This is a genomic window from Corynebacterium sp. KPL2734, assembly GCF_040225595.1.
Taxonomy (GTDB): Bacteria; Actinomycetota; Actinomycetes; order Mycobacteriales; family Mycobacteriaceae; genus Corynebacterium; species Corynebacterium rhinophilum.
In genome coordinates, this window is record NZ_JBEHFO010000017.1 from 1 (window position 1) to 40,451 (window position 40,451).

At 57.3% G+C, this 40,451-nt stretch carries 36 protein-coding genes and 2 tRNA genes; 20 read left to right on the forward strand and 18 right to left on the reverse strand.

What is annotated here, in order from left to right; translation table 11 throughout:
- Positions 1–617: 617 nt before the first annotated feature.
- A complete protein-coding gene (locus tag ABRP88_RS09515) occupies positions 618–1,628 on the reverse strand; it encodes a helix-turn-helix transcriptional regulator (RefSeq protein ID WP_210383605.1) in 1,011 nt (336 codons plus the stop codon).
- 73 nt (positions 1,629–1,701) lie between these two features.
- Between ABRP88_RS09515 and ABRP88_RS09520 the strand changes: the two genes are divergently transcribed.
- Complete coding sequence (locus ABRP88_RS09520) at positions 1,702–2,067, forward strand: VOC family protein (RefSeq protein WP_046648644.1); 366 nt, start codon at positions 1,702–1,704, stop codon at positions 2,065–2,067.
- A 995-nt stretch (positions 2,068–3,062) separates the two neighbouring features.
- Here the strand turns inward: ABRP88_RS09520 and ABRP88_RS09525 are convergent.
- A tRNA-Leu gene (locus ABRP88_RS09525) sits at positions 3,063–3,147 on the reverse strand.
- A gap of 208 nt (positions 3,148–3,355) precedes the next feature.
- Between ABRP88_RS09525 and ABRP88_RS09530 the strand changes: the two genes are divergently transcribed.
- The 8 genes from ABRP88_RS09530 to crgA all read left to right on the forward strand — a co-directional run bounded on the left by ABRP88_RS09530 (position 3,356) and on the right by crgA (position 12,609).
- Entirely contained in the window at positions 3,356–4,189 is an 834-nt protein-coding gene (locus ABRP88_RS09530; protein ID WP_349837056.1) for an FHA domain-containing protein, read from the forward strand.
- A gap of 25 nt (positions 4,190–4,214) precedes the next feature.
- A complete protein-coding gene (locus ABRP88_RS09535) occupies positions 4,215–4,667 on the forward strand; it encodes an FHA domain-containing protein FhaB/FipA (RefSeq protein WP_005276102.1) in 453 nt (150 codons plus the stop codon).
- Positions 4,664–6,028, forward strand: coding sequence for a PP2C family protein-serine/threonine phosphatase (locus ABRP88_RS09540; RefSeq protein WP_349837057.1), 1,365 nt, complete (start codon positions 4,664–4,666; stop codon positions 6,026–6,028). The genes ABRP88_RS09535 and ABRP88_RS09540 overlap by 4 nt, the downstream gene beginning before the upstream one ends.
- A gap of 3 nt (positions 6,029–6,031) precedes the next feature.
- On the forward strand, positions 6,032–7,384 hold the full coding sequence (locus ABRP88_RS09545) for an FtsW/RodA/SpoVE family cell cycle protein (protein ID WP_284854114.1): 1,353 nt from the start codon (positions 6,032–6,034) through the stop codon (positions 7,382–7,384).
- Positions 7,381–8,811, forward strand: a complete 1,431-nt coding sequence (locus ABRP88_RS09550) for a penicillin-binding transpeptidase domain-containing protein (RefSeq protein WP_349837058.1) — start codon at positions 7,381–7,383, stop codon at positions 8,809–8,811. Before ABRP88_RS09545 ends, ABRP88_RS09550 begins: the two co-directional genes overlap by 4 nt.
- On the forward strand, positions 8,811–10,310 hold the full coding sequence (locus ABRP88_RS09555) for a serine/threonine-protein kinase (protein WP_349837059.1): 1,500 nt from the start codon (positions 8,811–8,813) through the stop codon (positions 10,308–10,310). The genes ABRP88_RS09550 and ABRP88_RS09555 overlap by 1 nt, the downstream gene beginning before the upstream one ends.
- 3 nt (positions 10,311–10,313) lie before the next feature.
- A complete protein-coding gene (pknB, locus tag ABRP88_RS09560) occupies positions 10,314–12,266 on the forward strand; it encodes a Stk1 family PASTA domain-containing Ser/Thr kinase (protein WP_349837060.1) in 1,953 nt (650 codons plus the stop codon).
- Positions 12,267–12,336: 70 nt separating this feature from the next.
- Entirely contained in the window at positions 12,337–12,609 is a 273-nt protein-coding gene (gene crgA / locus ABRP88_RS09565; RefSeq protein ID WP_237792249.1) for a cell division protein CrgA, read from the forward strand.
- 400 nt (positions 12,610–13,009) lie between these two features.
- Here the strand turns inward: crgA and ABRP88_RS09570 are convergent, their stop codons facing one another.
- Positions 13,010–13,411, reverse strand: coding sequence for a COG3415 family protein (locus ABRP88_RS09570; RefSeq protein ID WP_349837061.1), 402 nt, complete (start codon positions 13,409–13,411; stop codon positions 13,010–13,012).
- A gap of 210 nt (positions 13,412–13,621) precedes the next feature.
- Here ABRP88_RS09570 and ABRP88_RS09575 point away from each other — a divergent pair, with 210 nt between their 5' ends.
- The 3 genes from ABRP88_RS09575 (at position 13,622) to ABRP88_RS09585 (ending at position 16,108) form a co-directional block, all read left to right on the forward strand.
- Positions 13,622–14,437, forward strand: coding sequence for a TIGR02391 family protein (locus tag ABRP88_RS09575; protein ID WP_237799780.1), 816 nt, complete (start codon positions 13,622–13,624; stop codon positions 14,435–14,437).
- A 717-nt stretch (positions 14,438–15,154) separates the two neighbouring features.
- A complete protein-coding gene (gene cmtR / locus ABRP88_RS09580; protein ID WP_023024707.1) occupies positions 15,155–15,514 on the forward strand; it encodes a Cd(II)/Pb(II)-sensing metalloregulatory transcriptional regulator CmtR in 360 nt (119 codons plus the stop codon).
- Complete coding sequence (locus ABRP88_RS09585; RefSeq protein WP_349837062.1) at positions 15,515–16,108, forward strand: cadmium resistance transporter; 594 nt, start codon at positions 15,515–15,517, stop codon at positions 16,106–16,108.
- Positions 16,109–16,524: 416 nt separating this feature from the next.
- Here the strand turns inward: ABRP88_RS09585 and nagE are convergent, their stop codons facing one another.
- Genes nagE through ABRP88_RS09600 form a run of 3 tightly spaced genes read right to left on the reverse strand, consistent with a single transcriptional unit; the run spans position 16,525 to position 20,619 of the window.
- Entirely contained in the window at positions 16,525–18,612 is a 2,088-nt protein-coding gene (gene nagE, locus ABRP88_RS09590) for an N-acetylglucosamine-specific PTS transporter subunit IIBC (protein WP_349837074.1), read from the reverse strand.
- A 56-nt stretch (positions 18,613–18,668) separates the two neighbouring features.
- On the reverse strand, positions 18,669–19,433 hold the full coding sequence (gene nagB / locus ABRP88_RS09595; RefSeq protein WP_349837063.1) for a glucosamine-6-phosphate deaminase: 765 nt from the start codon (positions 19,431–19,433) through the stop codon (positions 18,669–18,671).
- Positions 19,434–19,443: 10 nt separating this feature from the next.
- The gene (locus ABRP88_RS09600) at positions 19,444–20,619 is read right to left on the reverse strand and encodes an N-acetylglucosamine-6-phosphate deacetylase (protein WP_349837064.1); all 1,176 of its coding nucleotides are present in this window, start codon (positions 20,617–20,619) and stop codon (positions 19,444–19,446) included.
- Positions 20,620–20,931: 312 nt separating this feature from the next.
- On the opposite strand from ABRP88_RS09600, the gene ABRP88_RS09605 reads away from it, so the two are divergent.
- Both ABRP88_RS09605 and ABRP88_RS09610 read left to right on the forward strand, forming a co-directional pair.
- Positions 20,932–21,240, forward strand: coding sequence for a hypothetical protein (locus ABRP88_RS09605; RefSeq protein ID WP_284624538.1), 309 nt, complete (start codon positions 20,932–20,934; stop codon positions 21,238–21,240).
- A 352-nt stretch (positions 21,241–21,592) separates the two neighbouring features.
- A complete protein-coding gene (locus ABRP88_RS09610; protein WP_349837065.1) occupies positions 21,593–22,195 on the forward strand; it encodes a hypothetical protein in 603 nt (200 codons plus the stop codon).
- On the opposite strand, the gene ABRP88_RS09615 is transcribed toward ABRP88_RS09610, so the two are convergent.
- The 3 genes from ABRP88_RS09615 to ABRP88_RS09625 form a co-directional block, all read right to left on the reverse strand.
- Positions 22,185–23,600: a phytoene desaturase family protein gene (locus ABRP88_RS09615; protein ID WP_349837066.1), complete on the reverse strand. Its 1,416-nt coding sequence runs from the start codon at positions 23,598–23,600 to the stop codon at positions 22,185–22,187. The genes ABRP88_RS09610 and ABRP88_RS09615 overlap by 11 nt on opposite strands.
- Before the next feature lie 306 nt (positions 23,601–23,906).
- Positions 23,907–24,554: a rhomboid family intramembrane serine protease gene (locus ABRP88_RS09620; RefSeq protein ID WP_349837067.1), complete on the reverse strand. Its 648-nt coding sequence runs from the start codon at positions 24,552–24,554 to the stop codon at positions 23,907–23,909.
- A 96-nt stretch (positions 24,555–24,650) separates the two neighbouring features.
- Positions 24,651–25,181, reverse strand: coding sequence for a peptidylprolyl isomerase (locus ABRP88_RS09625; RefSeq protein ID WP_005280498.1), 531 nt, complete (start codon positions 25,179–25,181; stop codon positions 24,651–24,653).
- Positions 25,182–25,251: 70 nt separating this feature from the next.
- On the opposite strand from ABRP88_RS09625, the gene ABRP88_RS09630 reads away from it, so the two are divergent.
- Positions 25,252–25,917 (forward strand): HAD family hydrolase, encoded by a 666-nt coding sequence (locus ABRP88_RS09630; RefSeq protein WP_296089904.1) that lies wholly within the window; start codon positions 25,252–25,254, stop codon positions 25,915–25,917.
- Here the strand turns inward: ABRP88_RS09630 and ABRP88_RS09635 are convergent.
- The 3 genes from ABRP88_RS09635 to ABRP88_RS09645 all read right to left on the reverse strand — a co-directional run bounded on the left by ABRP88_RS09635 (position 25,877) and on the right by ABRP88_RS09645 (position 30,824).
- Complete coding sequence (locus ABRP88_RS09635) at positions 25,877–27,514, reverse strand: dihydroxyacetone kinase family protein (RefSeq protein ID WP_349837068.1); 1,638 nt, start codon at positions 27,512–27,514, stop codon at positions 25,877–25,879. The genes ABRP88_RS09630 and ABRP88_RS09635 overlap by 41 nt on opposite strands.
- A gap of 120 nt (positions 27,515–27,634) precedes the next feature.
- Positions 27,635–29,905 carry a 5-methyltetrahydropteroyltriglutamate--homocysteine S-methyltransferase gene (metE, locus tag ABRP88_RS09640; RefSeq protein ID WP_349837069.1) on the reverse strand — a complete coding sequence of 757 codons (2,271 nt, stop codon included), beginning with the start codon at positions 29,903–29,905 and terminating at the stop codon, positions 27,635–27,637.
- Entirely contained in the window at positions 29,892–30,824 is a 933-nt protein-coding gene (locus tag ABRP88_RS09645) for a methylenetetrahydrofolate reductase (RefSeq protein WP_349837070.1), read from the reverse strand. The genes metE and ABRP88_RS09645 overlap by 14 nt, the downstream gene beginning before the upstream one ends.
- A gap of 285 nt (positions 30,825–31,109) precedes the next feature.
- Here ABRP88_RS09645 and ABRP88_RS09650 point away from each other — a divergent pair, with 285 nt between their 5' ends.
- From ABRP88_RS09650 to ABRP88_RS09660, 3 genes are all read left to right on the forward strand, one after another.
- Positions 31,110–31,850 (forward strand): hypothetical protein, encoded by a 741-nt coding sequence (locus ABRP88_RS09650; protein WP_284850443.1) that lies wholly within the window; start codon positions 31,110–31,112, stop codon positions 31,848–31,850.
- Positions 31,851–31,969: 119 nt separating this feature from the next.
- Complete coding sequence (locus tag ABRP88_RS09655) at positions 31,970–32,173, forward strand: hypothetical protein (protein ID WP_005276046.1); 204 nt, start codon at positions 31,970–31,972, stop codon at positions 32,171–32,173.
- A gap of 35 nt (positions 32,174–32,208) precedes the next feature.
- Positions 32,209–32,682, forward strand: coding sequence for a GNAT family N-acetyltransferase (locus ABRP88_RS09660; protein ID WP_349837071.1), 474 nt, complete (start codon positions 32,209–32,211; stop codon positions 32,680–32,682).
- Positions 32,683–32,735: 53 nt separating this feature from the next.
- Here the strand turns inward: ABRP88_RS09660 and ABRP88_RS09665 are convergent.
- A tRNA-Ala gene (locus tag ABRP88_RS09665) sits at positions 32,736–32,808 on the reverse strand.
- A gap of 169 nt (positions 32,809–32,977) precedes the next feature.
- Between ABRP88_RS09665 and ABRP88_RS09670 the strand changes: the two genes are divergently transcribed.
- Complete coding sequence (locus tag ABRP88_RS09670; protein ID WP_349837072.1) at positions 32,978–33,880, forward strand: polysaccharide deacetylase family protein; 903 nt, start codon at positions 32,978–32,980, stop codon at positions 33,878–33,880.
- On the forward strand, positions 33,880–34,428 hold the full coding sequence (locus ABRP88_RS09675; protein ID WP_284854128.1) for a DNA-3-methyladenine glycosylase: 549 nt from the start codon (positions 33,880–33,882) through the stop codon (positions 34,426–34,428). Before ABRP88_RS09670 ends, ABRP88_RS09675 begins: the two co-directional genes overlap by 1 nt.
- Here the strand turns inward: ABRP88_RS09675 and ABRP88_RS09680 are convergent, their stop codons facing one another.
- The 5 genes from ABRP88_RS09680 to ABRP88_RS09700 all read right to left on the reverse strand — a co-directional run bounded on the left by ABRP88_RS09680 (position 34,429) and on the right by ABRP88_RS09700 (position 40,148).
- Complete coding sequence (locus tag ABRP88_RS09680; RefSeq protein WP_005276035.1) at positions 34,429–34,914, reverse strand: MarR family winged helix-turn-helix transcriptional regulator; 486 nt, start codon at positions 34,912–34,914, stop codon at positions 34,429–34,431.
- Positions 34,915–35,005: 91 nt separating this feature from the next.
- Positions 35,006–37,159, reverse strand: a complete 2,154-nt coding sequence (locus tag ABRP88_RS09685) for a copper-translocating P-type ATPase (RefSeq protein ID WP_349837073.1) — start codon at positions 37,157–37,159, stop codon at positions 35,006–35,008.
- A gap of 1,206 nt (positions 37,160–38,365) precedes the next feature.
- On the reverse strand, positions 38,366–39,178 hold the full coding sequence (locus tag ABRP88_RS09690; RefSeq protein WP_284770834.1) for a trypsin-like serine protease: 813 nt from the start codon (positions 39,176–39,178) through the stop codon (positions 38,366–38,368).
- On the reverse strand, positions 39,175–39,357 hold the full coding sequence (locus ABRP88_RS09695; protein ID WP_284770833.1) for a hypothetical protein: 183 nt from the start codon (positions 39,355–39,357) through the stop codon (positions 39,175–39,177). The genes ABRP88_RS09690 and ABRP88_RS09695 overlap by 4 nt, the downstream gene beginning before the upstream one ends.
- A gap of 14 nt (positions 39,358–39,371) precedes the next feature.
- Positions 39,372–40,148 (reverse strand): hypothetical protein, encoded by a 777-nt coding sequence (locus tag ABRP88_RS09700; RefSeq protein ID WP_284770832.1) that lies wholly within the window; start codon positions 40,146–40,148, stop codon positions 39,372–39,374.
- Positions 40,149–40,451: the final 303 nt, after the last annotated feature.

Below are 40,451 nucleotides of genomic sequence, written 5' to 3' on the forward strand. Positions count from 1 at the left end.
AATGGCCGTAGCCTTTCCCGCCCGCTTCGACAAATACCTATAAACCTAGCCCCACACACAAACAACTTGACACGCTCCACCGGCACGAGGCTTACCACGGGTTACAGATACACCACACTAGCGGACGCAACCACCGTGCCGAGCAACTTGTGGTTGTGGATACCGGCTAGCACCTTGGTGACAATGCGCTCAGTGGCCACAATCTGATAAGGGCGCATAATCCGCAACACTATGGCCGAAATATTTTGCGTACCTCAACCTCTAAGTCGTGCTCACCTGAATTCTCATGAGTGACATGTAAACCTGCTCTCACACCCTTGGTAGAACACACAGAATCGTCATGGTAAAGACCCTCAATGTGAAGTGGGAAGATTGTAGACCGGCTAAGATGCCCGCACTACGCTGCGGCTTCACCAGTGGTAAGAGGCCCTCGCCCGCCTTGAAGGCGCTCTGAACCTCCAAAGCCCTTACTCCACCACCCTGCGAGTGAAGCGAAAGCCATCGTTACTTACTTTTCTCCAATCATAAGATCCACGAGAGCTCCTAGATTGTTAGCGCACCTCTTACCGTTTTCAGCAGGCCTGTTACGACGGCATCCCAGTGCCCATCTTCGGTCTCTACGATTCAGGATTTGTGGTCCCACTATGTCGTTTCGCAAGTTCATTAGCTAGATCAGCAGTGATTTTTACTGCTTCCGGGGGATCGGTGACCCAGATGTGGTCCCCAAACTGAAGCAATTGCCTTACCCCCTGAATATCCGCATATCCCACCACGATACGGACAAAGTTTTCGTCCACGGGTTCATAATGGATAAGCCGTGATCCCAAAATACGAGATGCCATATCAAGCCGAGTCGCTCGAAGAAGTGCGGTGATTCGAACTGGCATGTCTTCTTCTAATTGCTCAACGAGCTGCGCCCACACCCTTGCCAAACTTTGCCCTGGACGAAGCTGAGCAGCTTGACCTAAAACGCGAAAGGTTTCTAAACGCGAGACTGCCAACATCCTTGGTTCCCCATCGATATCGACGACCAAGTACCAACTTCTACCCTTGTGTACAAGCCCATAAGGATCAGCCACAGCACGTTGTTGCTTCTTGTCCCCGCTTCGGCGATAGGACACCTCAATTCGAGCTTCTTTCCGTACAGCCTCTAGCAACTCTTCTAAGTCGTTTTGGGTTTCATTGCTAAACCAGCCACTGGAATCAAGTAGGACCTTTTCTTCCAAATTATGAGTATCGGACGCTTTAGAGAATGAGACTGCGTTCATTTTCTTCTGCAGCAGGGCGATGTCTTGGCCAAAACCCAAGTGTGCGAGTGAATCTGCCCCGACGCCAAGAATCCTCATCAGCTGAATCTCAGTCGGATCCAATCGAGAAGCGTTCAATCGAGCGCGCCTATCGAGCACAATCCCACCATGCATACCTTGCTCCGTATAAACAGGTATTCCTGCGGCCGAGAGTGCATCAACGTCACGCAGTATTGTGCGCTGGGAAACCTCAAAATGCGAAGCCAGCTCGGCAGACGTAGCACGGCCTCGGGTTTGCAATAGCAAGAGCATAGACAACAAGCGCGCCGATCTCATGCCGTAATTATCACTGGAACCACAATATTTTCCGGAATATGACACTCCTTGTCAGGTTTGTTTGCTCCAATGCACTGCGTCCACGTAAACAACACCACTCACCGAAAGGAGAATGGCGATGCCAACCCCCAATCTTTTCCTAACCTATGTCTCCGATACAGAGATCTCGACTGCCTTCTACAGCGACTTATTCGATATGCAGCCATCGTTCATCAGTCCTCGATATGTAGCATTCGAGATTTCAAAGGATGTCCTGTTTGCTGTGTGGACCGGCCATAACACCCACATGGAGAAACAGACACCGCGAACGAGCGAAATAGGTTTGATGCTGGATGGACCGGCAAGCCGCATCGATGAGACATACCGTCTATGGAAATCGAAAGGAATCCAAATTGTGCAGCCACCCTACGATGATGTCTTCGGCCGCACCTTCGTTGTTGCCGACCCTGATGGAAACCTTATCCGCGTCAGCCCAGTCGATTAACTCCTAGATCAGGATTCAACGACTAGGAAATCCTCCAACACCCGGGAAACACCTCAGTTGGAGGATTCCAAGTGACCCTAAGTAGGATCTCAAGTCAAGGATGGTTTAGGCACACCAGCTTTCCCGTACAACGAACCCCTAAAACTGCTTGGCCTATGGGCGCAGCAGAGATCCACCGAAAGTAATGGCCCGGTCCCAAATCGAACTACGAGATCGAGATCATGCAATAAAACTATTATCCTCTCGACCCTGCCAACCAAACCTAAGCAAACATCAAGCCTCGGACTGACTGCCTACACAATAAACCGAAACTCAAAAGAAGGGTGTCAGATCAAGATGACTTGTTGACACCATCGAAAACAAAATTCGAAAGACGTGTCGACCGGCTCGGGCGGGATTTAGGATGTAAAACCCCACACTTACAATCCTCGACCACTAAAGTTCAGAAAAAGAAAGAAACCGGAGGTCACTAACCCTTTCGAGTTTGTTACTTCCGGTGGTGCAGTTTGTTCAACTGCTCATTGTGCCCGGGGCGGTGTCTGGTTCCATGACATCGTTCCGCATGTCTCATGAGATCGTTCCGGTTCGCCCTGCAAGAATGTCTCACCACATCGATCCGGCAGACAACCCATGGATGAAAATGCCCCAACTGGGCAAAAAGGAATGTCTCGAGACATCGTTCCAACAAGGTCATAGTGCGTTAACGTCAAGCAGATAGTTACACGTACCTTAAGCTCAGCTTCCACCGAAGATAGCAGGCACGCGAGAGGCTCAAAAGTGCCTCGTCGCAAAGTTCTGGCGCCCGCAGAACCTGCATCGAAGGCTTACATTCCGCACCGAACAGTACTTCGCCCGGGCAGATTCCATCGGGCGTCGACGATCCATGAATCGGGAAATTAAGCCACAAAGATCCTAAAGTTTTGAACATTTTTGGGCACCGCAAAAAAGAAAAATCTCGAGACACCATAGGAACGATGTCTCGAGACTTCACATTGTGCCCGGGGCGGGACTTGAACCCGCACGTCCTTATCGAACACTGGCACCTGAAGCCAGCGCGTCTGCCAATTCCGCCACCCGGGCAGGGTGTGGTTGTCAGTGCGACTAGATAAAGATAGCACAGGGAGTGCATGCAATTACAAATCAGCAGGAAAAGCGGATTATTTTGCGCATTTAATGGCGAAAAACTAGGAACTTTCGCGCCGCCGTCTACGTTTGAAAGGGGTATACAAACTATAATGGCTACTACTGATCACTACTGATCGCTGTATAGCGGAAAGGAGCAAAATTCGTGGCGTTTTTAGAAAGGCTGGCGAAGCTTGATTCCGCTATGCAACGCGGCCTTGATAACGGCATGGCTTTTGTCTTCGGCGGCAAGGTCGTTCCTGCAGAGATTGATGAGCTTTTGAAGCAAGAAGCCCAAGACAATCTCGGCCACGGGGACGATGACAAACTCTATAGTCCCAATGTCATGACTGTAGGTGTCTCCTCCAAGGATTTGGAGAACTTGTCGCAAGATTCGGATTTGCCTGCCGATTGCGCAGACCAATTATCTCGCTTTATCCGCAATAACGGATGGTCCCTCGCTGGTCCCGTCATTGTGCGGATTGCGGAGGAATCGGGCCTGCGCACGGGCCAGCTTCGTGTGTCCTCGTTTATAGATCACGAGCCCACAGAAGAGACCGGTTTCGAGGCGATTTTCCACGACTTTGATGGTCAGGAGGACCAGATGACCAACCCGCACGAAAATAATGCGGATGACGCAGCTACTACCGCTTTCATTGCGCAAGATGACCAACCCGCGCCGCAAACGCAGGGCCCCGCAGTCAATTTGATGTTGCAGGATGGCTCTTCCCGCGTCTATCACGTGCAGGAAGGGTCAAATATTATTGGCCGCAGCAATGATGCAGATTTGCGCCTGCCGGATACGGGCGTGTCCCGCCAGCACGCGGAAATCACGTGGAACGGTGAAGATGCCGTGTTGGTGGATTTGCAGTCCACCAATGGCACCACGGTCAATGACACTCCCATTGATAACTGGCTGCTTGCCGATGGCGATGTGATCACCATGGGCCATTCCCACGTCGAGGTCCGCATTACGGGCCTTGATTCGCATAGTTACTAATTCACACTGAGGAAGGGAGGCCGCCATGGATGCAGTCATCATGCTGGCGCTTCGCATCGGCTTATTGGCTCTTTTGTGGGTATTTGTCCTGGTGGCCTTGAATGCCATGCGGCGGGATACCAATAAATCCGCAGGTGCTATGCCACAGCCGTCAAAAATGGGTGCGTCCCCACGCAGTCACGCTGCGGTGAAGCAGCTTTCTATTGTGGAGGGCCCTTTGCAGGGATCCCACATGAATTTGGGCACGCTCGAGGAATGCACCTTGGGCCGCGCCGCTGACTGTGATTTTGTCACTGGGGATGATTACTCTTCCGGCCATCATGCACGCCTATTTCGCCGCGGCAGCGAGTGGGTAGTGGAGGATTTGGAATCTCGCAACGGAACCCTCGTCAATGGTGTGCGCATCGACCAACCTGAGGTAGTCGGCGCGAACTCCGAGATTAAGCTAGGCCGCACTACCGTGAGGTTGAACGCATGACACTGAAGTTAAACTTTTTTGCCAAGTCGGACCGCGGGCTTATCCGCGGTAATAATGAGGACTCCGGTTACGCCGGATCCCACCTGCTGATTTTGGCCGATGGCATGGGCGGGCATGCCGCAGGTGAGGTCGCCTCCCAACTCATGGTCAACCACCTCGAAATCCTAGATCAGGATCCGGGTAAGGAGGACACGGAGGCACTCCTTGCAGCTGCTGCCGATGACGCCAATGAAGCCATCAGCGAGCACGTCACCGCCCACCCGGAGACTGAAGGTATGGGCACGACGCTGTCCACGATGCTGTTCAATGGCACGACCTTTGGTGTCTGCCATGTGGGTGATTCGCGCGCTTATTTGCTGCGCGATGGCAAGCTCGAGCAAATCACCAAGGATGATACCTATGTGCAATCCTTGGTGGATAAGGGCGAGCTGGCTGCAGAAGATGTTTCTTCCCACCCACAAAAGTCCCTCATCTTGAAGGCCTATACCGGCCGTTCGGTGGAGCCGACGCTCTTCACGTTCGAAGCCAAGGCGGGTGACCGCATCCTGCTGTGCTCGGATGGGCTTTCGGACCCAGTTACCGCTTCCACGATTGAGACTGCCCTTGGCCAGGGAAGCATCGAACAGGCGGGCTCCACCCTCGTGGATCTCGCTATTCGTTCGGGCGGACCGGACAATGTCACCGTCGTCATCGCCGAGGTCACGGAAGAAAAACCCGCCACCCACGAGCCGTTCCGCGTTGGTGCTCTTGCAGGTTCGGTAGAAGAGCCCACGCACCCGGATTCCTCGGCGTCACGCGCCGCGAAACTCACCCGTAAACCCCAGGTGATTCCGCCGGCCGTCATGGCCGATGAAGACAATGCGGCTAAGGACTCCGATGAAGAAGAGGCAGAAGACGAGCCCCCTCGACGAAAAATTGGGTGGAAGATCCTCATCGCCCTCATCATCATCTTGGCGCTCGTTATTGGCGCAGGGCTGTGGGTAAAGAATTTCTTGTCCAATAACTATTACGCCGAGACCAACGACGCACAAGAAATCACTGTCCTCAAAGGCGCGGATTATTCCTTATTTGGCAAGGATTTAAGCTCCACTCACCAATACGTGTGCATTAATGACCAGAACTCCTTGCTGTTTTCTGCCCAGAAGTGCAAGGGGGACTTCACCCCGTTGAAGGTCTCTGATCTGCCCGAGTCTGAGCGCGGCGCGGTCAATCATATTTCTGCCGGTGACCTGAGCGAGGTTCAGGATCAGATTAATGACCTGGGTGAAAAGGCACTCAAGCCATGTATCACTGCGCCGAGCCAAAAAGACAATAAAGACACCAAGGAAAACAAACCTGGGGTCACTTGTAGGGAGGTGTAGCTGATGCAGAAGTTTTTTAGCCGGAGAATCGAACTCGGCCTCCTTATTCTCGCCGCGGTCGTCTTTGCCATCACCTTGGTCAGTTTGGAGCTGTCGCAGGATAATGCGCTTACGACAGACTTGATCTACCTCATCGGTGGATTCATTGGTGTCTTTACCATTGCCCACTTGGCAATGTGCTTCTTGGCGCCCTACGCGGACCAGATCATGTTGCCTATCGTGGCCATCCTTAATGGCATTGGGCTTATCGTTTTGGCCCGCTTGGATTTGGTCAATGATCGGGGTCTCGCGGTCCGCCAGGTCATGTGGACCGTCGTTGGCCTCGTGCTCTTTGTGCTGGTCCTGGCGGTTGTCAAGGACCATCGGTCACTCACCCGCTATTCCTATATCTTGGGTGCGGCTGGCCTCGTACTGTTGGCGCTGCCATTGGTGTGGCCACAACCTGATGGCGTTGAGGCGCGCATTTGGCTGAACTTCGGGCCATTTTCCATCCAGCCGGGTGAGTTCTCCAAGATCATGCTGATCTTATTCTTTGCCATGCTGCTGACGCAGAAGCGATCCCTCTTTACTGTGGCTGGATATCGCTTCCTAGGGATTTCCCTGCCTCGCTTGCGCGACCTCGCCCCCATTCTCATCGTGTGGGCCATCGCCATTATCATCATGGGAATTTCCAATGACTTTGGTCCGGCGCTGCTGCTCTTCAGCACGGTGCTGGGCATGCTATTTATGGCTACCGGCCGGGTCAGCTGGCTTTTTATTGGCCTCGTCCTCGTTGGTATCGGCGGCTTTGGCATTTACCAGGTATCCGAAAAGATTCAGCAGCGTTTTTCCAACTTCATGGACCCGCTGGCTAACTATGACAACACTGGATACCAATTGGCCCAGTCCCTTTTTGGTATGTCCTCTGGCGGTATTTCCGGCAGCGGCTTGGGCCAAGGACACCCCGAATTGGTTCCGGTGGCGCACTCAGACTTTATCCTCGCCGCCATCGGTGAGGAATTGGGCCTGATTGGTCTAGCTGCCGTTCTGGTCCTCTTTGGCATGTTGGTTACCCGCGGATTCAATACCGCGTTGCGTACCCGCGATACCTACGGCAAACTGGTCGCTTCAGGCCTTTCTCTTACTTTGGCGGTACAGGTCTTCGTCGTCACCGGTGGCATTTCCGCCCTGCTGCCGATGACCGGCTTGACCACTCCTTTCATGTCCGCCGGTGGTTCCTCTCTCATGGCTAACTATGTACTGTTGGCGATTTTGCTGCGGATCTCTAACGCAGCACGCCGACCCATGCAGGAGAACTCGAGCAACGCTCCGAGTGACACCTCCATGTTCCCGTCGGTTCAGGAGGCTTACCGATGAACAAATCCATCCGCCTAGTATCCCTATTTGCCATCATCTTGACCGCGGTTCTGTTGGTGAACCTGACGGTCATTCAGGCATTTTCGGATGATAAATACGCGCATAACGCGAAGAACTCGCGCGGGTTTATAGAATTGCAGACCACCCCGCGCGGACAGATCTATTCCGGCAATACGGTGCTGGCGCAATCCACGGAAAATCCTGATGAGACCTACTCCCGGTCTTATCCCATCGATTCGCCCGCTTTTGGCAATGTCACCGGCTATTTGTCCAGCCAATTTGGTGCTTCGGAATTGGAATCTTCGCAGAACGAAATTCTCAATGGCACGGACGATTCCCTGTTCAAACAGCACTGGCTGGATACCATCGCGAATAAGCCCACCAAGGGAGCCAATGTAGAAGTCACCATCGATCCGGCATTGCAACAGGCTGCGTATGACCAGTTGGCGGGCCCTGGGTACGAAGGATCGGCTGTTGCCATCCAGCCGTCGACGGGCAAGGTTCTGGCCATGGCCTCCAACCCGGGCTTTAACCCAAATTCATTGGTGGGCGAGTCCGCTGAGGAGGCTTGGGCAGGTTTGCAGGAACAGGCCGGTCAGCCACTGGTCAACCATGCAGCGGCGGATACCTTGCCGCCGGGATCTATTTTCAAAATCATTACGACTGCGGCCGGATTGAATAATGGATACAATCCCTCGTCGAGCCTGACCGGTGCCAACGTGATTACCTTGCCCGATACCGTCACGGAGCTGACGAACTACGGCAATGAGAAATGCAATGGCCAGGATTCCGTGACTCTGCAGACCGCCTTCGCGCTGTCGTGTAATACCGCATTTGTGCAGATGTCTGAGCAGATCGGCGCGGATGAGCTGCGCAAGTACGCGGATGCTTTCGGCGTCGGCAAGAAATACGACTTGGGTGTCTCTTCTTCCGCAGGCACCTTGGGAGACCTGCCGGATGGTGCAGCGACGGCGCAATCGGCCATCGGCCAGCGCGATGTCACCATGAGTGCGCTGCAGGCGGCAGTCATGGCCGGAACCGTGGCCAATAAGGGCACGCGCATGGAGCCTTACCTAGTCAATCGCATTACCGATGCCCAGATGAAGGAAATCCGCACCACCAAGCCCAAGAAGGCCGGCGAGGCCGTCACGGAAGAGACCGCATCGACCATTCGGGACTTGATGTTTGCCTCCGAGCGTTCTTCGTGGGGCTACGACGGCAATGGCTTTGCATCCAAGACCGGTACCGCCGAGCACGGCGAAGGCCTGGCTCCGCATGTGTGGTACGTCGCCTTTGACCCGGACCGCGATATTGCCGTCGGGGTCGTCGTCAAGAATGGCGGTAACTTGGGCGAATCCGCGACGGGCGGCAGAGTCTCTGGCCCAATTGGTCGTGCCATCTTGAGCGCATACCAGGGGGAACAGTAATGAAGAATACCGAGAACAAAGACCATCTCCAGGAACTCATCGGCAGCGACTACGAGCTGCAGTGGATCATTGGCCACGGCGGCATGTCCACGGTGTGGCTTGCCGATGACACTCGTAATGACCGCGAAGTAGCCATCAAGGTGTTGCGGCCGGAATTTTCTGATAACCAGGAATTCCTCTCCCGCTTCCGCAATGAAGCGGAATCCGCTGAATCTATCCAGTCCGATAACGTGGTGGCCACGTATGACTACCGCGAGCTGGAAGATAATGGCCGCAAATTCTGCTTCATGGCCTTGGAATACGTGCGGGGCGAATCCCTCGCGGACCTGCTCGCGCGCGAGAACACCTTGCAGGAAGAACTCGCGCTGGACGTGCTTGAGCAAGCGGGTCACGGTCTATCCATTATCCACCGGATGGGCTTGGTGCACCGCGATATTAAGCCCGGCAACCTGATGATTACCCAAAATGGGCAGGTGAAAATTACGGACTTTGGCATCGCCAAGGCCGCCGCCGCGGTACCGCTCACGCGCACCGGCATGGTGGTGGGTACTGCCCAGTACGTTTCGCCTGAACAAGCGCAGGGCAAGGAAGTCTCCCCTGCCTCTGATATCTATTCGCTCGGCGTCGTTGGTTACGAGATGCTCGGCGGCAAGCGTCCCTTTTCGGGCGATTCCTCCGTGTCCATTGCTCTTGCCCACATCAACCAAGAGCCAGAACCGCTGTCGACCACGATTAGCGCCCCGGCGCGCGAGCTCATCCGCATCGCACTGCGCAAGGATCCCAATACCCGCTATGCCGATGGCAATGAATTCACGGTCGCGGTATCCGATGTGCGCTTGGGCAAGCGCCCGCCGCGTCCGAAGTCCATTCCGCCCCACCAGCAGGCCCCAGAGCCATCGCCTTCGGCATCGACCGAAATGCTTGCCGATGTCGCCCAGCCCACCACCATCCATCCGGCGGCGGGGACGGCGGCGAGTGCTGCCGCGCCACAACGCAAGGCAGCATCAGCTCCGGACAGTGATTCGAAGGGCGGGAAGTCATTCCTCAAGGGCCTGGGCATCGTCGCAGCCATCGCCCTGCTTGCCGCGGGTGGCTACGCCATAATGAACCTCATTAGTAGCGAGGGCGGCGACAGCGAGCCTTCCTCTACCCAAGAAACTTCCGTGGTTACCGAATACCGGGATCCCACAACCACGCAAGTAGAAACCCTGGAGGAGGACGAAGGTACGAATGAGACGCCGCAGGAAGTGACGGTAACGGAGACGGAACCCACGGATCAGGAGAGCAATCAGGCACCGCGTGATAATCGCCGGCAGCAGCAGACCCCGAACCAGCAGGCTCCGACGCGAAACCAGCAGCGCCCGAATGCTCCGACGCAGCAACGCCAGCCCCAGCAGCCGCAGGTCGAAAACACACCTGAGCAGAACAACACAGTAAACTCACGGCCCGATGAGCTTCCTGGGGATTTATCTGATTTATTAAGACAGGATGGTGACTAAGCCATGGTCAATGACCGGTACCGGCTCGGTGAGATCATCGGCTCCGGCGGCATGTCCGAGGTATTTGCCGCAGAAGACACCACTTTAGGCCGGCAAGTAGCGGTAAAAATGCTGCGCACGGAGATGGCTCGCGATATCAACTTCCGCGAGCGCTTCTACCGCGAGGCGCAGAACTCGGGCAAATTAAACCATCCCAATATCGTCGCGGTCTATGACACCGGCGAGACCGAGATGGACGGCATGACCATCCCGTATATCGTGATGGAGCGGGTCAACGGGGCCACGCTGCGCGATATTATTCGCGAAGATGGCCCGCTGCCTGCCCAAGAGGCGGCGGAGATCCTCAAGCCGGTCGCGGAGGCCTTGCAGGCATCCCATGAGGCGGGAATCATTCACCGCGATATCAAACCGGCGAATATCATGCTCACCAACACCGGCCAGGTGAAGGTGATGGACTTTGGCATCGCCCGTGCGTTGGATGATTCGACCTCGGCGATGACCCAAACTTCTGCCGTTATCGGTACCGCCCAGTACCTTTCCCCGGAGCAGGCGCGCGGCAAGAACGCCGATGCGCGTTCTGATGTCTATGCGCTGGGCTGCGTCATGTACGAGGTACTCACCGGCCGCACCCCGTTCGAAGGCGAAACCCCCTTTGCCGTGGCTTACCAGCATGTGCAGGAAGAACCAACCCCGCCTTCGGAGCTTATCGATGACCCCTCGTTGACCCCCACCCAGCGGGTCAATATCGATGCGGTGGTACTGACCGCGATGGCCAAGCACCCCGCGGACCGCTACCAGTCTGCGTGGGAGATGGCCGGCGATTTGGATCGCCTGCGCACGGGCCAGGTCACCGAGGCTGCCCGCATGCACGTCAACGAGGACGATGCCACAACGGCGATGCCCGCGCCGGCCACCGCTACTGCTACATCCCACCGGGCACCGATCGAATCGACGCGTCCTACCGGAGCACCCGAAGAAGATGAAGGCGGCGGCTGGATGAAGTGGCTCGCGCTGCTTCTCGTCGCGCTGTTGGTCGCCATCTTGGGCTATTTTGCCTGGGATTTCTGGAGCAGCGACGATGAAAAGAATAGGGACGGCCGGAACCAAACCGAGGTAGCGGAACACAATAGCGTCATCGTGCCGGAGGTAGAAAACCGCCCGCGCAATGAAGTGGTCAAAGAGCTCGAGGACTTGGGGCTTCTCGTCACCGTGAACGAAGAGGCTAACCCGGATATCGACCGCAATAATGCGATTCGCATCAATCCGGCCCCGGGTTCGGAATTGCAGAAGAACGCCTCGGTCACCTTGACCGTTTCTTCCGGCAAGGAAATCATCGATGTCCCGGATATCACCGGCATGAACTTGGATCAGGCCGCGCAGGTCTTGGAAGAGGCAGGCCTGGAGCTGAACTCCGATATTTCTGAGCGCAATGATGAGGCCCCCGCCGGCGAGGTAATCCAGCAGAACCCCGCGGGTGGTACCCAATTGTCCAAGGGCTCGAAGGTCCGGGTGACGGTGTCTAAGGGCATCGAAAAGAAGCGCGTTCCTGATGTTTCCGGCTTGAACGAAGAGGATGCGCGCAGCCGCCTCGAAGCCAGTGACTTCGACGTCAATGTCCGCGAAGTCGATTCCTTAGAGCCGGAAGGCACCGTGCTAAACGTCTCCAACCAGGGCGCGCAGCTGGAAAAGGGCCAGACTGTCACCATTGAGGTATCCAATGGGATGCTCATGAAGGCACCCGAGGTAATGGACAAGAATCAAGGACAAGCCGAAAATGCCCTGCGCCAGGCGGGCTGGAATGGCCAGCTGCGCGTGGGCGAGCCAATTCCTACCGGCGCCTTGGTCGATAGCAATAAGATCGGTTGGACGTCCATCAATCCTGGCGATACCATCCGCAAGGATCAGGACGTGGAGGTTCGCATCTGGAAATTCGAAGCCTCGGCGCTACTGCCGTAACCACCGCTGCTGGTATCGTAATTCATCAGTAAGCACTGAGATAAGAACTGAAATCTAGAGAAGGTCTCTTATGCCAAAGTCAAAGATCACCCAGAGCTCTGCCACCCAGGTATCGAGCTCTGCCGGGGCGAACCGCACCCCAGTCAAAATCAACTCTGAAGGCACCCCGAAGTGGTACGTGGCCATCATGCTTGGCCTGATGGTCCTCGGCCTGCTGTGGCTCGTGGTCAATTACCTCGCCGGTGAATCCATCCCCTTCATGGCGGAGCTCGGCGGTTGGAACTACGGCATCGGCTTCGGCCTCGCCCTTATTGGCCTGCTCATGACCATGGGCTGGCGTTAGGCCTAGACCGCAACCAAAGAAATCCTCGCCGCCCACCACAAGGTTGAAGTGTTCCAGGTTTGTTCCGTTTGAGTAGATGGGAAAATCTGGAACATGCCAAGAAAATTTGACCAGGATGCAAAGGACCGCCTAGTCCGTCTCGTGGAAGACCGCATCGTGGCGGAAAACATGTCAATGCACCCCGCGTGCCAGGCAGTAGCTTCAAAGTTGGGGATCTCATGGCACACAGCTCGTCAATGGACTTGACCTCCAACAAAACGCTACATGTCACTTTCAGCACTCGAACACACCAAGCACCTCATGCACCACCCAGGAGATCATCGTGGCGACCACCACCAGCTAACCGCCTAACCAGCACCCCGAACTTCATACCGAGCCGAAAGCACAAACCACTACACCACTACACGGGACTTGACCGTTTGCGGGCGTTGGCATCAACGAATCCCAGCTCATGGAGCCACGAGGCGATTGTAGAACGCGACGGTGTGAAATCTGGACCTACGGTATCGAACAAGAAGTAGTAGATCGACCAAGGCCCATAATCCAAGCCTTGCTCCATCAACTGTTGCCTGGCGTGGACGACTGCGATTTTGTCGGCCTCGTGAAATTTCTTAACAAGATTCTTCGGGACAGTCGAATCCGGCACAATGCCTGCTCGGCCCTTCTGCGCTATCCGGTTTTTGATGTTGTGGTACGTCTGCCGCGAGATTGCCAATTCTTTGCACAACTGTGTAACCGTCTTGCCGTCACGAACGGGATCGAAATCTGCAACCTTTCTACGCTTATGCAATGGAATAGCCATCCGGCTATTCCACCGCCGCAAACGTCCAAAAAGCCACTAGACATCACAAGTAAGTGCTAGAAGTCGTCCCCACTTTTTCTATAGAGAAACCTCCGTGCCCGCACCCACAGCGTCAAGAGAGTTATTATAGCCCTGCAACAGCGTGCCAGAAACTGCGCACTCTTCCCTATCCGGTGACACATGCTGGGACGCACTCGCTAAATTCATAGCATGCTTTCTAAAAATAACCTTCCAGTTGCTAACCCCGCTCTGACACGCGCACTCTGCAAGGCACTCGTGGCAGGAGGGGAGGGAATCTCAGCTACGGAGATGCATAATGTCTTCGCCGCGGCCGGTATCATGGTGCTCGAGGGTTTTTCCTCCAAGACTGATATCGCCTACCACGCCTTGATGAACGAGCAACAATCCGCTGAATCGAGCAGGCCACTGGCACGTTTTGTTTCAGAGGCTCTAGCTCCAGCCCGGTTCTTGAAGGGGCCACAGAAGCGTCAACGGATCATCTCCGACGTCGACACAATCCTTCGCACCTATAGGTTCAGCGTCACCGAGGAGGGGCACATCGTCCCTACAGGTGAAGGCGTCATCGGCGCCGACGCCCTGACCAGGCGGATAAAAGAGAAGCTTGTCTTGCGCGGCACTCATCCCGAGGCGCTGAGATTTTGTGAAGAAGAACTGATTAATCAGTCGATGTTCCATGCTGTAACCGAAGCGACAAAGTCACTGATGGAACGTATCCGGCCCGCAGACTGCGCGCTTGACGGAGAGAAGCTCACTCAGTACGTGTTCGGTACACGCAATAACCCTGGGCCACGATTCATAAACGATTTCTCCAGCCCAGCAGATGAGGCCGAGCATTTCGGATTCATCCATCTACTCAACGGAATCTACGGACACCTTCGTAACGATCGCGCCCATCGCGCACGTCTGGGATCGGAAGAAAAGGGACAAGATTTTCTCGACGCCATGGCGATGATCTCCTATGCACACCGGGTCATCGACAGGAGTTGGCTGAAGGGCCAAGCCTAAGCTGCGGATGGTCGAATTACCGCCACCCCTAAGGCAATATGTCAGGGGTGGGAGGCGGTGGCGTCCCTGACAGCCGGCCAGTTACGCTTTCTTCTTGACGCTCGTAGGGGCAGCCCCGCGGATTGCTCCTTGTCCTTGTCCGGAACAGAGGCCTCGGCCGCCTGAGTGACCCTTGCGGCAGCCTGCTGTTCATAGACGAACGATTTCGACACAGACAGTACCGAAGGATGCTGGTGTCCCATGTTGCGCCCGGGTATTTGGTAGCAGTGTCGTGACTATCCGGTTGCGCTCTAGTGGCTATCCGGTAGCGGCTCACCAGGCTCGGGATGATACTCCCGGTAGCCGCACCACTCGGGTGCGGCACATACTGAAAGGGGTCTGCCATGAGGGATTATCATGCCGTGATGACACTGCTGTTACGGCAGCATTCTTACCGTCGGCTCGAGTGCTCTCACCGCTCCATTCCACAATCGAACCATGCACTGCGAAGCCTCGGCCCGACCACCGCCTAGCAGGACGCAGCGTTGACGAACGGCTGCTTTCGGAAAGTCGACAAGTCGAGGCCCGAGTCTACCCGCTACCGGATACTCACTCAGGTGCTACCAGATACTCACCACACCGCTACCATTTCAGTCTTCTGAACATCCCACACATCACCGTCGGGCCGACGTTCGCCCCTCGTTGCAACAGTTCAGCAGACGCTGTATAGTCCAGTGCATGCTGACTATTGCTTCGCGCTTGGACGTGATGAACCGATTGGGTCGGGCGATGGCCGATCCCACCCGATCCCGTATTCTCCTGACCCTGCTGGGCGGCCCGGCCTACCCGGCCGCTCTCGCCCGGGAACTGGAACTGACGCGGTCAAATGTGTCGAACCACCTCACTTGCCTACGGGACTGCGGAATTGTGGTCGCCGAACCGCAGGGGAGGAAGACCCGCTACGAGATCGTCGACGCCCATCTTGTCCAAGCGTTGAACTCACTGCTAGATACCACTCTGGCTGCCGACGAAAATGCCCCGTGTATTGACTCGGCATGTGACGTGCCCGGGTGTGCCACCGGAGAGGGGAACAGGTAAGTGGTAACTGGTCTCCTGGGGGCGGTTGGTCTGTTTATCGCCACCAATATCGACGACATCATCGTGCTCTCGCTGTTCTTCGCCCGTGGGGCCGGCCAAGCAGGGACCACACTTCGGATCCTAGCCGGGCAGTACCTTGGTTTCGCGGGCATCCTCACAGCCTCGATTCTGGTCACCCTAGGGGCGGATGCCTTTCTGCCCATCGAGGCGATCCCCTACTTCGGGCTGATCCCCCTGGCCCTGGGGCTGTGGGCGGCCTGGCAAGCCTGGCGGGGAGACGATGACGACGATGACGCGAAAGTCAGCGGAAAGAACGTAAGCGTCTTGACCGTCGCCGGGGTGACCTTTGCCAACGGTGGCGACAATATCGGTGTCTATGTCCCGGTTTTTCTCAACGTGGATACCGCCACCGTTATCATCTACTGCTTTGTCTTTCTGATTCTGGTGGCGGGCCTGGTCCTGTTGGCGAAGTTCGTGGCCACCCGTCCGCCCATCGCGGAGATTCTCGAACGCTGGGAGCATGTGCTGTTCCCTATCGTCTTGATCGGCCTGGGTACCTTCATCCTCGTCAGCGGCGGCGCCTTCGGCCTTTAATAAACTCATCCCCCGTGCTGCTAGGGCCTCTCTAGGTTTCCTTACCGGCATCAACTGAACCGCCCATGAAGTTGTGAAAAGCCGCTGCCGCAGGGACTCGACCACGTTAGCGCGACAGAAATTTGAAGTGCCCCGGGTTTTGTTCCTAGGACATTTCAGTGAGCTTTGTTCATCGGAGCCCACGGGGACACTGGAGACTACAAGTACACGTTAGACGCCGCCAGTAGTGCCGCCAAACACTTACGGCACTACTGGCGGAACTTCCTGCCGCTTCCCCACTAGCGCGCGGCGCCGGCACACTCTCAAAGTTCGTGCGCAAGGCGCAGCGAAATCTATCTCAACAGCGCCCCGCAGATAACCCGGACGAACTTCTAGACCTGGCCACCAGTCTCAAAGAAAAGCTGGAAGGGCAAACTCTAGTGGCCAGCCGGGCGCACACGGGCAACGGAGACGCTCTGGTCAGCGCGGCCCTCGTGTTCGATATCTACTCCAGCAATCTGCTTTCCCGTGGGGCAGACCACCGGGGTAATCAGGTTGATGCCGCGTTCGCGCAGCTTCTCTGACTCCACAGCGATGATGGGGGTCCCGGCGCGGACGACATCGCCCTTGGCCGCGAGCTTGGTAAAGCCCTCTCCCTTCAGTTCAACGGTATCGATGCCGATGTGAATGAGCAGGTCGAGGCCCTCTTCGGTCCGCATGCCAAAGGCATGGCCGGTCTTGAAGACCATCGTGATGGTGCCATCTACTGGGGCACAGACATCGAAGGCATCGATCTCAGTAGGAATGACGGCGAAGCCTTCGCCCACCATGCCCTGAGCAAAGGACTCATCGGGGACCTCGGAGAGCGGCACGACGGTTCCCTCGAACGGGGCGCGGAGCTCAACATCGGTCCCGATTTTCTCTGCGGAGAGAGAATCTTCGCTGGGCTTCGCCGACTTCGTAGCTACCGAGGCGGAGCCGGTGCGCAGTTGGTGGTTGACCTCATCAAACATGAACTGCACGGAGGGGCCCACGATGACCTGCACGTTCTTTTCGGAAGGGTGGATGACGCCGGAAATCCCGGCGCGCTTGATAGTGGGGTCATCGACAAGCGCGCGATCCTTTACACCCACGCGCAGGCGGGTGGTGCAGTAATCCAGGGAATCGATATTATCCTTGCCACCGAGCCCTTCGATGATGCGGGAGGCGGACGCGGCAGTCTTGTCATCGCCCGTGGCGGCTTCGTCATCTTCTGCGGCACCCTCGTCATCGCCGCGGCCTGGGGTCTTCAGGTTAAACCAGCCGATGAGGTAGTAGAAGATAACGAAATACAGGGCGAAGAAGATAACGCCCATAATTAGGAGCATGTACCACTTATTGGCCAGCGGGTTTTGCGAGGACAACAACATATCCACAAAACCTGCGGAGAAGCCGAATCCCGCGGTCCATTCCATCGCGGAGGCGATAAAGACCGACAGGCCCGTCAGCAGCGCGTGCACCACATAAAGCAGCGGGGCGACGAACATAAAGGAGAATTCCAGCGGCTCGGTCACGCCGGTGAAGAAGGAGGCTAGGGCGCCGGCGGCCATGAGGGAGCCGATGACCTTGCGGCGGCCCTTATCCGCGCGCAGGTACATGGCCAGGGCGGCACCTGGCAGGCCGAACATCATGATTGGGAAGAATCCGGCCTGGTAGCGTCCAACCACTCCGTCCACGGTGCATTGTCCGTTTTCCCAAATACCAGGGCACTCTGCGGCGGAGGTAGCCGCGGCGGCCGCGTCGATAGTGGATTGGCCGGATTGGAAGTTACCGATGTCGTTAATACCAATAACGTCGAACCAGAACACGGAGTTCAGTGCGTGGTGCAGACCCGTCGGAATGAGCAGGCGGTTGGCCACGCCGTAGATGCCCGCACCCGCAGCACCGAGGCCCTGGATGGAGGTACCGAAGTTGAAGAGCGCGTGGTAAATGAAGGGCCATACGAAGTAGAGGATGGCGGAAACCACGATGGCGAAAAGCGCAGTGAGGATGGGGACGAGGCGGCGGCCAGAGAAGAAGGCCAGGAAGTCCGGCAGCTTAGTGCCATGGAAGCGGTTATAGACCATCGCCGCCATGATGCCTGCAAGGATGCCGAAAAGAACGTTGCCGTCACCGACTGCATTCCAACCTTCAGCCGCCCATTCGACGGCTTCGTCGCCCGTAAGAGCCTCGGGATCTTCGATGCCGCGATAGCCGGCCACCGCGTCGGGGCCCAAGAGCTTCATGAAGGTGGCATACGCCAGGAAACCGGACAGTGCGGAGGCACCATTGGAGTCTTTGGCCAGGCCAAAGGCGATGGCAACGGCGAAGATCCAGCCCAGATTATCCAGCACGGCACCGCCGGAGCTGACCAGCAGCTGCGCGACAACGTTATCCTGGCCGGCAACGCTGGCTATCCAGTAGCCAACGCCGCCGAGGATCGCCGCGACAGGCAGTACTGCCACGGCGCCCATCAGTGCCTTTCCGAGCCGCTGCAGCGGCCCCATAATATTGAGTTTCACGAGAGGAGTCCTTTCAAAGGTGTAAAGAAGTAAAGAGGGATTTAGTGCGGACGGTGCTCATCCACGAAGCGGTAGTACTCGTGATCCACCAGCTGGGAGGCGGCGTCTTCATCGAGAATCACCGTGGCCCGCGGGTGCATCTGCAGGATCGAGGCCGGACAGTGCGCGGATAGCGGGCCCTCCACCATGTCGCGGACCGCGCTGGATTTTTCGGTCCCAGTGGCCAGCAGCAATAGGTGACGGGCCTCGCTGATGGTGCCGAGCCCCTGGGTTAGCGCATAGCGAGGAACACTGTCCGTGTTCTCGAAGAAGCGGGCATTATCCTGCACCGTCCGCGGGTGCAGCGTTTCCAGGCGCGTGCGCGATTGCAAGGAGCTGGAGGGTTCATTAAAGCCGATGTGCCCATTGCCACCAATGCCCAGCAGCTGGATATCGATGCCGCCAGCATGGCGAATAGCCTGGTCATAGGCGGCTGCGGCGCGGTCCGAGTCCGCGGCATCGCCCTCGGGGCTCTGCACTAACTCATCGATGAAGTCGACGTGACTGGTAAATACGCGGCGGATGGTGGAGTAATACGACTGCTCATGGGAGCGAGCCAGCCCCACGTATTCATCGAGGAGGAAGGCGCGGCTGCAAGCGAAACTCACCTCCTGGCGCTCGTAGCGGGCGGTGAGTTCTTGATACATCGCTACCGGAGTAGAACCCGTGGCCAGGCCCAAGGTGGCCCCGGCGTTGGCATAGCGGACGAAGATATCGGCGGCGGCAATAGCCACCTCTGCTGGTGTGGAACGAATGAGTATGTCCATGCAGTATTTCCTAACGTGAATCAGTATCTGTCGCGGCGGTGATGTCAATGCCATCAGCGATGACGCGCATGGGCTCGAATCGCGCATTCAGGCCCACGAGGTTGGCGCGCTTGCCGGGAGCCAAACGCCCTATGTCCTTATCCCCCAGTACGTCCGCGGCCGTGGTGGAGGTAAACCGAACCGCCTCCTCTGCGCCGTGGCGCGCGGCAAAACGCGCAAACTGCTGCGCCAAGGTGGAAGTTCCACCGGCGATGGCGCCGCTGCCCACCCGCGCCACGCCGCCGGTCACGGTGACGGGCAGGGAGCCCAGATCATAGGAGCCATCGACCATGCCGGCAGCAGCCATCGCATCGGTAACAGCAAAGGCGCGGCGGTTATAGGCCATGTCGACGGTGCCATCGGCAAGATGCACGCCATCGGCAATGAGCTCTACTCCCACATCGCCGGCCTTCGAGCCGGTGAGCAGGGCGGCCACCGTGCCAGGGTTGCGGTGGTGGATGGGCGGCATGGCATTAAAGAGGTGGGTGCCGGTGACGGTAACGCCCATGTCTTTTGCCTGCCCCATGACCCGCAGCGTGGTCTCGTAATCGGCTTCGGTATGGCCCAAGCTGGCGATGATATCGTGCTCGGCGCAGACCGCGAGGAGCTCCGCCGCGGCTTGTGTTTCTGGGGCGAAGGTAATAGAGCGCAGGTGGCCGCGGGCGGCATCGATGACCGCGCGGAAAAAGTCTGGATCCCCCGGCACGATGCGCGATGGATCCTGCGCGCCGCATTTGGCAGCGGCGATAAACGGGCCTTCCATGTGGATGCCGGCGATATCCCCTTCTTCTGCCAACGTGGCGAGCAGCTCCGCTCGCGCGCACAGCTCCGCCTGCGTTCCAGAGACCATGCTGGCTATCAGCGTGGTGGTGCCATGGGCGCGATGGAAGCGCGCAGCGGCGCGGCACTGGTCATAATCACCATTAGGAAAGCTTCCGCCATTGCCGCCGTGATTGTGCAGGTCCACAAAACCTGGGATCCACAGCAAAACGTCTGGGTCACCGGATTGCCAGGCCGCCTGCGCTGCGGGGACATCGCCAAGCGAGATGTCTTCAATGCGCCCGCCAAAATTCAGCGCACCAGCGCGCAGCTCGACGTTCTCGTCGATGTACAAGCCCTCTACGCGGCCCTTCGTCTGTGTCTGCATATTTCGTTCACTTTTCTGTTGTGTGGGCAGGCACCATCCCATAAACACGCCGATATCCCAGCGCAGCACTATGTTATAACCTATTGGTACCATAAGCCGTTGTCAATGGGGTCACTTTCAATTTTTTATGTGAGATTTTCGAAAACTATCGACTGTGATGCTCAACTTCGTTTAGGCATAGACCCGCACCAGCCACTGGACTACATTGATCTTTAGGAAGTATCGCTTGCCGATGCCACCTCTACCCTCGGCTTCTCTCTAGCAAGCGCGCTACCTACGCCAACCACCGCGTCACGTCAGGAGAACGTAAATATGGATTTAAAACCAGAAACTATTGTTTCTAATATTTTAAGCGATATTGCGGAAGTAAATGATTGGGCCAGCATTGCTGATGCCACCGGCGCTAATGACATAAACTCTTTCTACGCCACCCCTGACGAGGTTTTCACCATCCTCACTGCTGTTAAAAATAGTCCCGATTTGGCCCTCGGAACTGTCACAAATGAGTTCAAGGATTTCCCTGATAGCTGGTCGCCGCGTGATATAACAGACCGGATCTTTGCCTCGTCAGATCCCATCTTCTCGATGATGGATATCTTTATGCGCCCGACCAATGAATGACCTACGGAAGAATAGAGATGAAAACTGACCACGTATCTCCTTTAAGTTACGTAGCCCTTAGCACTATGGTTGTTGCTTCATGACTAGCCCTATATGTGCATTTTGAGACATATCCATGCTCATTGCCTTGATAATCAGTCTGCTCAACTGGGCCCTCCGGTCTTGTCATCAAGCAGCTACCCTGCAAAAGCGCAGGGATAAATTGGGTGCGATCTACTGTCTAAATGACCACTAAGAGTGCTCTTCCGCGATATCGCGCATGCAATTATTATTATTGAAATTATAACCGTTTCATGTCCTTCACAAGTACTCGCCTCGGACATGGCGGGATCCTCATCTCAAGGAGCACACCATGACCAGTCGTTCACCCGCACCGCCGCGGCACCGGTCCCAGTACGTTCTCGTGGCCGGCTTAGCCGTCTCGGTGGCCTATGCCGCCGTCCATATCGCGTTTTCTGATCCCGCCCTGATCGAAGGCACCGCTCCCGCGCGCCTCTCCTTGCGCAATTACCTTGGCCCGGTACTGGGTTCTGGCATGGTGTGGGCGCTATTTGCTTACCTCATGGGCAAGGCGTGCTCCCACCGGTGGACCACGGCCTTTTTCGCAGGAGCCGGCATACTCCTGCTCATGTTGGCGGTTCACTACGGGCTGCTTTTCGCCTTTGGCATCTACGACTGGCAGACGGCCTTTTCCTCCAATGCCGCGTGGTTCCTCTTTGCCCTTATCGCCGGGCCACTTTTCGGCGTGGCGGGGGCATTTTCCCACAGGTTGAGCTGGCTAGATTACGTTGCAGTACTCGGTTTCGTGCTGGAGCCACTGGTTACTGGGCTTATCCCAGGCAATAGTATCGAGCCGCAGACCACGACCACCCCCGGATATCTTGCCGCGGTGACGCTGTGGATGATCGGTGCGGTATTCCTCTACTGCGAACGCCGCGCGCCCATTAAGGCGTAGCCGCACTTTCAGCGGCCCACCACCCGGGCATGCCATGGGCGCCGGCCCCGGGCGCGGCGGACCCCGATGCCATGAATACTCCCGGCGCGAGCCGGTGCGGGTGCGCGGAAAGGCGCGGGCGCAGCACGGTCTGCAGCCCGGTCATGGCGCCACCGGCGATATCGCCACCCACGAGGTTGGGGTTCCAGCGCTCCAGGTCAGCCGGGCTCGTCGCGCGGGTGGCCAGGATGGTATCGCGAAAACCTGGTGCGAAGCGCTCAATCTGTCGCGCAATGAGGCCGGTCACCTCCCGTGGATAACGCTCCTCATAGCCGTGCGGCACGTGCGCGTAGGTCCACAGCACCAGCCCGCGCGACGGGTCGGCCACGTACTGTTGACACACCATGACCAGGGGACGCTCGGGCATGCGGGGCTTGCCGATGTCCCTTTCCGCCCCACCAATCTCCTCCACGCTGCCGCCCACGTGGACGGTGCCCGCTTGGCCCACGCGGGGATCGGCCCACGGCACGGGTTCGCTTAAGTGAAAGTCCACCTTGTACACCGCGCTGCCATAGCGCCACCGCCGCAGGGACCGCCGGGTCCGGGCAGGAAGGTCGAGCCCGCCCAGCCTAAGAATCTGGCGCGGGGTGAGGTTGAGGATCAGGGCATCGGCGCGGGGCAGGCTGCGCACATCGGTAATGTCGGCGCCGGTGTGGATGAGGGCGTTGTGGGAGCGGAGGAGGGAAACGAGGGCATCGGCAAGCGCCTGCGTACCGCCTTCCACCACTGGCCAGCCGCGGGTCATGCCGAGCGCGTCAAAGAGCAGGCCGAATGCGGAGGTAAAAGCCCTGGTAGGCGAGGTAATGGCGTGTACCGCGCTACCGGCGAATAAGGCGCGGGCCTGCGGGGAAGAAAACGCCGCCCGCGCGAGCGCGCTAGCCGGAAGCACGCCCGGCGCGCCGAATTGCGCCAGGCGCACCGGATGCTCGGGCCAGCGCACCAGCGGGGTGAGCGCGTTATTCACGTGTGCGTCGATATTGCGCACCACGTGGCCGTGCAGGCGGGTCCACGCCCGGGCATCGGTGCCGAGCCCCGCGGCGGTCTCCTCTAGGGAATTGTGGAGAATGCCCGCCGGCGCGCCCTCCAGTGGATGGGCCATGGGATAGCGCGCATGGCGCCAGCGCAGGCCGTGGGATTCCAGATCGAGTGCGCGGAAGGCCGGGCTCGCGATGCCGAAGGGGTGACCGGCCGCGCCAAGATCAACGATGGTGCCCGGAAAGATCTCCGTCGACGATGCCGCCGCCCCACCCGGGTGGCTGGCGCGCTCATACACATCCACGCGCCAACCGGCCGTGGCGAGCCGGGCCGCGGCGGTGAGCCCATTGGGTCCTGCGCCGACGATCACAGCGTGCGGTTGTTTATCCACAGTCCTCCTTGTGCAGGTCAGTGGCCCCAATTTACCAATTCGCCCACACGATGGGTACAAAGTTATCCACAGGCTGTGGAAGAAACCTGTGGAATACTTATTTCACAGACTTATCCCCACCCTGTGGATAAGTGTTTTCACGGGCTTCCACAGGTGATTTTTCGGCCGCCGATACCGCTATAACCTGTGTGATCAGGGAAAACTCCGGAAAAGCGTTCGGTAAATTACAAGAATGTGGTTATCCACAATGTGGATAACTATTGTGGATTTCTTTCGCACACCCATTCCGGTGATCAAATTCCACAGTTATCCCCAAACCCCAGCTCGCAGAGCTAATAACACAATGACGACCGCAGCGGTGAGAGTGACACCCGCCCAGCGCACGGATTTATTTCGATGAAAGAGGAAGAAGCTCAAGACAATGCCGGTGCACAACCCACCCAGGTGGCCCCACAGGGAGACTCCCTCTGCGACGAAGGTATAGCCCACATTGACCAATACGAGGACGATGGGCGCGCGCAAGTCCATCCCGCGTTGCCGGAAGACGCCCACCAGCATGCCCATCAGGGCAAAGATCGCCCCGGAGGCGCCTACCGTGGGCGTGCCAAAATCGAACCACAGCACCATGGCGGAAGCGCCCAAACAAGAAACTAGGTACGCGGCAATGTATAGCCCGGTATCTAAGGCGCGCTCTACTTCCCTACCGATGAGCAGGAGCATCACCATATTGACCGCGAGGTGCCCGCCGTCCAAGTGCATGAATTCCGAGGACAGCGCCGTTAGCGGCGCATCGGCGTACTGCGGCCCCCACAAGGCCCAGTCTTGGCTCAGCGTGGAGAGAAAGAAAGTCTCGCCCAATGTGCGAGCTTGTACCGCGGTAATTGACCACGCGATGATGCAGATCGCGGCGATGGTCGAGGTAACGGGGGCGGTTCGCAAATAATTTTTCACCATGGCGTAGAAGCTGACCCTTTGTTGGCATTCGGATAAAACTAAACGAACCCGGCACCACGGGAAGGGTGTGGTGCCGGGCGCGGAGCGAGAAAACGCTTAGGCGATATCGATGGACTCGATGACAACGTCCTCGTGCGGACGATCCATGCGGTCGGTATCGACCTTGCCAATCTTGGAAACGACTTCCTGCGAAGCAGGGTCAGTGACCTCACCGAAGATGGTGTGGTGGTTGTTCAGGTGCGGGGTCGGCGCCACGGTGATGAAGAACTGGGAACCGTTGGTGCCTGGGCCAGCATTGGCCATGGCCAGCAGGAATGGGCGGTCGAACTGCAGCTCTGGGTGGAACTCGTCCTGGAACTGGTAGCCCGGGCCACCGCGGCCGGTGCCGGTGGGGTCGCCGCCCTGAATCATGAAGTTATCGATGATGCGGTGGAAGATGGCGCCATCGTAGAACGGGCCGGACTGCTCGCCCTTTGCGTTCTGGGTGGAGTAGTCCTTTTCGCCCTTGGCCAAACCGATGAAGTTTTCAACGGTTACCGGTGCGTGGTTACCGAAGAGATCGATAACAATATCGCCGTAGTTGGTATGCATCGTTGCAGTTGCGGTCTTCTGAGTCATGCCAGCCATTGTAAAGAATTTACTTCCTCTCCGCTGTGCAAGACATAACGCTCTCAGCGATCGCGCTATCGTTATCCTTATGATTCGCGCGTTGCTCTTCGACCTCGATGACACCCTGATGGATCACACCGCCGCAGCGCGGGCCGGCGTGGATGAATGGTGCCGGCAGCGCGGGCTAAATACTGGGCAGCACCAGCGTTTTGCCGCCATTGAACGCAAGTGGTTTACCGCCTATGAGCGCGGCGAGGTCTCCCACCAAGGCCAGCGCATCGCCCGTTGCCGCGAATTTTTGGGCGAGGACATGGACGATGCCGCAGCCCTTGCCGCCTACGACGGCTACTTGGCCGCCTACCAGAGCCAGTGGCGCGCCTTTGCCGATGCCCGCCCCACCCTCGAGTGGGCGCTCGCATCCGGCTTCCGGGTGGGCATCCTCACCAATGGCAAGCGCGAGATGCAGCAGGCAAAACTGGAGGCGGGAGGCCTCGCGCTTGCCGATGTCCCCCTTATCCCCACCGTCGAACTCGGCTACCCCAAACCGCAGCGCCAGGCCTACCTGGCCGCCTGCGAACGGCTCGATGTCACGCCCGCGGAAACGCTCATGGTGGGCGATTCACTGGAAAATGATGTGCTCGGTGCGCGCAGGGCGGGCCTGCGCGCTGTGTACCTCGACAGGTCCGGAAAGGGAGAGGGCGATGTGTCTTCCCTTAGTCAGCTGACAAGGCTTGTCCCCCAAATAGCCAGCTAACCACGAGAGCACCGGGATCAATGACTCCCTTGCTGCGATCGCCCAGATAGGACGCGCGCCCCTTCTTGGCGGCGATCTTTCCGGTTTCTTCCACGCCCTCCCGTGCGGCCTCGTACAGGGCCTGGAGCGTTTGCTCGTCTGGGCGCTCGGCGCCGATTTCTTGCGCCTTCTCCGCGGCCGGAATGAGCGCATCCAGCATGGTGCAATCCCCGCGCTGCGCGCCGCCCAGTTCTTGAATGAACTCTGCCGCGCTGCTCAAACCTTCCGCTAAGGTCTCCGCGCGGGCCATGTCGTTGAAGAAGCTGCCGAAAACCGCGCCCGAGGTTCCGCCCGCCAGGACGAGGAAGCGCTTGGCCAGGCCGGTGAAAATCTCATCATCCGAGCCGCGCAGCGGCAGTTTAATGCTTTCAAGCGCCGCCTCCATATTGGTACCGAAGTCCCCATCGCCGGCCTTGCGGTCAAGCTCGGTCAACTCCTCGATGGAGGATTGCACGCGGCCGACGAAGTCACTCAACCACTGGTTTTCTGCGCCTTCGCTGGGTAATTCATCCTCAAAGGTAATCCGCGCCGATTCCACCTGCTTGGCACTGCCCAAGGTATGCGGCCAGGCGGGGGCTTGGGTTGGGGCATCGATAAGCTCGAGCAGCTCATCGTCCGCCTTGAGCAGCGTGATGGATACGCCGTGCATATTGACCGCGGTGACGTAGTTGCCCACCATGGAGCGCACTACCGTAATTCCCTTCTCCGCCAGCTGCGCGGAAGCCTCGCCAAAGACTAGGCTCAGCTCCAAAGGCGTGGTGCCGCCCAAGCCATTGACCAGGCACACCACCTCGTCGCCGCTGCTGATATTAAGGGCAGCACCCAGCTTTTCCAGCACGGTGACGACGATGGCGTGGGCATTATCGACCTTTTCCGTGTGGGTGCCGGGCTCGCCGTGGATGCCCACGCCGACTTCCATGTGCCCGTCGTCCAAATCAAAGGTATCGCGCCCAGTGGTGGGCAAAAAGCCGGATCCCAGTGCCACGGACATGCTGCGGGACTTATCCGCGGTCCTCTCCGCTAGCTCCGTTACTTGGTCCAGGTCATCGCCGCGATACGCCGCGGCACCTGCCACCTTTTCCACCAAGATCGTGGCGCCGGTACCGCGCCGTCCTGGGCCCTCGCCGGTGCCTTCGGTAGCAATATCATCGGCGACTAAGACTGAACGCGTATCTACGGCCTCTGCCGCGTTGCGGGCCACGGTGAAGTTCATGACATCGCCGGTGTAGTTCTTCACAATGTGCAGCACTCCCCTGCCCTGGTCGGCCCACTGCGTGGCTTCGCTGACCTGGACCGCGTTCGGGGAGGTAAAGAGCAGGCCCGGGCAGGCTGCGGCGAGCATGCCTTGCCCAATGAAGCCGGCGTGCATGGGCTCGTGGCCGGATCCGCCACCGGAGATGACCGCAACCGCCGGTTTATCATCGGCCGTGCGCAGCGGGGTGGTGCGCCCAATGAAGCCCGCATCGTGCCAGGTGGCATCGGGATGCTGGGCAATGAAACCGGCCAGGGAATCAGACAGGAAGGATTCTTGGCTATTGCGAAATGCTGAGTGCTTCATGGCGCCCACGGTAATCCGGTTCCGGCCATAGCGTCGCGGGTGGGTACAAGATCACGAAAACGCTATGCAGACCGGCTGCATAGCGTTTTCTTTAAGAACCTAGAATTTCTCAGGTTCTATTTAGAGGGCGTTGCGCACCACATCGCGGGCTTCCACCATGTTGCGCAGGGAGGTTTCGGTCTCCTCGTAACCACGGGTCTTCAGACCGCAGTCCGGGTTAACCCACAGGCGATCCAGCGGCACATTCTTGAGTGCGGCGCGGATAAGCTCTGCCATTTCCTCCACGGAAGGCACGCGTGGGGAGTGGATATCGTAGATGCCAGGTCCAATCTCAGAGTGGAAGGTCTCATCGATATCCTCCAGCAGCTCCATGCGGGAGCGTGCTGCCTCAATGGAGGTGACGTCTGCATCCAGGCCGGCGACGGCGTCGATGATCTGGCCGAACTCCGAGTAGCACAGGTGGGTGTGGATCTGGGTGGTGGGCTTGGCTTCGAGGGCTACCAGGCGGAAGGAACGCACTGCCCAGTCGAGGTAGGCCTTGCGGTCCTGCTCGCGCAGCGGCAGCAGCTCGCGCAGGGCTGGCTCATCGATCTGGATGATGTCGATGCCGGCTTTCTCCAGGTCGCGGACCTCGTCTGCCAAAGCCACGCCCAGCTGGTCCGCGGATACGGACTGGTGCACGTCATCGCGGACGAAGGACCACGCCAGGATGGTGACCGGGCCGGTCAGCATGCCCTTGACGTGCTTTTCCGAAAGCGACTGTGCAAACTTCGACCACTCAGTGGTCATGGCAGCCGGGCGGGAGATGTCACCCACAACGATTGGCGGACGGGTGCAGCGGGAACCGTAGGACTGTACCCAGCCGTTCTCGGTGGTAACGAAGCCATCGAGCAGCTCCGCGAAGTACTGCACCATGTCATTGCGCTCTGGCTCGCCGTGGACCAGGACGTCCAGGCCGAGGCGCTCTTGCAGCTCGATGACGGACTTAACCTCGTCCTTGAGGGCGGAGTTGTAGTCGGCATCAGAAAGCTCGCCCTTGCGGTGCGCGGCACGCGCCTGGCGGATTTCCTTGGTCTGCGGGAAGGAACCGATGGTGGTGGTCGGCAGCTCCGACAGGCCGAGCTCCTTCTGTGCTTCCTTGCGCTCGTTGAAGGCCGGCTCGCGCTTGACCTCGCCTTCCGGCAGCTGAGAGATGCGCTCTTGCACGGCGGCGTTGTTGATGCGCTCGGACTCGGCGCGGGTGCGCACGGCGCGGTCGCTGACGCTGTAAGCCTCTTCGGCCGCCTCTGGGCCCTGTACCAGGGCAACGACTTCCTTGACCTTTTCATTGGCGAAGGAGAACCACGGGGCGACATCGGCAGGCAGCTTGGACTCTGCCTCGACGGAGTGCGGCACGTGCTGCAAGGACACGGAGGTGGATACGGACAGCTCATCGATGCTGCCGGCCAGGTCCTCGTACTTGGAGCGCAGGTCGCGCAGGTTGGCGGCCCAGACATTGCGGCCATCGACAAGGCCGGCAACGACGTGGGTGTTCAGGCTCTTCACGCGCTCGAGGTAGCCCTCATCTAGGGCCAGGGTGCCGACGGAAAGGTCAACCTGAACGGCCTCTGGCTTGAGCTCTGCGATGACATCGAGGCCCTTGCGGGCAGAGCCGTACGGGGTGGTCAGGTAGACCTGTGGGCGCTCTTTTGCACCCAGGATGGCGGAGTATGCCTGCTTGGTATATGCAGCCAAGTCCTCATCGCTAGCGTTGGTCAGGTCTGCAACGAGGGCAGGTTCTGCCAACTGGATCCACTCCACGCCGGCCTTGTGCAGCTCCGCCAGGACCTCTTGGTAGGCGGCAACGGCATCATCTAGGCGCTCAAGCGGGGCCTTGGCAGCACCCTCGGCCTGCTTGGACAGGGCCAACAGGGTGACCGGGCCAACGAGGTACGGGCGCACGGTGTGGCCTGCGTCGCGGGCTTCTTCTACCAGCTTGATAATGCGCTGTGGGTGCGCCTTAAAAGCGTGGTCATCAGCAATTTCCGGCACGATGTAGTGGTAGTTGGTGTCGAACCACTTGGTCATCTCCAGCGGCGCGGTGTCCTTATTACCGCGGGCCAAGGTGAACTCATCATCCAGGGTTTCACCGGCAACGGCACCGACGGTCAGTGCGGTTTCGAGAACCTGGTCGTAGTAAGCGACGTCTGCCGGGATGGCGTAGTCCTCGGTCAGACCGAGGTCGCGCAGGCGGTTGTAGGTATCCAGGCGCAGCGAGTGTGCGGCGGACTCGAAGGTCTCCGCATCGATGCGGCCCGCCCAGTAGGACTCGAGCGCGCGCTTCAACTCGCGGTTGGCGCCAATGCGGGGATAGCCCTCAATTGTCGCCTTGGGGAAATTAGCGTTGGTCATTGTCTACTCCGATTCGGGTTAGTAGGTCGTGAGTATTGTCGGGGTTGTTGTGGGTATATATATGGAGCCCGCTCGCCCCACCAGCCACGATGTCGCGGGCTAGTTCGGCGGTCAGTTCCATGCCGGTTTCGTATTCTTCTTCTGGGGTTGTCGCTGCCGCGAGCGCCGACCGCACCCTTTCGGGCACGGCGAGCCCGGACAGCTCTCCCATTCGCTCCACCCGGCGCAGGCTGGTCATGGGCATGATTCCCGGAATAAGGGGAATATGCACCCCGGCCAGTTGGGCCTTTTTGGTAAAGCGCAGGTAATCCTGGGCATCGAAGAATAGCTGGGTAATGGCGAAGTCCGCGCCGAGGCGTTGCTTTTTGAGCAAGACGTCAAAATCTTCATCTTCGTTTTTAGATTCGACGTGCCCGCTGGGATAGCACGCGACTCCGACGGCCAGGCGGCCAGCGGCGAACCGCGCGGCTTGTTGCCTTTCCAATTGCCGGATGAGGCTTATCAATTCATCGGCATGCTGCGGATAGTACTCCGGCAAACCTTCCTCTGGCAGGTCCCCGCGCAGGGCCAGCAGGCCGCGGACACCGGCATCGACCAAGCGGTTGATCCAACCGATTAGTTCCGTGCGCAAACCAGCCGTGCAGGCCAAGTGCGCAAGCGGGCGCATCGAGGTGGTGCGCGAAATCCGCTCGATAAAGGCCGTCGTCCCTTCGAGCCAACCGGACCGTTTGGAACTTGTCACCGCAATATAATCCGGGTGGTAGCTTTCCAAGGTTTCCAGCAAACGGTCGATTTTGGCTTCATCGGCGTCATGGCGCGGTGGAATTACCTCGAAAGATAGGACCAAACGCTCCGGCACCATCAGTTCTTCTTCACTTATGGAATCCAATGGTGCTGACGCCGAAAATCGCGGGCTCATAGTCACCTCCTTTTCCCGATCTCAATTGCTGTCTGGAGGAAAACGTACCAAGCTGTTCAGTTTGCGGGGTAGCGCGACGCTAATGGTATTACCTTTGCAGGCCCATAAACAGCGCGGTTAGCCAAAATCGACGTGAATATTAATCCTCCATTCTGAACCAAGCGGTCTATTTTACGGTTGTTTCCACCCCTGAATCCCCCCGCCAAAACAGTGGTGGGGTGTCAGGCTGACCACTATGCTGGATGGAAAAGACAAATAAATCTCACCTAAGGAGCACCTGCACCAATGAACCCCACCGTAGTGAAAATGGCGTTCAAGACCGGTTCCAATATGTGGAAGCAATTGCGCGATTACCGGCAAGAAAAGTCCCGCGAAACTTATACCGCCCTCGAAGAGGCTGCCCAACAGATGCAAAAGGAAGACAACAACGCCTTCGATGAGGCCCGCAAGCAGGCAGGCGCCGTTACCCAGGCCGCACACTCCCGCCTCGAGCGCGCACTAGAGGACTTCAATAACTACCGCGAAGACGCCGTCGAGCGTTTCGATGAGGCCAAAAAGGAAGCCACCAAGAAGGCAAAAAAGGCCCGCAAGCAGGCCAAGAAGAAGGCCACCAAGGCTGCAAAGAAGCAGACCAAGAAGAACAAGACGTCTTCCAAGTTCTGGACTGTTGCCGGAATCATTGCCCTGCTCGCCGCGGCAACCGGTGCGATTTACGCTTGGCTGCGCTCCAATGACAAGCCTTCTCAGACCCCACCGCGCGTAGATGACTACCGCGGTAACACCCAAAACACAGCCCCAGAATCTACCTTGGTCTACACCTCCACTAGCGAAGCTAAGCCCGAAAACGATTCGGACCTCGCTGAAGAGGGTGCCGTGCGCGATGAAGAGCTCTTGGGTTCCATCGATGAACAGCTGGCCAAGCACCGCGAGGAAGAAGAGGCCGCCGCAGAGGAGGCAGACACCAGCCGCATCACGGATGACCACCAAAGTGAGGGCAAGCACCGCCTGCAATCTGACGAGCAGTAGTTCCTCTCGCACCCCCGCCGTGGGGGTGCACTAGGCGTTGCCTAGATCTCATTGCTTTGCCTATTCAAAAATCTCCTGCTTGAATTCACCCATTAAGGCTTTCTACAAGGAGATAAACAATGAGCTTTGAGTCTCTCACCGTCAAGCTCAAAGACGGTTCAACGTACTATTTCCCCGCAGGCCCAGTAACCGATGATCCCTCCCCGCGCGTGGATAACCTCCGCTTTGCCATCGATAACGGCGCTACCTTCCGCTCCGTTGACGAATCCGGTGAAATGCGCGAATTCAACGGCGCGGACGTGCATAACTACCACTTGGCTTAACTAGCCCGGCGGATTCTTCATATATCCTGGGGATTATGGAAATTCGCGCGACACAAGAATCCGATCGCACTTATATAGCTCGCCTCAACTTCCTGACCGATACCTTCGGTGATGAACGAGGCGAGCTTTCTTCCGGTTTTGCCGATGATTTTTCCTTTTACGTGGAAAATTGGGAGCCCAACCAGGGAGGTTTCATCGCTTGGGAGGACCTCGTGCCCGCCGGCGGGGTGTGGCTCAATTGGGGTACCGAGGACAATCACGGTTACGGGTTCGTGGAACCGGCCATCCCAGAATTTGCCATCGCGGTAGAAAGCCGCTTTGCGGGCCAGGGCATTGCCACCGCGCTTATCGATGCCGCCATTTCCCTCGCCCAGACCCTCAAAGCGCCCGGTATTTCCCTGGCCGTCCACCCCGATAATCCGCGTGCCCAGCGGCTTTATGAACGCTTGGGCTTCGAGCATGTAGGTGTGTACGCCGAGCATTACATCATGGTTAAGCGCTTTTCCTAGCCCTATGCATGACTAAAGTCCGGATTCTTTGACCAGAACCCGGACTTTTCCTGTGGAGCATAGGAGAATCGAACTCCTGACCTTCTGCTTGCAAAGCAGATGCTCTACCAATTGAGCTAATGCCCCAGTGGCTTGTACTCTACTACTGTAGCCGCTCATTCCAAAAATGCCGATGAAACCGCGCCACAGTGTTTTACTTCTATCACTTTTATCACACGCGGTTTATCCCGTAATTCCCTTCGCAGTGGAGTAGGCTGGCTACTCGTGCCCATCTGTCCTCGTTCCTAGGAAAAGTATGCGTCGTCTTCTTACCTCCGCGCTCACCGTGCTCGCCACCGCTGCCCTTCCTGCCTGCGCCAATGCGCAATTCCTCGAAGGCACCCCGAAAGTAGTCGGCTCCTCAGAACCAAATATCCAATCCGCGGTTTCTGAGATTCAGACCGATATTCAAAGCCGCATCGACAGCACCCGCGCGCAGGCAGAGGACCTTGTCTCCACGGTAGCGCCGCAAGACGAGCCGCAGAAGGAAGCCGCACCCGCGCCAAATCCCCAAGCTGGGGCCGCACCGCAACCAGCCCCGCAGCCACAGGCCAACGGCATCGATTGCCCAAATTGCGTGGCCCTTACCTTTGACGATGGCCCAAGCCCTTATACCAACCAGCTCTTGGACACCTTCAAAGCTAAAAACGCCCACGCCAGCTTCATGGTGCTAGCGGATCACGCCTACCAGTACCCCCAAGCGCTCCAGCGCATGCAGGCAGAAGGTCACACCATTGGCAATCACACCAAGACCCATCGCCAGCTCAACCAGTTAGCTTACGGCGATATTGCCCAAGAAATAGACGCCGGCAATGCGGCGATCCGCAATGCCACTGGGCAGAATCCGCAGTGGCTGCGCCCGCCCTACGGTGCCACCAATGAGACGGTTGACCAGGTAGCAAGGGATAAGGGCCTGTCGCAGGCACTATGGAATGTAGATACCTTGGATTGGAAGATCCGCGACTCGCAGCACGTCTGCAATGCCGCCGTCCAAGATGCTAACCCAGGCTCCATCGTCTTGATGCACGATATTCACCCGACCACCGTAAATGCGGCCGAGTGCATTATCGACGGCTTGCGCGCAAAGGGCCTAGAGCCCGTCAGCCTCGATGAGCTACTGCGCACCCCGGTAGATGGAAAGCGCTACTACTCCCGTTAATGATTGATTTTTCCCGCACTGCTGATGTCGTAGCTCCGCAACTTCTTGGCTGCGTCATCACGCACGCTGGGGTGAGCATTCGCCTAACGGAGGTCGAGGCCTACTTAGGCACGGACGATGCCGCTGCCCATACCTTTCGTGGGAAAACCCCGCGCAATGCAGCCATGTTCGGCCCACCCGGCCGACTGTACGTGTATGCCTCTTACGGCATCCACCGCAATGTCAACATCGTATGCGCACCCGAAGGCGTGGGCCAAGGGTGCCTACTGCGCGGCGGTGAGGTGCTATCCGGTATCGATACCGCCTTTGCACGACGCGGCACCAGCGATTTTCATAATCTAGCCCGCGGCCCTGGGAACCTCGGAAAAGCTCTGGGAGCAACGCTGGAAGATAACCACCTGCCAGTGCAGCTTTCTGGCCGCGACTCTGCACCGGAGTGGGTGCGCGGCCCGCGCATTGGCATCTCCAAAAACCAGGAAGCGGCCCTGCGGTTTTGGATTCCCTTTGATAAGACCGTCTCCGGCCGCCGCGGCTATCCCAAAAAGTAATTAATAGCGGCCGCCATAGCGCTCGTCTGCTTCGATGGCTTTGATGATGCGTTCATTTATTTGGGTCATCTGATGGATCTGCGCACGGGTCAGATTATCGATAACGGATCGGCGGGCCTGCTTGGCGTGGCCTGGGGCGGTTTCTACTACCTTGTCCCAGCCGCTATCGGTAAGGTGCGCCATCGTCGTCCGCCCATCATTGGGGCAAGGACGCCGCACGACCCAGCCCTGGCGCTCCAGGCGGGTAACGACCTGGCTCAGGCGGGACAGGGAGCCATTTGCGGTAATCGCAAGATCCCGCATGCGCATCTCATGGTTCTCGGCCTCTGATAGCCGTGAGAGCACCGTATATTCAAAGAAGCTTAGCTTGGCGTCATCGCGGAGCTGCGCGTCCAGAATATTGGTGAGCCGGACATTCACGCTCATCAGGGACATGAATGCTGCTAGTTCATCCTCTTCAAGCCAAAAGTCGTCCCGCTCGGTCATGAGGATTATTTTAGCAACTGGACTTCAATTCTAAAATAATCCCAAGTAGCCGAAGTCCCCGTACCACTTATTCGAGCTTGGTCTCCTCCACCTAGTGGCTGGTGGGTGCCAAGCGTGCTGGGTCCAGTTCAATTCGGCGTAATAACTGCGCGTTGAATGCCACCACGATGGTCGATAGCGACATCAATACCGCACCGGCCGCCGGGGAGAGCACGACACCGATGGGTGCGAGTACGCCTGCCGCCAAGGGCACGGCAATGATGTTGTAGCCAGATGCCCAAATTAGGTTTTGGATCATCTTGCGGTAGCTAGCGCGCGACAAGCTCATCATTGAAAGCACCGACCGCGGATCATCGCTGGCGAGCACCACCTCGGCGGATTCCATGGCGACATCGGTGCCGGCGCCAATGGCGATGCCGACTTCCGCGCGGGCCAAGGCTGGGGCGTCGTTGACGCCATCGCCAACCATGGCCACTGCCAGGCCGCGCTCTTGTAATTCGGTGACCTTGGAGTCCTTGTCCTGCGGCAGGACTTCGGCAAAACCCTCGTCAATACCCAGTTCTTCGCCAACGGCCTCGGCGACCTGCGTGGCATCGCCAGTAATCATCGCAACCTTGACGCCCTGCTCTTGGAGGGCCTGTACGGCCGCGCGGGATTCGGGACGAATCTTATCTTCAACCGCGAGAGCACCGATGATCTGACCATCGCGCACGACGTGCAGGACACCCGCGCCGCGTTGGGACCACTCCTCAACCTGCGCATCGAAAACCCCAGGGGTGGCAAGCTCTAGCTCGCGCAGCATATTCGGTCCACCGACGAGGACCTCTGCCCCATCGACGGTGGCCTGGATTCCACGACCGGCGGCAGCACTGAAATCGGAGCTGTGCAGCTGCTCCTGGGATGCTTCCGCGTGGTCTTCGGCTGCCTTGACGATGGCGCGGGCCAACGGGTGTTCACTATCGGCCTCGGCCGCGGCGGCCACTGCTAGCAGCTGCCCCTCGCTGATGCCCTCAACGGTTGCGACACCGGTGACCGCGTGCGCACCTTCGGTCAGGGTGCCGGTCTTATCGAAGAGGACGGCGTCGATAGTGCGCATGCGCTCCAACGCCATACGTTCCTTGATGAGTACTCCAGACTGTGCGGCCTGCTCGGTAGAGATCGCAATGACCAGTGGGATAGCCAAACCGAGGGCGTGGGGGCAAGCGATGACGAGCACGGTGACGGTGCGCACCACGGCGTCGCTTGGGCTACCGATAATGGACCAGACCACCGCGGTAATAAAGGCTGCGCTCAGCGCGAACCAGAAGAGCAACGCTGCGGCGCGATCGGCAAGGGCTTGGGCGCGGGAGGAAGATTCCTGCGCCTCGGCGACCATGCTTTGAATACCACCCAGGGCCGTATCCCCACCGATGGCCTCTACCTGGACGCGGACGGTGTTGTCTGTAGCTACCGTACCGGCGACCACGCGCTCACCTTTATCGCGGAAGACGGGCCGGGATTCACCGGTGATCATGGATTCATCGAACTCGGCTGAGCCTTCAACAATGGTGCCATCGGCAGGCGCCCGCGCCCCAGCGCGAACCAGTACTATGTCATCCACCGCCAGCTCAGAGACTGGCACGGTGTGGGTCTGCCCATCGATGATCTTCTCAGCCTCGTCAGGCAAAAGTTCTGCCAAGGCATCCAAAGCGGAGGAGGCCGCGCCGAGTGCACGCATCTCCAACCAGTGGCCCAGCAGCATAATGACGACCAAGAGGGCCAGCTCCCACCAGAAATCTAGGTCGAATCCTCCAATACCCAAGGTGGTGACCCATGAGGCAACGAACGCCACGGTAATGGCCATGGCGATAAGCAGCATCATCCCGGGCTGGCGGGATTTCAGTTCCGACCAGCCGCCTTGCAGGAACGGCGTGCCGCCATAAATGAAGATGATGGTGCCGAGCACCGGGGGAATCCAGGATGAACCAGTGAATTCGGGTACGCCGTAGCCGAGCAATTCTGCGACCATAGGGCTGAAGATGACGACCGGTACCGATAGCAGCAGCGACCACCAGAAGCGGCTGCGGAACATCGCCGCGTGCTCCCCGTGTCCGTGTCCGTGTCCGTGGCCGTGCTCGTGACCGTGACCGTGATGGTCACCGTGGGAGTGTTCTTCGTGACCGCCATGATCTGTGTGTTGCGTATGGTCCGCTTCCGCGGCCTGGTGAGCACCGGAATGCTCACCGTGTTGGTGAGAAGTACTCATGAAGTTCCTTTCTTCTCCTCCTTGCACCATGAGGAGTCCTAGCTTCGGTGGAACACAGTGATGGTTACTCTCCCCACCATATACCCCGGGGAGGTATATTTTACAAGAACGGAAGGAGCCATTTTCGCATGAGAGGTGAAGTGGAACTACCGAAAAGTCCTTTCAGCTTAAACGACAGAAAGTGTTGCTGAGGTTGTCTCGTGAAATGTCCTAGGTTTGCTCCGTTTGAGTAGATGAGAAAATCTAACGCGCTTCAGGTGGCGTCATAAGGGACTACGTGCCCACAGTCTTTATTGGGCAAAAGATCCCACGCCTAGCAGATTTCAATAAAGCAGCGGAACCCGCTTGGTTAACTTTTAACAGAGCTTTACAAGAATTTCGATAAAGGGAAATCCTTATTGCTCCAGATTCTTTCCTTGGCGCGCTCAATTAAATCTTTATAGTAACTCAAACCCTCCGACGGCCTGTGCCTTTGCACTTGCAATTTCCTCTTCGCCAACCCAAACAATTTTGCCTAGTTCGAAAAAGTCTGCTTTAAGTACCGGATAGTCCCCAGCAAATGTGTCGGAACAATTGAATCAGCGCCAATGTCACAAATAGAAGGCAACCATACATAACGATGGTGGCCGGACTCATATCCCAAAACAGTTATCCATTTTAGGGCCTTAACGCTGAGAGCGGGGGCGATCTCGAAATGAGAAGGGGTCGAGTCTGTCGGAATGGTGCATCTGTGCCTTCTGCATCTCTGAACCAGTGACAGTGCCAGGCTCGGTTTTTGGGTCCGGCTCGGAGAAGGTGTTGGTTCATTAGGAGGTTGCCTCGCCAAACACCTATAATCCCGAACCCACACACAAACCATTAGACACTCTCTTTTGGGTGTCCGCAGCGCACCTCCCCGGCACATAGTCGGACAGAAGGAAAGCAAAAAGCCACGACTCCGACACCCCCGTAGGTGGCTTTTCTTCAATGCTTCCAACAACGAGAAGTACTAGGGAAGTTCCTTTGTCACTGGAAGTCAAGAATTAAGAACCGTCAGCCTGCCGGAAATAAGCACAGCCGTGAAACTAAGTTCGCAAAAAGATGCAGATTGGGTTTAGGTGGAAAACTAGATCCATCTAAACCCAATCTGCATAAGTCCGAAACATGCGCTCTAACTATCTTGGCATCTTTCGCTCTTTTTGTCCCCAAAGGAGAATCCTCCCAAGATTAACGGTAACTTTCACTGCTATCCTGCGTCTCCTTCATAAGGGAATTAATCCAATCAGCATACGGGAAGATATCTGAGTGCCACATCTTCCCACCCCTACGGTCTTGGCAAGTGGGATTCGCTCCTCCTGCTGTATGAACAGCATAAATAGTGTTTCCGGAGTATACCGCGCCGCCGGAGTCTCCAGAGCACGACCAAGCGTCGGTAGTAGCAACACTCTGGAGAATGTTGGAAAAGCTGCCTGCTTCAAATGAGTACTTATCATAGTACGCAACTACACGAACCTCAGCTGTGGAGGGGAAATCATGGTATCCCCCATACCCTATCAAGCTCGCTTCATCATTAAAGGTTAAGGACTTTGTGGGTAGCTCAAATGAATCAGCAGTAATTCCGTCAGAAACTTTAATCAATGCAACATCTTCTGTTTCTCCCTTAGTATACACGTCTTCCACCTTCGCACTTTGACCGTCATATTGCCTAATGAATCCCGAAGCATTCTGACCATTGAGTCCTTGGACACAGTGACGTGCGGTTATCCAAAAACCATTTCTCAGGTGGTTGACCGTGCATCGCTTTTTCATTGCTTCCTCCGATTCTTTTATCCAAAGTTGTCCAACCCTGTCGTCTTGTTGCACAACTTTGCTCGAAGATTTTAGAGAAATCATTTCAGCAGGAAGTCCCTCTCGACCGCTATCCATCAACAGAGTACTTTCAAACTTCATCCCTATAAAAAGGGAGCCAAATACCAAAAGAACAGGTAGCAGCGGTGAGTGGAACGCTAGTTGCATTATGTGGCGCAGAGAGCCAGTCATTTCCTGCCAGACCGCTCAGCACTCATGGCTCTCGCCAACATCAAAAAGCCGACGGACAGCAAAGAAAAAAATGCTATGGCGCCAATCTCTAAGGAACTAGGATCGTCAAAGCATCTTGGCAGCAGGACAACGACCAGCGCCGCAGAAAAAGCACCGAAGAAAAGAATTGCAGCTTTCATTCCGCCCCCCTCAACTAAAGTTTAAAACATTCGACGACACCGGCGATATCGCCGGTGCCGAGGGTGGCAATCCCTCCAACGCAGGCTGCACATACCGCCGCGCCGATAGGCTCTACGCCACAGGCCGTTGCACAAGTCGAACCGATCAGTCCAGCAACCACTCCATTAACACCAAGAATGGCACCAATGCATGCGGTCTTCTCTCCCCAGCCCTGTAGCTCAGGGGCGTCAGGATCGGCCATTGGGACATTTTGATTAGCCTGGAGGGTGGCTCCGTCAACATAGTCAATGTCAAGGCCTTCGTCTTTAACAAGCTGATCATCCTTGAACACCTGGACGTTAAACTTGTTGTGAGAACCTTTTGTATAAAGCGTCTCCGATTGGCCAATTGGAGAGGAGTGATCTTCCGTCTTGTAGGCGACGGTTATGTTACTGAGGTAATTATATTCTCCCTCGTTCGAATAAGGCACAGTAACGAGATCAAAGCTTTCTCCGTCATCACTCTTTACCGTCGTAACCTTTGTATTGTCGAGATCAAGGCGATCGACGCCACCATGAGCATGGATTTTTCCCTTGCTGACATTTCCCTTAGCTTCTTTTAGAAGTTCTGCTTTGTCTGGAGACTGGGTTGTGTCCTTCGTGTTGGATGGGCCATTCGACGCTGCACAAGTACTGTTTGAAGCATTAGGTTCCTTATGTGGCATATCGACAGCGGCAGCAGTAGAAGCTGAACCGATTAAAATGGTGCCGACTGCAAAGAAAGACATAATCTTGGAAGCAGATTTCAACATGATACCTTCTCCTGGCTCGTTGACGTGAAGTGACTATTGGAAATCGCCGGAAGGTACCCGTTTTAGATCATAAATCTGCAGAATTGTCAGAAATAGAAAACTGTCAGAAATAGAAAGGGCAATTTCAATAACTTTCCGACGTTAACATGCAAAATATATAATATGATAGGAGCGTGTCAAGTTGTGTGTGGGGTTAGGTTTATAGGTATTTGTCGAAGCGGTCGGGAAGGTTGCGTCCGCTAGTGTGGTGTATCTGTAACCCGTGGTAAGCCTCGTGCCGGTGCACAATAAGGCGACCATCAC

Coding starts and splice junctions, on each gene's coding strand:
- ABRP88_RS09520 (WP_046648644.1), top strand. CDS start 1,702: ATGCCAACCCCCAATCTTTTCCTAACCTATGTCTCCGATACAGAGATC.
- ABRP88_RS09535 (WP_005276102.1), top strand. CDS start 4,215: ATGGATGCAGTCATCATGCTGGCGCTTCGCATCGGCTTATTGGCTCTT.
- ABRP88_RS09540 (WP_349837057.1), top strand. CDS start 4,664: ATGACACTGAAGTTAAACTTTTTTGCCAAGTCGGACCGCGGGCTTATC.
- ABRP88_RS09545 (WP_284854114.1), top strand. CDS start 6,032: ATGCAGAAGTTTTTTAGCCGGAGAATCGAACTCGGCCTCCTTATTCTC.
- ABRP88_RS09550 (WP_349837058.1), top strand. CDS start 7,381: ATGAACAAATCCATCCGCCTAGTATCCCTATTTGCCATCATCTTGACC.
- ABRP88_RS09555 (WP_349837059.1), top strand. CDS start 8,811: ATGAAGAATACCGAGAACAAAGACCATCTCCAGGAACTCATCGGCAGC.
- pknB (WP_349837060.1), top strand. CDS start 10,314: ATGGTCAATGACCGGTACCGGCTCGGTGAGATCATCGGCTCCGGCGGC.
- crgA (WP_237792249.1), top strand. CDS start 12,337: ATGCCAAAGTCAAAGATCACCCAGAGCTCTGCCACCCAGGTATCGAGC.
- ABRP88_RS09570 (WP_349837061.1), bottom strand. CDS start 13,411: ATGGCTATTCCATTGCATAAGCGTAGAAAGGTTGCAGATTTCGATCCC.
- ABRP88_RS09575 (WP_237799780.1), top strand. CDS start 13,622: ATGCTTTCTAAAAATAACCTTCCAGTTGCTAACCCCGCTCTGACACGC.
- cmtR (WP_023024707.1), top strand. CDS start 15,155: ATGCTGACTATTGCTTCGCGCTTGGACGTGATGAACCGATTGGGTCGG.
- nagE (WP_349837074.1), bottom strand. CDS start 18,612: ATGGGGCCGCTGCAGCGGCTCGGAAAGGCACTGATGGGCGCCGTGGCA.
- nagB (WP_349837063.1), bottom strand. CDS start 19,433: ATGGACATACTCATTCGTTCCACACCAGCAGAGGTGGCTATTGCCGCC.
- ABRP88_RS09600 (WP_349837064.1), bottom strand. CDS start 20,619: ATGCAGACACAGACGAAGGGCCGCGTAGAGGGCTTGTACATCGACGAG.
- ABRP88_RS09605 (WP_284624538.1), top strand. CDS start 20,932: ATGGATTTAAAACCAGAAACTATTGTTTCTAATATTTTAAGCGATATT.
- ABRP88_RS09610 (WP_349837065.1), top strand. CDS start 21,593: ATGACCAGTCGTTCACCCGCACCGCCGCGGCACCGGTCCCAGTACGTT.
- ABRP88_RS09620 (WP_349837067.1), bottom strand. CDS start 24,554: ATGGTGAAAAATTATTTGCGAACCGCCCCCGTTACCTCGACCATCGCC.
- ABRP88_RS09625 (WP_005280498.1), bottom strand. CDS start 25,181: ATGGCTGGCATGACTCAGAAGACCGCAACTGCAACGATGCATACCAAC.
- ABRP88_RS09630 (WP_296089904.1), top strand. CDS start 25,252: ATGATTCGCGCGTTGCTCTTCGACCTCGATGACACCCTGATGGATCAC.
- ABRP88_RS09635 (WP_349837068.1), bottom strand. CDS start 27,514: ATGAAGCACTCAGCATTTCGCAATAGCCAAGAATCCTTCCTGTCTGAT.
- metE (WP_349837069.1), bottom strand. CDS start 29,905: ATGACCAACGCTAATTTCCCCAAGGCGACAATTGAGGGCTATCCCCGC.
- ABRP88_RS09645 (WP_349837070.1), bottom strand. CDS start 30,824: ATGAGCCCGCGATTTTCGGCGTCAGCACCATTGGATTCCATAAGTGAA.
- ABRP88_RS09650 (WP_284850443.1), top strand. CDS start 31,110: ATGAACCCCACCGTAGTGAAAATGGCGTTCAAGACCGGTTCCAATATG.
- ABRP88_RS09655 (WP_005276046.1), top strand. CDS start 31,970: ATGAGCTTTGAGTCTCTCACCGTCAAGCTCAAAGACGGTTCAACGTAC.
- ABRP88_RS09660 (WP_349837071.1), top strand. CDS start 32,209: ATGGAAATTCGCGCGACACAAGAATCCGATCGCACTTATATAGCTCGC.
- ABRP88_RS09670 (WP_349837072.1), top strand. CDS start 32,978: ATGCGTCGTCTTCTTACCTCCGCGCTCACCGTGCTCGCCACCGCTGCC.
- ABRP88_RS09675 (WP_284854128.1), top strand. CDS start 33,880: ATGATTGATTTTTCCCGCACTGCTGATGTCGTAGCTCCGCAACTTCTT.
- ABRP88_RS09680 (WP_005276035.1), bottom strand. CDS start 34,914: ATGACCGAGCGGGACGACTTTTGGCTTGAAGAGGATGAACTAGCAGCA.
- ABRP88_RS09685 (WP_349837073.1), bottom strand. CDS start 37,159: ATGAGTACTTCTCACCAACACGGTGAGCATTCCGGTGCTCACCAGGCC.
- ABRP88_RS09690 (WP_284770834.1), bottom strand. CDS start 39,178: ATGACTGGCTCTCTGCGCCACATAATGCAACTAGCGTTCCACTCACCG.
- ABRP88_RS09695 (WP_284770833.1), bottom strand. CDS start 39,357: ATGAAAGCTGCAATTCTTTTCTTCGGTGCTTTTTCTGCGGCGCTGGTC.
- ABRP88_RS09700 (WP_284770832.1), bottom strand. CDS start 40,148: ATGTTGAAATCTGCTTCCAAGATTATGTCTTTCTTTGCAGTCGGCACC.